Genomic DNA, 57671 nt, shown 5'->3' on the forward strand with positions numbered 1-57671 from the left:
AATTTATTGACCATCAACTCTTCACAAATTTGTGAAAGTGGTTTCATGAGATGCCTCCCATATAATTTTAGGAAGACTTTAAAAAAAATAAAATTAATTTTCAATAGAAATAATTATTTTTAGTATATTAAAAAGAATAATTATTTTAATTTTTTTTTTTGATATTGTATCAAATCCGAATGATGATAAAATTTTAAAAATTCCAGATAATTTTTATGAGGTCTAATATGACAATATCACGCCGCGATTTTTTAAATGGAACTTCACTTGCCATTATTGCAGGTATGACACCGCTCGACCTTCTCGGTGCGGACATGCTTCCCTTTGATAACTATCCACCAAGCTTAACCGGTCTCAGAGGAAGTCACGCGGGTTCTTATGAAAGCGCACATGCCTTAGCCCAAGAAAGAATGAAATTTCCTGTTGATGATTTACCTGTTGAAGAAAAATATGATTTAGTCATCGTAGGAGCAGGTATTAGTGGACTTTCTGCGGCATTTTTCTATCAAAAAAAGTTTAAAAACGCTAAAATTTTACTTTTAGACAATCATGATGATTTTGGGGGACATGCCAAAAGAAATGAATTTAAAAAAAATAAAACATTTTCTATGGGCTATGGGGGATCGGAATCCTTACAATCACCAAAACACTTATATAGTAACACAGCTTTAAAACTTCTTGAAGAATTAAAAATTGATATTGATAAACTAGAAAAACATTTTGACGTATCATTTTATCCTAAACTTCATTTGAGTCGTGGAGTATTTTTTGATAAAGAAAACTTTTTAAGTGATAAATTTGTTTCGGGAGATCCCACGCGAAGTGCTTGTGATGAAATTCCACCCGGACAATTGCATGGCAAAAAGATAAAAGAATTTATAAATGAATTTCCAATGTCATCAACAGATAAAAATGCTCTTATTAAATTATATACTGAAAAAAAAGATTATTTACCTAAATTAAAAACAGAAGAAAAAGTAGCCTATTTACAAAAAATAAGTTACCGAGATTTCTTACTTAAGCATGTTGGTATAAGCGAACAAGCCGTTAAATATTTTCAAGCCAAAAGCCATGATTTTGATACCATTGGTATCGATGCCATTTCAGCTTATGATGATTCCAGAGTTCTAAACTTACCTGGTTTAGATGGCATGAATTTACCCCCTATGGATGATGATGATCTCAATGCTTTAAATGATCCCTATATTTATCATTTTCCCGATGGCAACGCGACCATAGCACGTCTTTTAGTAAGTAATCTTATGCCTAAAGTAACAAATGGAATAAAAGATATGAATTCCATTATTTTAAATAAATTTGATTACACAAAATTAGACTTAAATGATTCTTTAGTAAGATTACGCTTAAGCAGCACTGTTGTTACTGTAGCAAACGCAAATAAAGGCAAAGAAGTCCCAGTAGATATTGGTTATTTAGACAAGCCTGAATTAGATAGTGAAGGAAAACTTGTAAAACTGGGTACTTTACATAGAATTCAAGCAAAACATGTGATCATGGCCAATTATAATATGATGATTCCTTATATTTTAACGGAGCTTCCTCAAGAGCAAAAAGAGGCTTTAGCCTTAAATGTAAAAGCACCCTTACTTTATACAAAAGTATTAATTTCAAATTGGAAATCATTTATCAAGCTTGGTGTTCATGAAATATATTCACCTTGCCTCCCTTATTGCCGTGTAAAACTAGATTACCCTGTAGATTTAGGTCGTTATTTTCACCCCAGATCACCTGAAAAACCTATACAATTGCATATGGTTTCAGTTCCAAGCCTACCTGAACAAATAGGAAAAGATGCCCGCACTCAATTTCGTATGGGACGTTATAAATTATTAACCACTTCCTTTTCTGAATTTGAAAAAGATATCCGCAACCAACTGCAAAGAATTTTAGCTCCGACAAAGCTTTTTAATCATGAGAAAGATATTTTAGGAATTACAATAAATCGATGGTCACATGGCTATTCCTACTATTTGAATAGTTTGTTTGATGATGAAGATAAAAGTAATAATATCATTAATACCGCGCGAAAACCTTTTGGCAATGTGGTCATAGCCAATTCCGATGCCGACTGGAATCCCTATGCGCAAACAGCGATTGATCAAGCTCACCGCGCTGTAGATGAATTGTTTTCGCAATTATGATTAATTTAAGGTATGAGTCGTTTCATGGGAAAATATTCCATGGATATTATCCCTTATTTAATCTTTTTTAAAAAATATAAAGGATCAATCCTTGAGTGAAGATAATAGCCCTAAAAGTCGTGCTTTTTCCCTAATTAAAACGTTATCAAGTACAGCTCTGCGTGCTGGGAATGAAGCTCTTAAAAGAAGACTTAATAAATCTGATGAACTCGATTCTTTCATGAGTGATGCCGCGTTACGGCTGGTCAAAGGACTTGATGAGCTCAAAGGTGCTGCCATGAAAGTGGGTCAACTTTTGAGCATGGTAGATGAAAGCATTCTCCCACCAGGATGGAAATCCGCTTTGAGCAAACTGCAATCACAAGCAACAGCCAAAGACTGGAGTTACATTGAACCTATAATACTAAAAGAATTTGGAAATTTAGACGGATTTTCGTTCATTGAAAAAGAGGCCGTCCATGCGGCAAGCATAGGTCAAGTGCATAAGGCTCAACTAAAAGATGGGACATTTGTAGCACTAAAAGTGCAATATCCAGGACTTGAAAAAAGCGTCAAATCCGATCTCAAAAACATGAAAAAATTAATTAATATTGCTAATTTTATGCCCAATATGGACAATTATGATCATGTTTTTGATGCCGTTGAAATGCTATTTATTCAAGAACTTGATTTTATCCGTGAAAAAAATTACTACGATTTTTATTATGAAAAATTCAAAAACAATAAGAATATCATTATACCAAAAACAATTCCGGAATTTTGCACAAAAAATGTTTTAACAACTCAATGGATTGATGCAGAATGTTTGCAGCTTTGGCTCAATAAAAACGCCAAAGATATTCATACCAATCCTTTATTGATTGAAAAAAGAGATAAACTAGGCGCTCTCTTATTAGAAGTTGTTTTTACAGAAATATTTCAATTAAATCATATTCAATCCGATCCCAATCCTGGAAATTTCCTTGTCACAGAAAATGCTGATTTGGTCTTACTCGATTTTGGAGCCACTCAAGAACTGAGTTCTGAACTCATTCAAAATTATTCTGATTTAACTTTATCTGCCATTCAAAAAAATAAATTTGAGATTGTAAAAGCCGCAAAAAAAATGGGCTTTTTAAGCCGCGGTGATCAACCCGAAGCAAAAGAGAGTTTTTTAAGAGCCATGGATATTGCCATTGAGCCCTTTCTTAACGAAAAATATTCCTGGAAAGATGCAAATCAATTAAAACGCACACATGCAGAATCAGTTGATTTCATGCGCTCCACAAAATTTCGCGCCCCAAGTCCTGAAGTTCTTTTTATAAATAGACGCCTTGCCGGAAATTTGCTTATAATGGAAAGCTTAGGGGCAACTGTATTTGCCCGAGAAATATTAAATAGAATTCTCAATATCAACGGGGCATAAGTATGTTAATTTTAAAGGGTCTTTTTTCATTTTGCGCAAGCCATCGACTTTATAATCCCACATTTAGTGATGATAAAAACAAACTTATTTTTGGAAAATGTGCGGGAAAAAACGGGCACGGGCATAATTTCAAAATGGAAGTTGAAATTACAGGAAATGTTGATCCCGAAACAGGAATGGTATTTAATTTAACCACTCTTAAAGAATTGGTAAATCAAAATATTATTGAAGACGTCGATCACAAGCATTTAAATTTTGACGTTCCTTGGCTCGAAGGAAAAATTCCCACAACTGAAGTTTTTGTGGAAGCTGTTTGGGAAAGACTCGAAAAATTAATTCAAAAAATTGATAATAAAAATGTAAAGTTACACTCGGTTACCATTTGGGAAACAGAGACACATGCTGTTCAAAAAACAAGAGATTAATTTTTAAACATTGTTATTTTGAATTTTTCTTGATTTAATCCATTTGATAATAAGCGGAAGTAACGAAACAATAATAACTCCAATAATTAAAATATGGATATAGTCATTTATTTGTTCACCAAATACTTTTCCCAGATAATATCCACTTAAAATCATACTAAATACCCATAAAAAAGCACCAACAATATTAAAGGTAACAAAGCGAAAATAACTCATTTCTGCAGCACCTGCTACAGTAGGAGCAAATGTACGAATAATCGGAATAAATCGCGCAATAATGATAGTTTTTCCACCGTGTTTTTCGTAAAAATCATGGGCAGCTTGAATATGCTTTTTACGAAAGAAAAAAGAATCTTCTTTTTTATATAATAAGGGTCCTAATTTTTTTCCAATATAAAAACCAACGGCATCACCAACGATAGCAGCTATTGTCAATGAAGTAAGAAGAATAGCAACACTCATATCGCCGCGCGCTGCAAATAATCCTGCCGCAATTAATAAGGAATCACCTGGTAAGAAAAATCCAAATAGCAGTCCTGTTTCGGCAAAAACTATAATTATAAGCCCAATATACCCCACAGTTTGAATTAATAAAACAGGATTTTTCAATATAGAAACAAGAAATAAAAGAAAAGAATTGATGGAATCCATTAAAAAGTAACTCCCAAAGAAGTAAAAAAAATATACCAAAATATTTTATACTCTATACCTTTTAATGGCAAATTTTTAAAAAATATTCTAATTATTTATAAAACGACTTTTAGGTAATTATATTCTGGTAAGAAGTCCCAAGAAACACCAATACTGAACTCAAACCAACCCGTATAATATCTTTTTAGACTGGCATCAAATACCATTTCTTTAGGAAAGACATAAAATGGTCTTACATTTCCTTTTAAACTCCAAATGGGATATCCTTGAGCAAAATCAATTAAAGACAAACCTCCTAAAATATTATAAGTGCCGAAACTTGAAATGTTATCTTCATACAAGGAATTCACATTAATTCCGATATGAGTTAAATCGGTATTAGTAGTACAATTACAACTATAACTCAGAGTTCCTGTTGTATATTCTAAACCCCCTCCCACAGATAGTGAGCTATCAACTGAACTATGTACAATAGTATTAAGTAAAGAGGCCATTAAATAGAATGAACTTCCAGTTAAACTATTTCCATTAAAATAGGAAAACTGAGCGGATGGAATCAATTTAAATTCAACAGTAGTGTCAATATCAAAGTAACCTGACGCTTCAATTTTATTTAAAATTGTTTGTGGAAAATCTGAATTTCTTCCATTAACAGATCCAATTGTGAGACCAGAACCTAATAAGCCAGAATAAGGAATCCATGTATCTGGTCTATTTATAATTGCCTTTTTATATGCAACTGGTTTTGGTAAACTTGCTTCATTTTCTTGTTTTTGAGGTATAGCATAAGGTAACCCCTGTTGTTCCGTTTGATATTTTGAAGAAATATTCAATTTATTTTGATTGCTTTTTTTATCAATTATATTTTGTTGAGTTATCTTAGTATTTGTTTTTTCATCGAGAGATTCTTTTGCTTGTGTTTCTTTTTCAAAAACAAGAGGCGGCATCATGGAACGCGGCGTATTTTCATTTTGTGCTTGTTGAGAAGGAATACCAAAACCTTCTTCGGCAGCACCTAATATAGGAGCGGTTTCCGGATTATAAGGCTCACGCCAACCGTCTTTATACAATTCTTTCGTCTTCCGCCACACAAGCATTTTAGCATCATTAGTTCCTAATATTTTTAAAGCTTGATCAAATGCCAATCTGTCCGAAGCCACAATTTGGCATAAAGAACTGCCCTGTCTTGATTCTAAAACACGCAGCTCATGAATGGACACACGTTGCGCCCTTAAAAACTCTCCTGTTTGGGGATGAAAACTTGTTAATATCACATAACCCGCCATGAGCGTTTCCCCACGAACAATGCCTCTTTCAATTCCAAAATCAATGGTTAACAAATTGTCCCTAATATAAGTCACTCTGCCATCGTGACCTACAGTATTGACAAGCCTTGCTAAAGCCTGAGATATGGCATTTTTAATTTTTTGCTCATTTGCTTGTGCTTCTAAAATAATATCTTCTCGAGCCCAAGTAGACGCATTTAATTCTGATCCTTTTATGACAAGACGGACCAAAGTTTGATCGGGAGCAAAATAAATATAAGGGCGCAACCAGGCATCGATATTATAATCTAACGCTAATCTTTTTTTTAATTTATCAATTTTTTGATTTTCAGTTGATGAAGGATCACTTCCCGCTAAAGGTAACATCTTAACAAATTCAGTGAGTGATAAATCCCAAAATCGCCCTGTATTTTTAACTTCATCAGCAACATTTTCCGCAATCAGTCTTTGAATATCACTTTGATTATAAGGAAAAGCGGGCAATCCATAAAGCAAACGATCCTGCTTCCTCATAAAAACACGGAACTTATCTATATTTGTTTCAGGAATATCAATTCCAATGCGACGCAAAGGGGGAAGTAAAAGCGTATCTCCTTGTGTACTGGGAGATATAGACGATGGATTTTCTAATGAAAATACTTCTAAATGAAGAATAATAAATAAAATATTTATAATGATTATTTTGACAATATCGTATTTTCTCACTCAATCACTCCCTCGCTCCTATAATTGTATGTTACTTTTAAAGAGATTTAGAAGTTCCAGCAATTTGACACAGGGTGGCAATTTTTAGACAAACAGAATGAACTCTTGAGTGCAATCTTTAGGCTAAGGATAGGAGAACTTTTGATTGTTAAAGCCCTGCAAACATTTATAAAATTTATATGGTATATCTTTTCTATTTTCACATTATTTTTATTTATTTTATTTTCTATTTTTTTCGTTACAAATACAATAATTTATTTTAATTCTCAATCGATCTCTCCTCCCATTTATCCCAAAGAATTTGCAATTGTATTAGGCGCCAGTGTCCATGGTGATGCGTTATCAGGGGCTCTTAAAGCACGCATGCAAAAAGCAATTGAACTTTATAATAAAAAACTCGTCAAAAATATTTTAATGAGTGGCGATGGCACGGACAGCAACTATAGCGAAACCTCAGCCATGAAAAAATTTGCCTTAAAAAATGGAATTCCTCAAGATGCTCTTTTAACAGATGAAAAAGGTTACAGCACCTATGCTACGATACTTAGAGCAAAAGAAGTTTTTAATTTAAAAAGTGCCTATATAATTTCACAGGATTTTCATTTAAAAAGAGCGGTATGGATTGCAAGAGAAGTGGGCATTCAAGCAGATGGCGTGAGTGCGGGAAACACAAAAGACAAATGGTATTACTATGTCCGAGAATTTTTTGCGCGCACGAAAGATTATTTTCAAGTTATTTTTAAAGTAACACCTTATGATGAAAAAAATTTCTTTTTTTAATTCTTAATGTGAATTTATTGGGAGAAGTTATATTTATTCAAGAAATTATTTTTTTAGAATAAAGATTGTCTTCAATATATTGAATTGAATCTGTATCGGTATTTTTTTTGAGGTCAATAGGTAAATAATAATAATAACCAGAGATATCGAGCATAAATATGCCACCAAGGCAAGATTTTCTTTTTTATTCATAACAATCACTTTCCAGAGATTTTAAAAAAATTTTTAAATTGGTGGCGTATAGCTTTCTAAGTTTTCAAATTGCTCACCACAAGTCCTTTTATTCGTAAAATCATATATTTAGCTCTAGAGAAGAAATAAAATTGTTATTCGTTAACATTTTTATTTACTATTAACAAATCATTTGATACTCTTAATCTGTGAAGGAAAGGTACATGGTGGTGCCAAAACATAGTGAGTCTGAAATTCTTGAAAAAGTAAAAATTTCTATTGAAACAGGTAGTTATATCATACTTCCACACGCTCGACTGAGAACGAAAGAAAGAAAAGTTCTCCCTAAAGACATTGAATGCGCTCTTTTAAATGGGAAAAGAACCAAAAAAAGAGACCGTCAAGATGCCCTATTAAAAACTTGGAGCTATGCCTTTGAAGGATCAACAATTGATAAGCGTGAACTTAGAGTTATTGTAACAATAGATGATCTACTTAAGATTGTAACTGTCGTTATTTTAAATGAAGAAGGGGAAGATTTATGAAAAACAATATTGTCCCATATGATGAATTGGGATTCAGAATATACCTGATTAATCCTGATATGTATGAGCTTCCAGATGGAACAAAAGTACCAGCTCCAAACATGAAAATACTACAAGACGAAGTCTTTAAAATTCTTTGCGATAAACCATTTAGATTAACTGGAAATGAACTTCATTTTATTAGAAAATATATGCATATGACTCAACAAAAATTTTCTGAGCTTTTAAATCTTTCAAATCATTCAATTGTTTCTCAATGGGAAAACAAAGATGATGCGGTGTGCGGAATGGATTATAATACTGAGGTTTTGCTGAGGCTTTCAATGGAAGTTTATATATCAAATACAATTTCAGCAGAAAAACTTGTTAAATTAAAAAATATGCCTAATCGTTCTGAACCTATTTATGTTAGGGCAGCTTAATTATAGCAATCCGCCTTTGAATATTAGATTTCTAGCTTCCTTATCTTGCGAAGTTTTATCCATGAAATGCTCCTCTACTCGCAATCTAATCATCCCATAGAGATTTTGCTGATAATAGCTAAGACAGAATCTATGGAAAAAAATTTTGACTTGCATGTGGGATATGACAAGTTACTCCAAAATACACAGTCTCTTTTCATCATAGCTTAAATATAGTTGTCACAAGTCCAAATATTTAATTGTGGATCGTCTACTAGGTGGGTGAGTAAACCAGGGGAATTGCACCCCTAGTTTCTCTCAGAACCGTACGTGAATCTCTCGATTCATACGGCTCTTATTGTTCAGTCATTAATTAAATTCCTTTAGCGTTTTTCCAATGCTCAAATAATATAGAATTTTGCTTTTACATTCTTCTAATTAAATCTCTTGCTCTGGAATAACTTCTATTTAATTTCTTGAATTTTCTTCTTGCCCATCTTACGAGAGCAAAATTAACTGCACGAGAAATAGCATGAATTGCTAAAGAACCATGAAATTTACAGTAATAGTTAAGCCATCCACGTAACACTGGATTAATTGAGTGTGTTTCTTTAAAGCTTTCATGAGCAATTCATGATTCATATTATCAAAGAAACCCTTAATATCCAGATCTATAACCCAATCAAATTTCCAGCATCTTTCACGAGTTTTACCAAATGCATCTAATGCTGATTTATTTGGTCTGTAGCCATAAGAGTCAGGATGAAAAATAGCTTCAATTTGCGGTTCAAGCTTCTTCTTCACAGTCGTTTGGGCAATTCTATCAGCAACTGTAGGGATTCCTAAAGTGCGTTTTCCTCCATCTTTCTTTGGTATTTCTACTTTTCGAACAGGCGGCGGAAAGTAACTTCCCGACGACATGCGATTCCAGAGCTTGTACAAATTGTCTTTGAGATTTGCTTCAAAGTCTTCTATAGATTGTTTATCAATACCATGTGCTCCATGATTTTCTTTTACATTTCTCCATGCCTCCCATACAGTTGATTTAAAATAAAAATGGATTTTTAAATTCATGGATGCGCAATTAATATAGAAACAGGAAAAAGGTATGGATTAGTGTTACCAAGTTTAAATAGCAAAAACATGCAATTATTTTTAGAATTTTTTTCAATATTTGTAAGAATAAATGAACAAGTATTATTAATTTTTGATGGCTCGAGAGCTCATAATAGTAATCAAATTATTATTCCTAAAAATATTACTTTGCATTTTCTACCGCCTTATAGTCCTCAACTTAATCCAATAGAGCGGGTTTGGCTTTTTTTAAAAAGAAATTACCTATCATTTAAATTATATGAAAAAATTGAAGAAATTATTCAAGCAGGAGCTAATTCTTGGAATCATTTAACTGATGAACTTATTAAATCCATTGATTTTTCTAAACTTGAAAAAGTCGATGAGGTAGAAACTTAATGGACGGCATATTATATTTTTTTTTTTAAATAATTATAATAAAAGCCATGTTTTTGACGAAATATTTTTTGACAATAACTTATTATTCATATTCAATTGTTATTGATACTTTTATAAAAAATATTTTAGGAGATCTAAAATGACCGTTAGTAAAACTTTGATTGCTAAAGTAACATATACTTTGGTAATATTATCTCTTCCATTAGCAGCTAATGCTTTTCAAATTATTGGACTGGGAGGAAAATGTCTCGATGTCAATGGTGGACAAACGCATAATGGAACTCCTGTTACTATGTGGGACTGTCATGGTGGTTCGAATCAACAGTGGCATATTGAAAATGGCAGAATAACTGGCATTGGAGGATTATGTCTTGATGTTAGCTATGGTCATGGCTCTCCTGTCCAAGTTTGGGACTGTAATAATACTCCTCCTCAGCAATGGACTTATAATATTGATGGTTCTCTAAGAGCTATGGGAAAATGCCTTGATGTATTTAATTTTAGCACATTAAATGGTACTCCTGTTCAAATGTCGAACTGTACCAACAACCAGAATCAAAAATGGCGGTTTTGGTAAGTTACAATTAGTACTAATTAAAAGTTTTATGTTCCTAGACATTTGAAAAATGCATTTTGAAGCCCTTTATTAAAATTAATAGCAAAGATTTTCCTCAAAAGTGACCCATTTAAATTAGATTTAAATGGGTGATATGAAATTCTGAATACTAAGGGGTTATTTGCAAAAATACCCAAGATTGTATACCAAGTGAGACTTATTATTCAAAATAGAAGGTATCTTTGTTTTTGATAAGTGAAAAAACCAAAAATTCGAATAGTTTGAGAATGCAGTTTAATTAAGTATGACAACTCTCAATTTCACTTTGCAAACCGATTTGGGACAATTCCAGAAGCTTATAAATGGCTAAAAATCATTGCAAAAAAATTTAACGAAACAGATGAGCTTATAAAATTTGCATTACTTTATTGAAATAAACAATCTATATCAAGACTCATAGCACATGCAATAGGCTGGTATTGTTTAAGTAAAAATAAGAATAACCAAGTGTTTAGAGTGGTGGGAGACAAATTATTAATTATTGAATTAAATATATTAAAACTCCTTTTCTTAGGTGAAAGGTATCTACTACAAAGTGGCGTCAAGATCAAAGATTACCAATAATAACTATATTAAAAAAATTGACAACTTTAATTTAATTTTATATATTGAAGTTATAAAAAGCATTTTATTTATTTAAAATATATCTGATTGATATTTTTAATAACCTAATCTCCCTATACCTTTTATAAAAAATTAGGATAATTAAAATGAAACTCAATTTTTTTTTAAAATTTTTTTTGTTTTTAATTTTAATCTTTAATAAAAATATTTTTGCTGATGAAGCATATGTTTTTTGTTCAGATAAAGATAGAAATTGGGAGTGGTTAAAAATCAATGACGAATATATTAAAGTAAGTGGATTTTGGCTTGAAGAGCATTTAAACGAAAATTTTTCAATATTCATTTTTAAATTAGAGAATTCAGAATCTGAAATTCAAAATCTTCAAAAAAAATGTATTAATAATTTTGGAGAGCAATTTATTTATCCACAACCTTCAATTACTTTTTCTCATAAATGGGGTGTATTTTATTTAGAATCAGAAAAGAAAATTATTGGAAATTTTTCACTTTCCCTTTATTATTTTCCTTTTACACGTTCACGATATTAAATAATGGAATCGATTGCCGAATAGAATAACATTAATCATAATAATTTATTTCATAAATTTTGAATTTGTATCTTCTTCATCGCACATAAGACCATAAGCACCAAAGCGACAATTTACCCCGCATTTTATTTTGTCAACATGGCGAAAACAAGTATACATTTGTCTTGAAGAACATGCCGATATTAAACCGCTTTGTTCACAATTGTAACCACAAATAACACCTTTAATAGATTCGATACACATTTCATCTTGATGCTTTTTACAATCAGCTCCAAATAAATTTTTCTTACAGTCATATCCACAAACTTTTTTACCATTAAAATCGATACACTCTACTTTTTTATTTTTTGCCGAGTCTCCACTTTCGTGTACTAAAACTTCAACACCACAAAAAACACCTTTGTCATTTTTAACACAAGTTTCTCTGGCAAAACTTATATTTGAAAAAATAAGGAAATAGCAAATAAAGACGATATATTTCATTTTTTGTAACCTTAATATTAAAAAAATTTAATTAAATAACAGCTTTATTTTCTACCACTTTTACTTCATTCAAGTTTGCATTAAAATTTTCTTTTGATTGCAAACACTTATTTTGAAGAGATAATGCCGCAACACTTTGTGGATCGAGAGTTAAAGCGATTGTAATTTGTTCCAACGCAGATTCATAATCTTGCAACTCAAAATACAAACGCGCGAGTTCAAGAAAATATTCAATGGAACGATATTGTGCAATTGCTTTTTTGAGTTCTTCTTCTGCTTCGGTAAAACGCCTCACAGAAAGATAAAATAAAGACATATCATAATGTTTTTGAGCAAGAAGCACGCCCTCTCGTTTACAAGCCTCAGCAAATCGCGATGCCGCTTCATCATAAAATCCTAAATCACTTAAAATAATAGAGGCATTAAATTGCGCTTCAATATAATTTGGATCGGCCATAACGGCTCTATCAAAAAAGCGTAAAGACTCGGGGAGATCTCCTCTCATAAGGTACAATATTCCCATTTCATTAAGCCAATCTGGTTTTTCGCCAAGTTGTTGGATTTGAACTAATCCAATATTTTCAGCTAAATAAAAATCTCCTGCAAATAGAGCCGCTCGAAAGTCATTCAAAGAGTTTTGCACAAAATTTCTCCTATCAAATGATGAACAAATCATACCTTAAAATGTTGAAGAATAAAAATGGATGTGTGAGAGTTGCGCGAACAGAATACTGTTCTTAATTCAATTTGCTATGACCCGCATCAAAATTAGTGGGTGTAATTTAATTTACTTGGGAGAAAAGAATGAAACTACAACATGGGGCAGCCACACTTGTCCTTGGAGTCCAATATGGTGACGAAGGAAAAGGGAAGCTTGTCGATGTTCTAGCAGAACAAGCAGACCTTGTATGCCGCGTGCAAGGGGGCAACAATGCGGGTCATACTATATGGGTGAACGGTGAAAAAATTGTAACCCAACTTCTTCCCTCTGGAATTTTAAGAGAAAACTGCGAAATAGGAATTGGTGCTGGAGTTGTTGTTGATCCCTTAGTGCTCAGAGATGAACTGAAAAAAGTAAAAGCCCAAGGCTATGACATCACACCTGAAAGACTGCATATTGACTATAGAGCCAGCGTCATTCTCCCCTATCATAAAAATCTCGATATGAAACGTGAATTGGAACGATCCAAAAGCACGACTAAAATTGGCACCACAGGCAGAGGCATTGGACCTACTTATGCAAGCCGCGCCTACAGAGAAGGTCCTCGCATTGCGGAAATTGCAAACCCCGATAATTTTAGAGCATGGTTAAAATCTCAACCGCATTTAATGGATGGTCTCGATCAAAAATTAATGGACGAATTTCTTGAAACATCAGAACAACTCCGTCCTTATATGAAAGATCTGGCCATGATTGCGAACAATAGAATGGCACAAGGCGGACGACTTCTTCTCGAAGGAGCACAAGGAGCTATGCTCGATGTGAGCTTTGGAACTTATCCTTTTGTGACTTCAAGTAATCTCGTTTCCGGTTCTTGTGCTGGAGGACTAGGCATACCACCTTGGAAAATCACAAATATTGTGGGTGTGATAAAGGCTTATTCCACACGCGTAGGCAATGGTCCTTATCCTGCCGAACTTTTTGGAGACTTTGCCGATGAATTGCGCAAACGTGGCAACGAATTTGGCACAAATACAGGTCGTCCGCGCTCCGTAGGTTGGCTCGATTTAGTGGCACTCCGTTACCTTTCTAAAATAAATGGCTTAACAGGACTTGCTATTATGAAAGCAGATGTTCTTGCTGGCATTGAGAATATTGGTATCATTACTTCCTATCGCGACAAACGCACACAAGCGGAAATGACAGGTTATCCGATGACTCAAGCGGCATGGGAAAATGTGGAGCCTGTAGTGGAATTTGTACAAGGCTGGGATGCTGTATCTTCGGGCACAACATTAAATAAAGAATATCAAGCCTTTGTTAAGAAAGTGGAAGAATTTATAGATGTTCCCAGTATTTATATTTCTACTGGCGCTGAAAGAAGTGAAGGGATTTGGATGTAAGTAGGCAATGAGGAACCCTTGATATTGCAATTGATATTCAGTAGAGTACAATATTAAATGTAATTTTACAATTATAGCAAAAATACTTTTGCTATAATTTTTATTTTTGGAGATTTCAATCATGACACTTCAAGGAAATGCTCTCATTATACAATCTGGTGGCCCTACCGCTGTTATCAATCAATCCCTGGCCGGAATCATGGCAGCAAGCCGCGATTATCCCGATAAAATTCATAATGTTTATGGAGCATACCACGGTCTTCATGGCGTTCTCTATGAAAATCTTCTTGACCTCTCTTGTGAGGAAAGCAGCGTGTGGAGAACCATTGCTGTTTCACCAGGTGCCGCTTTAGGTTCGGCACGGATCAAACCCAGACATAGCGATCTTGATCGTATTTTTGAAGTATTCACCGCACATAAAATTAAATTTGTTTTTTATAATGGGGGTAATGATTCCGCCGAAGCAGCACAACTTATTCGCGAAGAAGCCAATCGCCGCCACTATGAAGTCCGCATTCTGCATATTCCAAAAACAATTGATAACGACCTCATGGTTACAAATCACTGCCCCGGTTACGGTAGCGTAGCCAAAGTCGTTTCACACATTATTGCAGGAGATGACTTAGATAATCGTAGCTTTTTTAATAGCGTTAAAATTAATGTCGTTATGGGACGTCATGCAGGCTGGATTGCAGCTGCAACGGCAATTGCTAAAAAAGGTCATATTGACATTGAAGATGATGATGAAGTCGGACCTCACCTTATTTACTTACCTGAAGTCGAATTCAACGAGAAAAAGTTTTTAGGCGATGTACAAAAAACCTACAATCGCATTGGTCGTGCTACCATCGTGGTTGCCGAAGGAATTGCCGATCAATTAAGCGAAGACAAATTCGCGGGTGAAGTAGATGAATTTGGCAATGCTCTATTGTCAAGTTCTGGAAAATTAGGTGATTACTTATCTAACTTAATCAAAAAGAATCTCGTGTATAATTCAGCCTTTGGCAAACTCAGATGCCGTGCCGACACATTAGGTTATTTGCAAAGATCATTAGCAGGGATGTCCTCACCAACAGATCAGGCAGATGCTTTTTTAGTGGGTTCCATGGGCGTTCATTACATGATGAAGGGAGAGAGTGATAAAATGGTTACTTTAGTACGCATCCCCGGAGAGCATTATAAATGCGAAACATCATTATGTGATTTAAAATTAGTAGCACAAAAAACCAAACTCATGCCACGCAGCATGATTAATAAAGAAGAAAATGGCGTCACCGAAGAGTTTTATCAATATGCTTTACCATTAGCGGGTTCTGTACCTGAAATTCATGCTTTAAAACCACAGCATCTTAAGAAAAAACTCATGGATTATATCCGTCCTGAAAAATAGTGATAATAAAGAAAAATAACATTTAGACTTAGTCTAAAAAACTGGCTTCACTTCGATCTTTATGGTATGCTTTCTAGAAGCAGCTGATTTCAGCTTCTTCCAGAAAGGACATATAATGAAAACAAACATTGGAATGACCAAAGCAGAGAGCTCAAAAGTAGTTGAAATTCTTTCCCACTATCTTGCCGATTCCTATTATCTTTATATTAAAACCCATAACTTCCATTGGAACGTAACAGGAATGTATTTCCAAAATCTGCATAAATTGTTTGATGAACAATACAGCGCCTTATTTGAGAGCCTCGATCAAATTGCAGAGCGTATACGCTCTTTAGGTGAATTTGTTCCTGCTACATTTGCACAATTAAAAGAACTCACTTGCCTTAAAGAAACAAAAGACATTCCTAAAGACAGAGAAATGATCAAAATGTTACTTGAAGATCATGAAACGATCATTCGTAATTTGCGTACCTGGATTGAAGAAGTCGACGAAGCGGGCGATGCAGGTACCAGCGATTTCCTAACAGCGCGTATTGAAGAACATGAAAAAATAGCTTGGATGCTCAGAAGTCATTTTGATTAAATTAAAGTCATAATTGAAGAGAGATCTTCACGTATTTTTTGCGGTTGCTCATTAATGCGATAACCAAATGCGGCAATAGCAACGGCATCAAATGAAATCCAATCCACATATTTTGCAAGCATGGGTTTTAACTTTTCAGGATCAAATCCTTCAATAGGACAAGAATAAAATTCATATGAGTCTCCAAATAATAAAGAACATATTATGTAGCATAGAAATTCAATTTAAACAAATTTAATTTGCTGAACAAATAACAAAATAAATCAATTAAGCATAAAATATTATTAAATAAAAAAACAAAATATATGTATTTGACAAAATATAAAAATTATTTTAATAATTTTATGTAATATAAAATAAGTTAAAATTGTCAAATTCTAATTATAAAAGGAGAATGACATTGCTTGCATATCATAACCATATCTATCATAAAAAATCAGATGAATCTGCAAAATTAAGAATTTTATTTATTCATCATGCCGGTGGCTCTGCCATTCATTATTTTCAATTTTCTGATTTATTCCCAAAATATTGGGATATATCTTTTTTAGAAATTCCAGGCAGAGGTACGGAAAAATCTAATTATAAAGTTGAAAATAGAGAAAATTTATATTCCTTATTTGATGAAATATCTTCAAGCATTTCAGATATCCCTCTTGCTCTTTTTGGACATAGCTTTGGAGCACATATAGCCTATGAACTCGCTCAATATTTTCAATTAAAAAAGAATTCGCCCCTTATTTGGCTTGGAATATCTGGTAAAAAACCTCCCCATATCTACCTAAAAAACAAAAGCGATTATGAACCCGCCTACCTTCGCTCCTTTGATTCCCTCCTACAATGGCTGAAATCTATGGGAGGAACTCCGCAAGAATTTTTTAATTCACCAGAATTAATGGATTATTTTATTCCCATTTTAAGAAATGATTTAAAGTTATGTCATAATTTAGAAACATCTCTTCCTCATTTCCCTAAATTAGAAATCCCCATTGGATTATTTTCTGGAATATCGGATAATAGAGTTTCACTTGAAGCTATAAAAGAATGGGAATTATATTCTATTTTTCCGACTCAATTAGAAAAATTTGCAGGAGGGCATTTTTATTTTCAAAATGCAGAACAAATATTAACAGATAAAATAGTAAATCAAATTCATCATTATTTGTGAAAGCGAAGTTCTCTCTTCACTATAATAAATTAATTATTTAAAAGTTTATCTGCAAATTTATTATATCCAAGAATGTCATTTGAATAAATATCTTGCACACCTGTTTTAAGCCATTTTACAGCAAATGTATTGTCTCTGAACTCATCCTGCCCTCGAAAAGCAACCGCCTTGGCTCCGTTTTTTTCAGCGCTTTGAATTTGTTTGCCAAACTTACTTAAAGTAACAGGCGCTTCCACATTTAAATTTAATTTTCTTAATTCTTGCACTAATTTTAAGGCACTTAAACGATCTTCTTCTGAAAAGCGTAACACACAAACATCTGTTTCTTTAGAAAGCTCAGGAATTAAACCATGCACTTCCATAAAATTAGCGACACAAACATCTCCCATTCCGTAACCAACACCAGGAAGCTCTTCACCACCAAATGCACCCACTAAATTGTCGTAACGCCCCCCACCAAATAAAGCACGATTATTTTCAGGATGATTATCAAACACTTCGAATACCATTCCGGTGTAATAATCAAATCCACGCATAATATCGGGTGAAAAGTGAATACAGTTTGCTGAAGTCAGTTCAATTAAAATATCAAGACGTTGCTTTAATTCTTTGGCAGGTTGGGCATGGTCACCTAACAAATTAATAACGTCTTCAATAGATGAACTCATAAAAGAATTTAATTTACTAATTTGATTTTCATTTAAATTTAGTTTCTGACATTCATGAAAAAACACTTCATTAGAAATTTTATCTTTTTTATCAAGTAAACGCATAAGTACAGAAATATTATCACTCTGAATATTTAATACTTTAGATAAAAAAGCATTTACAATTCCACGATGATTTATTTTTACCTTAAAATGCTCATATGAAGCGCCTACAGAACGAAGTGTATCGATAGCAGATAAAATAATTTCAACATCTTCGTCTAAAGGATGCCCCCCCAATATATCTACATTTAATTGATCAAATTCACGCAAACGCCCCCTTTGTGGACGCTCATAGCGCATACAAGTAGGAATGCTATACCAACGAATGGGTTTTATTAGTTCTTTTTGTTTGGATGCGACCATCCTGGCCAAAGTGGGCGTCATTTCAGGACGAATGGCAAGAACTCTCTCCCCTTTATCTGTAAAGGAATAAAGTTGCTCTCGAACGATTTCTTCACTGGATTTTGCAGCGTATAATTCTAAATGTTCAACGAAAGGTCCGTTGTATTCTTCATACCCATAAGATTTGAATAACTTATGGATTTTTGAATAAATATAATTTTTCAAACGTTGATCTGTAGGATAGAAATCTCTTGTTCCTTTATATCCTTGAGTACTTAAAGATGTTTTTTTACTTTTTTGAGGAAGAGAGCCTGACATATTTATGATATTCCTACTTTAGAGAAAGGCGTTTAAAGTTATGGCCTAAGCGGGTGAGGATAATGTTTGACAATACTACTGTCAATTCGAAATAGAAGCAGAAAGCTTGATCTGAAGTCTTTAGTTGTGTCAGATTGCACCTTTGTAATCGATGGGATTATCAAGCTGAACGTTTGCTAATTTTGACTTGTCTTTTAATTTAACTAAATCGTTTTATACAGGCAAAAACCATGATAAATTATTGCGAAAAATGGGATTTAAATCCGCTCCTTCTTCCTCGCCATATTGGAATTATAATGGATGGCAATGGCAGATGGGCTGCAAAAAGACATCTTCCCCGCATCGCGGGACATCGTAAGGGTGTGGAAAGAGTTCAAGAAATTACCGAATTATCTGGAAATATAGGAATTACAGCACTGACATTATTTGCTTTTTCTGATGAAAATTGGCGCCGCCCAGAAGATGAGGTTGGCGGTATCATGGGTTTATTACGATGGTATATTCGAAAGGAACACAAACGCATTGTCGATAATAATGTTCAATTTCGCGTAATCGGTGACAGAAGAAAATTATCTATGGATATTATAGAATTAATTGAAGAACTTGAGCAGGATACTGAAAAAAATACAGGAATGCATTTATCCGTTGCCTTAAGCTATGGTGCGCATGGAGAAATCCTTAGAGCTGTAAAAAAAATAGTTGATAAAGTGCAAGAGGGAAACATTTTTAAAGACGATATCGATGCCTGCACATTTGAAAGTTGTTTAGATACTCAAGGACTTCCTCCCTTAGACATGTTTATTCGTACCAGTGGAGAGTATCGCGTCAGTAATTTCTTATTATGGCAACTGGCCTACGCCGAGTTATTTTTTGATGATGTCCTTTGGCCCGATTTTGACTCTGAAAAATTTATTTCCTTAGTAAGACAATTCTCTTTGAGAGAAAGACGTTTTGGAATGACTTCAGAACAAATTGCCCAAAAAATAGTTGCTCATAAACACTACTAAGAGAGGTAAAATATTCGAAATGGATATTATTCAAGCCATTTTTTCAAATACGATTATTGCCTTTATGATTCTCATAGGAGTTGTCGTATTTGTTCATGAATTAGGCCACTTCTTAGCAGGAAAAGCATTTGGAATTGAAGTAGAAGAATTTAGTATTGGATTTGGTCCCAAAGCCTTTTCAATTCGTAAAGGCAACACAGATTATCGGATTAATTGGCTCCCCTTAGGAGGCTATGTCCGATTTTATGGTTCTAATATTGAAGAAACAGTCCCTATTGAAAAAAGGGAAAAATCAATATTACATGCGAAATTACACAAACGAGCGATTGTTTCATTAGCGGGACCGCTAGCAAATCTTATATTAAGTTTTTTCGTAATGGTGGGCTTAGCAATATATGGCTTGCCCAACCAACCCGCCCTTGTTTCAGTATTACCAAACTCTATTGCTGAAAAATCGGGTATACAAACCGGCGACAAAATATTAGCAATAGATAACGAAAAAATAAAAGGATGGTCTGATTTATCAAAAAAAATCAGTCAATCTGCTAATAAAAATTTAACTTTATCAGTTGAAAGTAATGGAATAAATAAACAAATATATGTTACGCCTATCCAAGAAGAAGTGGAAACTCCCTTAGGAAATATTCAACAAACGGGTCGAATTGGAGTTTCTGGAGTTTTTAATTCTTCTCATTTTTATGTATCAAAAAATAGTTTTTTACACCAAATTGGATTGCAAACAGGTGATAAAATTATATCAATTAATGATCATAAAACAGATTATTTTTACCAAGTTTTAAATACACTTGAAAATATCACGAAAACAAATTCTGATTCTTCCTTAGCTCAAGAAATTTTAAAAGGGCATTTAAATCATATTAAATTAAATATTTTAACACAAAGAAATTCTGAAAAACAAAATTTAATAAAAGTTAATTTTTCTAATACCAATATTCAAAATTGGGCAAAAGAATTACTAAGTAATAAAAATAATCAAGAAAATCTTTGGAAAAAAAATCTTCTCTCCTCCGATCAAACCATAGCAAACTTTCAATCTCTTCCTACTGGAGACAAACTTATTCCCGCATTAGAAGCATGGAAAAGTTGTGGGCTCAATTCGGGAGACACCATTTATTCTCTTGACAAAATAGGTCGTATTTATTCTGTATTTCAAGTCTACTCTTGGCTTGACAGTGCTCCCAAAAATATATCGTCCGAAGCAAAAAAAATAGGATTCGCTTCCGTAAATATGGCAGTCATAAATTCAAATGGAATAATTAAACAATTAAACTGTAAAATTCCATTAAGAAATGGCTATGATCATTTAAACCGCGAACACGCCTTTCTTGATTTTCCCATAAATTTTGCCTCACAAAGTTTGTCTATGTCACCCGAAATTCTTAAGGCAAATTCTTTTTCAGATGCCTTAACGAAAGGCTTTAATGCTCTAATTAACCAAATTTCTCTAACCTATAATGCCATTAAAATGCTTTTTACCGGCTCTATTCCCTTGTCTAACTTAGGCGGCCCTATTGCTATTGCAGGAGTTGCTGGGGAAGCAGCAAAAGGCGGAATCATCATATTTTTAATGACTATGGCTTTTATAAGCACCAATGTAGGCATGATGAATTTACTTCCGTTACCTGCGTTAGATGGTGGTACTTTATTTTTACATGCCGTGGAAGCCGCTTATGGAAAGCCTCTACCAAAATCAGTACAACTTACTGTCCAAAAAATTGGGGTTATTATAATACTAAGTCTTTTTGTAGTAGTATTTTATAATGATATTTTAAGACTTATTCGTTTTTAATTTAAAGGGACTCTTGTGTTTTCTCATTTTCAATATCCTTTAGTTCTTCTGCTCACCCATAGACGTGGTGTAGGTATATTTATTTGCAAAAATATTCACTCTTTAAAATCATTCTTAGCAAATAAAGAAAAATCTTTTATTGACTTAAACCAAATGAAACCTGAATCTCATGAAAATCATATTTATGAATATTTAATTTTTAATGATTTATTTTTTACACGTGTCATTGGAAAAACAGCGGAAAATCTTTTCGAACTCTACAAATTCAGTTTAAATAAAACAAATTTATTATCAAATGATCCTAAAACTTTAATTGTTGGAATTGGCCCCGGATCATTTACAGGCTTAAGATTAGGATGCGCTTTTATTAACGGCATAAAAACAGCTTCCCCTGATTTGCAACTCTTACCTGTGTCAACATATTTAACTCCTCAACTTATTTCTCTTTGCGAAAAGAATCATTGTAAAGAGGAGTGTTTAAAGCAATTGGGCGAATATGAACTTGAAGATGAATCGACGGGACATGTTACATTTTTTGATCTTTTAGCTTGTTTATTTAAGGTAACAGAAGAAAAAAGAAACTATGTAAACTCTCTTATGCCAGAATATGGCAAAGAACCCGGCCCCGTCCTAAAATTAAGAGAAGGAAATTCTAATGAACAATGAATTCCATGATGAAATTATTCATAAGGAAACAAATCAAACCGCTCATTTTATTGATCGACGCCGAAAGGTAAAATCGAGTATTTATTTATTGCCAAATTTAATTACAGCTTCCTCACTTTTTTTTGGACTTTTAGCTATTAAGTATTCTATCGATGGCCGTATGAACAACGATCCCCAAGAATTTGTTTTTGCCGCCTATGCTATTCTTGCTGCCGGAATTTGTGATGGATTGGACGGAAGTGTGGCGCGACTTACCCATACACAAAGCTCATTTGGCGTACAACTTGATTCTCTTTGTGATCTTGTTTCTTTTGGTGTCGCACCTGCTATTGTCATTTATAATTATGCTCTCAATGATTTTTTCCGCCTTGGTTTTTGCGTGGCGTTTATTTATGCCGCATGTGGTGCACTGCGCCTGGCACGCTTTAATGTGCAAAGTGCCTTAGGTAAAACTAATGGAAGTTTTACGGGTATTCCCATTCCCATGGCGGCGGCTCCCCTTGCTGTTTTTATAATGGCTCAAAATGAACTGGCGACCTGGACACTAACCGATCATTCTGCATGGGAAGTTTGGTTAGCTCAGGCTATCACTTCTCCTGATGTCCGTAACGTTACTTTACTCATAATTACATTTTTATTAGCGTTAGGCATGGTTTCTACGTTTGAATATCTTAGCCACAAATCTATGAAGTTGCCTCGAAAAAGACCTTTTCGCTTTCTTGCCGCCGTTCTCATCATCTGCGCATTAATATTTATTTTACAGTTTGTTGTTTCCCTTGCTTTACTGTTAATAATATATTGTTCTCACGGACCTGTTTTATGGATTTTCACTCGAAAAGATAAAGCGGAAGAAGAGGAAGAACTGTTTGAAGCGGGACATAATTCAGAGTAATTTTAAAATGTTGAGGCTATTATTATGCTAGAATTGACCATAGGAATTGTAGGTGCCACAGGCGTCGTAGGCCAGACTGCTTTAGATCTCTTAGCAGATGAATTTACAGACTTTAAAGTAAAAAAATTAAAACTTTACGCTTCAAGAGCATCGGCAGGAAAAATGGTAACGTTCTGCAATTCAAAAATAACAATTGAAGAGCCTAATTTACCTTCCATGCTGGAATGCAATGCTATTTTATTTGCCACAGAAGCCTCCATTTCAACTGAATTTATTCCAAAATTAGCAGAACATGGCGTTTTATGTATCGATAAATCATCAGCATTTCGCGCACACCCCTCTGTTCCTTTAGTGGTACCTGAAGTCAATGGACATCTGCTCAATCCCAATGAGCTTAAAAAATTTCCTGTTGTGGCAAGTCCTAACTGCTGCACCATTCCACTCGTCATGGTTTTAAAACCACTACAAGATAAATTTGGTTTAGAGCGCGTTATTCTTTCTACTTATCAAAGTGTCTCTGGCGCAGGAAAACCTGCCATTGATGTTTTGACTGAGGAAACAAAAAACTTTTTTGTAAATCAGGATCTCACTTGCGGTAAGTCTGAAATTTTTCCTAAGTCTATTGCTTTCAATGTCATGCCTTATGTTGCAGGAATTCTTGACAATGGTGATACCGATGAAGAATCAAAAATTATTTCCGAAAGTCGAAAAATATTAAACTCTCCTAAATTACCTCTAGCAGCAACAAGCGTGCGCGTTCCCACATTTGTAGGACACGGCGAATCTGTTACCTTAGAATTATCATCCAAAGTAACAGCATCACAAATTAAAGAAACACTATCAGAATTTCCAGGCATTCAAATTATTGATGAAAAATCTGCAAAAGATGAAGATCTTGGCACATACGGATTATTTGTGACTCCAAGAGAAACTCACGGAAAAGATGACGTATTTGTTAGTAGAATAAGAAATACAGATGTTTTTCAAAATGGAATTTCTTTATGGATTGTCTCCGACAATTTACGTAAAGGAGCTGCTTTAAATGCGATTCAAGTTATTAACTCTTGTGCTGCCAACGGAACTCTTAAAGCTTTATCTTCAAAATAAACCTTGAAAGCAATTAAAATGAAAATGTTATTTTTTCTCTTTTTATCTTGTTTTATTAATTTATTTTATTCACAAATTTTTGCACAAAGTTTGACAACATGTAGCACAAGCAATGTGAGCAATGCATCCTGTGCTGCTTCGGGAGTGCTCATTTATGCTCCCGGAAGTAGCTCGACAAGCTTTACTCCTCCTAAAGATAAACTCCCAGTTGGTAAATTACAAATTACTTATTCTGTTACTTTAGATACTTCAACCACAACTGGTTTTTCTTATGATACGAAAAAATGGGGGGTTTTATTTGGAACCACAAATCCACCTACGCTTGCTTATTATCAAGAAAGTTCTTCATTATATCAAAACGTAAAAGTCAGTGTTGATGCCAGTAAAATATCAAATTCTGGAAGTTATTATGCAGGTACTGTTGTTGTCACAATTGATTTCACGAATGCAAATAGTGTTTTATCTCCAGATATAGCAGCTTTAATATCCTCAGATAGTCTTCAAATTCAGCCCATGTATTTTTATAATAACGTTAATGTTACAAACGCTAGCTTAGCCTTTAATTGGAAAGCAGATACCGGTGCGTTACTTAATGCTCCTACTTTAACAGTACTTGCAGAAGACAGCGCCTTTATCGTTTCCTTATCGCCTCCCTCAAATTTGAATGCCGCAACGCCAACTCCTGCTTCTACTCCGACATCACTCACCACGACAACAAATAGCGTCTCGGGTTATGTTTTAGTTTACTGGCTTGACACCGACTCAAAAGGAAATGCAACGGGCTGTAAGGCAAATCCGGGGGGATGGCAATTTCAAATGAATCCTAAGGCGTTTAGCAATCCTTCAAGCACCCCTTCAACTTGTACTTATACTCAATATCAATCAACTTTTAATACAGGTGGCACATCAAGTACCTTAGGTTGTCCGGCATCCGCTATTACAGGGATTTTACCATTTGATAGCACAATCAGCAGCAGTACCTTGACCGCCGATGCTACTGCTATTCCTTATACTCCCAGTTACACAAACCCGACTCAAATTCCAAGCGACAGCAATGGAACGCCGTCGGGATGTTACAATGTTGTTTATATTCCAAGCTCACAAACAACTTGGAGCAAGGGAAATATAAACAATGGCGACATTTACGGCTTCATGGCATGGGCATTAAACAATGCGACAATACCAAATTATAGCCTTGCGCATTCAAATATCAGTTATATAACAGGAGTGAATATCCCTCTTGCCAGTTTGTCTAAAAGCCCCAATTTACCAAAGTCAGTATCGGATTGTTTTGTAGTCACAGCGGCATCAGGAAATCCGGACAGTGCTGCGGTGTTTTATTGGCGCATTATTCGCGATCAGTATTTAACTCCTTTTGGAATCACACCCTATTATTATCAACATGCAAAATCATGGGCAAATTGGCTAGATGAACATCCTAAATTAAAACCCGCTTTAAATACATTTCTTGAATATTCTGGGAAATTTATTTATCGCATGTCTGGATATACAAAAAAATCTAAGGAATATTTAAAAGAATTATTTAATAATTTAGACAATCTCATAACACAAAAAGCGGGAGCTCAAGAATTATATAACGAAAATGCACAACCGGAATATGAAATTTTTATTACGGGTGGAGTTTTATTCCCCACTGCGGATAAATATTATTATGATCAATATTATAATTCACAAATGAATTTGCATTTTGAAGGCGGTGGTAATTACATCTTTTGGTTTAAAAATTTGGGACTGTCTACAGGTTTATTAGGTCGTTACCTTACCAATACAAGTTCAGGATCGGTCAATGTTTTAGGAACACAACAATCATTTAGCCGCACTTTTTATTCCACCACAGCAGAAGCCCTTGTAGGACTCAGATATCGTGATCCTTGTTGGTCATACATTCAGCCTGGTATTTTTGCAGGAGTCGGAGTGTCACGCTTTCGCGAAGAAGCCACAACAGGTTCCTCCTCTACAACCACTCAGAAACCTGCTGGAGTAACGAATTACAGTGCTATATATGAATTTGGCGGCAATCTCGATTTTAATCTTGTTCCCTTATTTTCCATGACAAATTCAGAATTAGGTTCATTTTTAAGCGATATTTCACTGCGTATATCTGCCTCATATAACATAAATCCAACTCCTGCGTTATCTAGTACGGGAATATTTGTTCAGACAGGTTTTACATTTCTTCTTCGTTAAACAAAAAAGTAAATTTATCCCACATTTCTGCGGTACCACATTCTATCTTTTTCCATAATGATACAGGGATAAATCAGCTTATGAAAATCTCTCCAATATTTGTCTATCGATAGGTCAGAAACTCTTGCAAAACGCATATTTTTAATAAGCTCCTGAATTTCCCAATAGACATCAACAGGAATAAACACTTCAATCTCTGGAATAGTTTTATCAACTTGGATAGGATCGGATCGCAGTTCCGGCAAATCCCCGATGGTTAAAAACCGTTGCATCATTTGCTATTTTCCTCATTTGACTCAATATCAGTTACCTTTCGGAAAATTTGAGATATTATTTAATCGGTTCAGAGTTTGAGTTTGGAGGAATATTGTGAATTTACGTGACTTTTGGGAACGTGGTGGATTTAAAGTTCTTGCTGTAGCACGATTAGGGTCTTGCAGCTATTCACTGGTTCTTTATGTCTTAAATTGTATTGTTGCAGGAATTGATGAAATTGTTTCAAGTACAGGTGAACTCTCAATTCTATTAGGAGTTCCTGAAAAACAGGTCAAAATAGCAATTGAAGAATTATCAGAAAATAATATTTTAAGCGTTACAAAGAAATATAGCAAAACTCTTATTTTAAAAATGAATCTTGATCCTGAAAAATGGAAAAACTTACGTAGCACTCCAGAGCGAAGCAAAAGAATGCTCGGTGATGCAAAAAATCTCCGTTCCCTTATCCCTCAGAAAAAAATAAACCCTAAAGTAAAACCCGTAAAAATATCGATATCTAGCAAAGAAGCCTTAATGTTTCCTAAAAAAATGAATACAAAGTCAAAAAAAGTTAAGGAAGACGATGATCATGAAAAATCAGAGATCAATCAAATCATTGATATATTTTCAAAATATCAAAAAAACAATATAGATATCAAAAAAGAATTGAATTTTGCTAAATTATTACTAGAGAATCACTCCTTAGATCAAATTTTATCTTTAATTCATTTTTTCTCAAAAGAAATCCCTTCACTTTCTATGCTCGCAGGTGCATGGTTTCACTATATGAATAAATATAGAGAAGAAACTGCAGAAGTTGATGATCTCAATGCATTTAGAAGAAAACATGAAAATTATGATGAGAAAATTAGAGCTTTAGCGACATTCGAATTAAAAAAAATTCAGCGTGAGAAAAAAAATATTACAGCCGACGAAGAACTCCTTTTACATATCTTAATGCGACATGAACAACCGCGAAAACAACTCTATTGGGCATTAAAAGCAAAAGATAAATATCCAGGACTCATAAATTTTTTATCGCAAGCAAAAGATTCTGTTGAATTAACCTGATCATTATAAACATTTTACAAATTGATATTTGACATGTTTATTTTTAAAAATTACTTTGCTACATTACTTCAGTCTCACGAACTCATTTTTCAGGAGAGATTTATGTCAATAAATAAATTCACAAAGAATATTTTACTAACAGCATTCATTTTATTCCCCTTTTCTGTTTATGCCCAATCTCATTCACTAAAAGAAGAAGCGACTCACGTTGTAGCTGCCGCTGAAATCGCACCACAATATGAAATTGACCAAGCGCATACGAAAGTAAGTTTCGAAGTGGCTCACCTTGTTGTCAGCTCAGTTACAGGTGAATTTAAAAAATTCAAAGGTTCTTTTAAGTTCAACCCTGAAGATTATTCTCAAACACAACTCGACGCCTCCACTGAAGCAACATCAGTTGATACTGGAGTTAAAAAAAGAGATGACCACCTCAGAAGTACCGACTTCTTTGATGCTAAAAAATTCCCCGCTATGACATTTAAATCAAGTTCTGCTAAAAAAACGGGGGACAAAACATTCGATTTAGTTGGTGATATTACCATTCGTGGCGTGACAAAACCTGTTACTTTTAAAGTCACTTATAAAGGCGAAATTAAAATGAAAGGACAAGTAACGCAAGCTTTTAAAGGAGTTGCTGAAATCAATAGAAAAGATTTTGGTGTCAATTTCCAAAATATTGTGGAAGCCACACCTGCCGTTGGTGATACTGTCACTATTACAATTACTGCAGAAGGAGTTCGTAAACTTAAATAAGTATAAATTATTTTAGATGATATTCCTCTGTTTTTATTAAGAGGATATTAATAAATATCTACTAAAATAAAGTGGAAAAGTTAGAAAATTATTTTTTTACTTTATTACTTTTACAAGGAATATTTATAGTGAAAAAAAAAGAAATTATTTTAGCTTCTGCTCTTAGTGGTATTTGTATTGCCACAAATGCACAAGCACACACACCAGCCGATAACGTAACTCTTGAAGCAGAAAAATGCTTTGGCATTCAGAAAAAAGGACAAAACACCTGTACGACGAGCTCAGCAGAGATTGCTGCAGCCAATGCTGCTTTTAAAGATAAATACAAAAAAAGCACGACATTTGATTGTGCTGGTCACGTGAAAGATTCCGATAAAAACGGTCATTTGGGTTGGGTCTATGTCGCTAAAGGAACATGCCTTAAAATTGAGGGTGGATTTTTAATTGATACCGACAAAGCAGGAAAAAAAGTTGTTAACAAAGGTTAATGAATGTGGATTCCTCTAAAGTAACAACTATAAATTCTCCGTTACCATTAAAATCAGGAATTTTTGGGGCGGGTCTGCGAGCCGCTCATTATTCATTTTGGCACAAAATTCCCGATTTGCCCTATCTTGAAATTATGGCTGATAATTATATGTTTTTAAAAGGGGGGCCTGCTTTATATCACATGCACTCTCTTGCAGAGCGTACCCAAGTGGTCATCCATGGAGTAGGACTTAATATTGCTACGGCTTATTCTCTTAACGAAGAATATTGCTACGCGCTCCGTGAATTTTGCAATACATTAAATCCCCTTGTCATTTCTGATCATCTCTGTTTTACCGCATCGCCTACACACAACAGTTTCGATCTTCTCCCCATACCTTATACTAAGGAAACAATGTCGTTAATTTGTGATCATGTAAATATTGTTCAAGATATTTTAAAGCGCCAATTTTCTCTTGAAAATATTTCTTCCTATGTTTCCTATAAGGAAAGCACTTATTCTGAAATTGAATTTTTAAATGAGGTTTGTCAAAAAACAGGTTGTGGCGTTTTACTCGATGTAAATAATATTTATGTTTCTGCTAAAAACCATAGTTATGACCCCTATGCTGAAATAAAAAAAGTAAATCCAATTTACGTTAATCAATATCATATAGCTGGACATTCTGTTTTAAATGATCATTTATTTGATACCCATGATCATCTTATCTGCCAAGAAGTTTGGAATTTAATGAAATGGGCGCTCAAGCATATTGGCAAACGCCCTGCTATTATCGAACGCGATGATGACAGCGCACCCATTGATGAAATCATTAATGAAATCAATATGGGAAATAATTTATAATGAATTTTGAAAAATTAAAAGAAAATCAAAATTTTTTTTTAGAAATAGTCCATTCACACCCCTGTATTGAGACTATGTCACTCCTCAAAAGACCAGAAGCAAGTATATTTCATGCGACAACCTCTCATCGCATTCAGTCCTATAGAACATCATATTATGCACGTATATCAAGCATTTTTTCGGGAACTGTTTTTCAACTTGCCAGTTGTTTATTTGGTCACAAATTAATTAAAAATCTTTTAATTGAATATTTTTACAAAAACCCCTCTGCTCTTGATATGATTGAATCTGTAAGAAAATTCCCTCACTTTCTTTTGCAACGCGATGAAATTAAGCAAAGCCCCTTTATTCACGATTTTATTCATTTGTGCCTGGGTATTCAAGATATTTTAAATGCCGAAAATCCCAATGAGCTTTTGCTTATTGGCAACTCCCACAAAATTCCCTCTGCCCATGAAATTTATCTGCAAAAAGATCATATTTATTTAAAATCAGAATGGCCTCTGTATCAAATGTATTGTGCTGCAAAAGAATTGAATGAGACATTAGAATTAAAAAATGAATTCAATAATATTGATCTCATTCAAATTGAAAGAGAAGAAAAGCTTATAAATATTAAAAATAAACCGGAAAATTTAATCTTTTTAAAAAGCAATGCCTGGTCTTTAGAGTGCATTAAAGTTCCAAACGCATTTGTCCCTATTGCCAATAATTTATCAAAGGGTCTTTCCCTTGAAAATTCAATTAACGATGCCGAAATAGACGAAGAGTCCTTTGATAATGAAAAATTTGCGCAATGGATGGCGCTCTTAACTCAATGCAGAGCACTTATTAAAATTTAATTTTTTAAATTTTTTAAAAACCATTGGATAATTTGATAATGATCAGCATACATTTGATCTTCACGCAAATAAACATCATTGATTAATACCCATTCTACTTTTTCAATATTTTTACCTTTTGCCACTGCGGGAAGAGAGTTTAAATTTAATTGATAACATTTTGAAAATGATTTTTGTTTACAGATTGGAAACCTATCTGCATAATCAAAAATATGTTGCAATTTAAAATTGAGCTCAAGTTTTTCAGCGGTAAAGTTAAACTTAGATTCATTTTCAATCGCTCTTAAAGCACAATCATTTCTATTATCATTATCTTTTATAATATATTCTGGGAGAGAATAAAAACCTTTTCTTAAAGGATCTTTTGCCTTGACAAGCAAAACATAACCCATGCAAAATACGACTGCATTCGCTACATTATGGGGTAAATTATTTTCTTGATTTTTTGATATTTTATGAACATAAGAATACATTGATTTTAACTTACGAAAATGTTCTGTTTTCCGATATTTTTTTAACCAAAGAGAAATTATTTTGGGTACAAAATTATATGCCTTATTATAATCACGACTTAAAAAATAAATATTTCTAATATCTGTAGCATTAATTCCATCATAATTTCCAGTTTCTAGAAACTCCCATTCGGGAAATACCCTTAAATAATAGGAAGAAGAATCTTTTTCATGGCCAATAAGTGCAACGGATTTTTCATCACCCATTATTTTCGAAACTTCGCCTTTTACATTATCAATCCACATTTTCTCGTCATAAAGACGATCGCGCACATAGACAAAAGAAATTCGTTTTAACTGATTCGGTGAGAAACAAGATCTGATTAGAGTCGTCCTTTCTTCCGCAGACCAAGGTCCACGAACACCTGCAGACAACATATAACCACCTAAAATAATTATTATTTTTTTAGACTTTGCCATTGCAAATTGCAAAGTCTTCAAATGTCCATTGTGAAATGGCTGAAAACGACCAATAACAACAGACACTTCAAAACGATATACAGGCATTTTTCCCATTCCCATTTCCCCATAAGCAAGGATTTCACTTCAGATGTTTCACACAAATACAGACTGCCTGGAGCTTGACACTTATATATAACAGCAATACAGTTATGCAACCATTCGTTCTGTTCACGAATGCTATATTTCTAATCATAAGAAGGAACTCTGTTATGAAAATTGCTTCAACCAAAAAATGGGCACTCATCGCAGCTTTTGCATGTTCTCCTATGCTCGCTCTTTCTGCTAGCGCATCTGATAGCACATCTCCCAAGAAAGATGCGACTTCTGCAACAGCACCTAAGAAGGGTTCTATGACTTTTAAAAATGATGAAGACAAAATTAGTTACATTATAGGCCATGATATTGCTTCAGGCATTAAAAACGGAGAATTTAAAATTAATAAATCCGTTCTTATAAAAGCTCTTGAAGATGGTTTAAGCGGCAAAGAATCTGAAATCAATCAACAAGATTCTCAAGCATTTCTTCAAAAATACGTGACAGAACAACAAAAAGTTCGCAGCGACAAAAATCTTAAAGAAGGCGAAGCTTTCTTAAGCAAAAATAAAGCGGAAAAAGGCATTGTCACTTTAGCAAGCGGCCTTCAATATAAAGTTATCACGGAAGGCAAAGGTGCAAAACCAAAAGCAACAGATACCGTGACCGTGAACTACGAAGGAACTCTTATTAACGGTAAGGTATTCGATAGCTCCTACCAACGCGGCCAACCTGTTTCTTTCCCCGTTAACGGCGTTATCAAAGGCTGGACAGAAGCATTGCAACTTATGCCCGAAGGCTCCACATGGATGCTTTATATCCCCGCAAATCTTGCTTATGGCACGCAATCTCCTTCACAAGCTATTGGACCAAACTCCACTTTAGTTTTTAAAGTTAATCTTGTTTCCATCGCAAAACCAGCACCTACTAAAACTGCAGAAGCAGAAAAAGAAAAGAAATAATTCTTATTTAAAAGTGAAAATTATTTTTACATGAGTCGGATTGAATTTCTCCCCGACTCATTTTTAATTTATTACAAAATTATATAATCATTAATATTTATTTTAGATTTTAGATAAAAAAAATAAAACTAAGATTAAATTTTTTGATATAAATACATCTAAATTATTATGACAATGATTCCTAACAATTTAAAAAGTTTAATCCTTGACTTACAAAATGATCTATGACTTAATTAACCCGTTGATTAAACTAGGAAAGGATAGACTTATGAAAATTAAAGTAATAGCAATACCTTTATTACCAGTTTCTTTATTATTTTCCTCACTGGCTTTTGCAGTACAAAGCGAAAATAATTCGAGCAACAAATATGAATGTCAAATTGAATTTCATAAAGGACAAACCGAAGCTTCTCACGAAGAACTTGATCAATGCTTAAATAAAGTACCAAAAGACGAAAACATTCACTTTGTGCAAATTATTTCTTCTGCTGATAAAAAAGGAAGTTATACTGCAAACAAAAAAGTAACAGATTTGCGCCTTAAAAAAACCGAAGCCTATTTATTAAAAGATTTAAAAAATGTAGAAACACAACTAATTTCAGTTGGAAAAAATGAACAGCTTGGTAGAAAAGTACATGTATTATTTATGACCGAAAAACCTCAAACATCCCTTGCCGCAGTTCTTCCCGTAAGCACAACTGAAAAGCCTAAAGAAGTAACAAGTCTTACTCATAATAATAATTCTGCTAAAAATGAAATCAGAATGAGCGACGAAGAATTTGTAAACTTATTAAAACTCTTAATAGTAAGTAAAGATAGTCAATCTAAAAATTCATTGTTATTTTTAGATAAGAAAATAAATTAAAGTTTTAAAAAATATTTTCATGAATCCAATGAAAATATTTTTTTATTGATATTAAAACAGCGCAAAAATTGTTAAATAGAAAATTTATTGAAGACTAAAATAAAAAATTAAGGGATTAATTCAACTTTATTGGCATCAATTTTAATTTTATCGCATTTATTACCGAAGGGTTTAAATTCTTTATCAACTTCACCGGAAATACGAATTTTTTGGCTTTCATCAAAATCTTTATCGGGCATAATTTTTTTACCCTTATCGTGTTTTTTTATTTCAACACAAAGAACTTCTTTTCGATTTTTAGAATCAGAAAATTCATATTTATCTTTACCCAGTTGAGATATAATATATCCCTCTAAAACAACGTAAGTGCCATCTGTTTTTTCACGCACTTCAGCAACAGAAGTAGGCGTAGGAGTTGAACCTTTACCAATATAATCAGCAAAAGCATGAAATACTGAAAAAGTTGCAAAAATAATTACAGAAATTTTTAAAAATTTTTTCACACATCACTCCAAATACAAGAATGAAAACTATTTACATAATGAAAAATTAATTTAGAATAAACAGCATTAAATTGTCAAGATAAAAATTAAATATTTGCTTTTATTATAATTAAAATATTAAAAATGAATGACAATTAAATCAACAATATATTTATTTTATAATTACACACATTTCATACATAAATTAAAAAAATATTGAGAAATTAAGCTAGCAATGTGACTAAAAAAACTACAATTGAGCAAATTAATAATTTCTTATGTACAATATTATAAATAGCCAGATATTAGTGCAATAAATTATGGCTTTTGCCCCTCGCCTTGACTCTCGCTCTTGCCTTGGCTCTCACTCTTGCCTTGGCTCTCACTCTTGCCTTGGCTCTCACTCTTGCCTTGGCTCTCACTCTTGCCTTGGCTCTCGCTCTTGCCTTGGCTCTCACTCTTGCCTTGGCTCTCACTCTTGCCTTGGCTCTCACTCTTGCCTTGGCTCTCACTCTTGCCTTGGCCAGCATTTGTACCACTACCACTTCTGCTACCGCTTCCTCCGCCGCTTCCTCCACCGCTTCCTCCGCCGCTTCCTCCACCGCTTCCTCCGCCGCTTCCTCCGTGACCGCCACTTCCTCCGCCACTTCCTCCGCCGCTTCCTCCGTGACCGCCACTTCCTCCGCCACTTCCTCCGCCGCTTCCTCCACCGCTTCCGCCGTGACCACCGCCGCTGCCACTTGACCCAGCAAATATTTGAGTACATACAAATGCGATTGATATTAAAACAGCTGCTACAAATAATTTTCTAAAATTTAAGCTCATTGATGTCTCCCTCTATTTTTGAATTTAACAGAGATTTTTATCGCCTTAAAAAAAATATTCTTTAGTTTTGCAGTGAACGCCATTTCAATGCACTTAGGTGTTCATTAAAATGGCGTTCACTGCAAAAAGAATCTTATTAGGATGAGAATCGATATGGACAAATAGCATTCTATTGAAAAATAAATAAAGAGAAAAATACATTCAAAAGCATATTAACAACACTTCATACACAAATCATAAAAATCTTTTGGAACGAGACTAGCACCACCAACTAAGCCGCCATCAACATCGGGACAAGAAATAAATTCATGAATATTATTTAATTTTACGCTCCCACCATAAATTATTTTTAATTTCTCGCTTGTTTCCTTATTAAAACAATTCGATAAAACTTCACGGATAAACGCATGAGCTTCCTGAGCTTCTACAGAAGTGGCTGCTTTTCCTGTTCCAATTGCCCAAACGGGTTCATAGGCAATAGAGAGCAGAGGACGTAAGGGATCGGCTCCTAATATTTCACTGGCATGCTTAATTCCTGAAGCTTGAATTGCTTTTTCAATTTGCTGTTTAAGAATTTCTTTGAGTTGGCCTTTTTCGCGTTGCTCAAGAGTTTCTCCTACGCAAAGTACGGCTTTCATCCCGGCACCAATGAGAGCTCCTACACGAGCTCCAGCTGTTTCGTTAGTCTCACCAAACATTTGCCTGCGTTCACTATGTGCCACTAAGCTCCCGGAGACTCCCATGCTTTTCAGCATGGGAGCAGAAACTTCACCCGTAAAAGCACCTTCTGGAGCCCAATGTGAATTTTGCGCATAAAGAGTCACTGAATTTTGAGTTTTTCGTACTAAATCAGCAAGAAAAACGCTAGGTGCCGCAATTCCTACTTCAATATTATGAGCTTGACTTGCGATTAAATTTGAAAAATCTGAGAAATCAGAACTAGCGGAAGTGGCATTTTTAAACATTTTCCAATTGCCAATAACTAATTTTTTTCTTGCTGATGACATGTTACGATCCTCCGTGAAAAAACTCAAATATATTTCCAATTAATTCTGGTACTTCTTCAATAAGTTCAAATAAATCAAAAACAGATTTTGTACATTCAAACTTAAAATTATCAGAATTTGTTACTTTAGCCTCAGCACACGAATTCCAGGCAATTCCTTTCCTTCTAATAATTCCATGCTGGCACCACCACCTGTAGAAACGTGAGTGACTTTATCCTGTAAGTTAAATTTTGCGATAGCTGCTGCAGAATCTCCGCCACCAACAATTGTTGTTCCTGAGCAATGTGCCATAGCTTCTGCTACAGCGCGTGTTCCTTTTGCAAAGGCTTCAAATTCAAAGACGCCCATAGGGCCATTCCAAACAACCACTTTGCTATTTTCAATAACTTTTGCAAAAACTTTTGCAGAATGTTCGCCAATATCTAGCCCCATTAATCCATCAGGTATTTCTGAGGATTGAACAACAACGGGGATGACATTTTCAGAAAACTCAGCACCACAAAGATGATCTTCAGGCAAATAAATTTTTACATTTCTTCTTTCTGCTGCTTTAAATATTTCTTCAACCAAAGGAAGTTTATCAATCTCGACGCGAGAATTTCCTACATTTTTCCCTTTATATTTTAAAAATGTATATGCCATAGCACCACCAATAATCATATTATTAGCAATGGTTGTAAATTTACGTAAAATTTCAATTTTGTCTGAAACTTTAGAACCACCAAAAATAGCGGTAACAGGTGCTTTAGGCGCACGGAATGCTTCTTCCAAAAATTGCATTTCCTTGGCAATGAGAAATCCGGCGGCTCTTTTTTCAATGGGAAAGCATTCTGCAGCTGCAAAAATAGAAGCATCGGCTCTATGGCATGTGCCAAAGGCATCATTCACATAAAACTCAGCATGTTGAGAAAGTTTTTTGGCAAAACTCTCATCGCCTGCCTGCTCTTCTTTATGAAAGCGCAAATTTTCTAGCAAAATGATTTGACCAGGTTTTAAATCATAAACTATTTTTCCAAAGCCATCTTCAATAAAATCATGAGAAAGTATAACTTCAATATCTAATAATTCAGCCAAGGCTGCTCCCACGGGAGTCATGGAAAATTCTTCTTCATAGCCCGCTCCTTTAGGACGTCCTAAATGAGAACAGGCAACGATTTTTGCATTTTTTTCAAGCAACCATTTTAACGTAGGAAGTGCTGCTTTAATACGTGTTTTATCAGATATTTTTCCTTTTTTAATCGGAACATTTAAGTCAAGCCTTAAAAAGACAACAGGCTGAGAATTTGGAGCAAAAGAGAGATCTTCTAAAGTACGAATGCGATTTGCCATGGGTGTTCCTTTCACCAGTAACGGAATCTCAAAAACATGGGGAAGTAAAGATCTGTTGAAGTATTTTGTCAAATAGTTGTGAAAATACCTATGCTATGAGAAAACATTTAAATACAAAGGAGATGTTTTTCTCTGAATTTAACCTCAAAAGGAGGATATCTATTGAAAACCGAATATATTGAAAAAAAACAAGATATTTATTCCATAATATTGTGTGGTGGATCAGGCACACGTCTTTGGCCACTTTCCAGGAAATCATTTCCAAAACAGTTTTTATCCTTAGGCGCAAATAATAAATCTTTGCTGCAACTTTCTATCGAGAGAATCAAAAATATTTCACACCCTAAAAACAGATGGATTGTCACCGCAAAAGGCCAAGAAGAACTCTGTTCAAAACAAGTGGGGCAAAATGTCTCTCGCGTACTTGTTGAGCCTGAAGCACGCAATACTGCTCCTGCTATCGCTCTTGCAGCATGGCAACTGATGAAAGAAAATCCGGAATCCATTATGGTTATTCTTTCCTCCGATCACTCCATCCAAAATGTCCGATCGTTTGAACAAACAATTTACGATGCCATTAAACTTGCCGAACAAAATTTTTTCGTCACCATTGGCATTCAACCAACCTATCCTGCTACAGGTTTTGGTTATATTGAACAAGGTCTTCCTCTTGATAGCGAAGGCAGTATTTTATCACCACAAAAATTAGCAGAAGTTCCTGCAACAGCTTATAGCGTTCGCAGTTTCCGAGAAAAACCGACACAAACCGCAGCGGAACAGTTTTTAAGAACTCAAAAATATCTATGGAATGCGGGTATTTTTGTGTGGAAAACAAAGACATTTTGGAATGCTTTTTCTCATATTCAGCCTGAAATAACTTCCTTAATTGAAAAAACAAATTCCGAGAATATTGGCGAAATTTATGCCCAAATTGAAAATTCACCTATAGATATTGCTTTCATCGAACAAACAAGCCATGTTGCTTGCGTTCCGGCTAACTTTGATTGGAATGATGTGGGTTCTTGGTCGGCTGTGCGTGAGTGTTTTGAACAGGATAACAATGGAAATACGGTATCAGGCGATATTTTTGTTCATGAAACAAAAAATAGTGTCATCCATACTACGGGTCCCTTTGTCTCAGTCATAGGTATGGAAAATGTTGCCGTTATTGCTACAAATGATGCTGTTTTAGTCATGCCTCTGTCTCGCAGCCAAGAAGTTAAAAAAACCATTCAACATCTGGAATTGAAAAATCCAAAGTTACTTTAGTTATTTCATTATTTATGTCTGGGGATCATATGAGCAAAATATTACTCGAAGCGGCACTAGGTAAAAAAACAAATAAAATTCCTTTATGGCTCATGCGTCAAGCAGGACGTTACCTTCCCGAATATCGAGACATTCGACAAAAACATAGCACTCTAGAAATGTTTAAAACACCCTCTATCGCAGCAGAAATAACGTTACAACCCTTAAAAAGATTTCAGCTTGATGGGGCAATTATTTATGCAGATATTCTTCTCATTCCTGATGCTATGGGTCTAAATTTATCCTTTGTTGAAAAAGAAGGCCCCCGTTTTGGAAAAACAATCCGCTCTTCTTCCGATTTAAGTCAAATTCTTAAAGATTTTGAAAATCCATTAAATGTGGTTGAAAAATTAAGTTACGTTGGTGAGACTATTGAAAGAGTTAAAGGAAGCTTATCTCCTGAAACAACTCTTTTAGGATTTGCCGGCGCTCCTTTTACAGTCGCAAGTTATATGATTGAAGGTGGCAGTGGAACAAAAGGTGATTTTTTTGAAACCAAAAAGCTCATGTTTCGAGAACCCGAAACTTTTCATCGCCTGATGATGACTTTAACTTCTGCGACCATTGAATATCTTAAGATGCAAATTCACGCCGGAGCCGAAGTTATTCAGCTCTTTGAAAGTTGGTCTAGCGCTTTAAGCCCACAACAATACCGTGAATATTGCTATCCTTATTCAAAAGTTATTGTTGATGAAATTAAAAAATATGCCCCTGTTATCAAATTCTTTGGTCAAGGAGCCACCTTAACAGCTGAAACATTAAGCATTAATCCAAATGTATATAGCGTTGATTGGCGACAAGATCTTTCCTTTGCTTCAAAACTGTTTGAAGATTCTAAAATCGCGCTACAAGGCAATCTCGATCCTTTATTACTTTATGCTCCACAAAAATTGTTAGAGCAAAAACTTGAAGAATGCTTAAAAGTAGGTTCAGCCCATCCACATGGATATATATTTAATTTAGGACATGGCTGCACTCAAAATACTCCAATTGAAAATGTCGATTTCCTTGTTAAATATGTAAATAATTATAAAATTTCTTAAAAAATTTCTCGTGATTATATATTTATTTCACGAGAATCAAATTCTATTTATTTTAAAATTAAAAAATTAAAATTCAACATATTTTTAAATCTCATGATAAGATAATATATTGGAATAATCCGCAAATTGAATTTTTGCGTATTTAATAAGAAAGGTTTTTTCAATGTCAAATACACAATCTATTAAAAAAAGAAATGAAATACCAACAGAAGAAACATGGGATTTAAGCGATTTATTCCTTAATTTTCAAGACTGGGAAAAAAAATTTGCTGCCTTGCCCGAAGAAAAAAATGTTGAAGAAATCATTCATAAAAACTTCAAAAATAAACTCTCGCAATCTCCACAAATTTTATTAGAGTGCTTTCAATATCGCGAAAAACTAAGTCGGACACTTGAAAATCTTTTTGTCTATGCCTCTTTGCGCAGCACCGAAGATACCGCAAACAATATTGCGACAGAAGCTGTTGGTAAAATTGAAAATAAAATGGCTTCATTGACTTCAAAATTCGCTTTTATGAATCCAGAAATTCTTGCTATACCCAATTTAGAAGATTGGATTCAAAAAAATCCCCTAAAAACTTATAAATTTAATTTAAGCGAATTAATTCGCAGTAAAAAACATATTTTAACTGAAAAAGAAGAAGCTCTATTAGCACGAATTTCTGTTCCCTTAAAAACCTTTGATGAAATACATGGAAAGTGGAATAATGCCGATTTAAAATTTTTACCTGCAATCGATTCACAAGGCCATTCACACCTTGTTTCAAATTCAAGATTATCTTTGAATTTACAATCAAAAGATAGAACTTTGCGGAAAAACACAGCAGATTCCTATTACACAGAAATTGCAAAATGGCGCAATACCATCACATCAAATTATTATGGCAATATGATTTCTGGTTCAAGTATTGCTAAAATTAGAAATTTTTCAGGATATTTAGAAGGCGAACTTTTTGATGACAATATTCCCATTGAATTATATGATGGTTTAATATCTGAAGTGAAAAAAAATATTCATTTATTACATCGCAGTATGAAACTGAGAAAAAAACTTTTAAAAATAGATTCTGTGTTTCCTTATGACAGATCTGTTTCTTTATATGAAAGCAAAAAAGAAACAACTTTTACCTGGGAAGAAGGAAGAGATCTTGTATTGAAAGCAATTTCACCTTTAGGAGAAGAATATGTTGAGATAGCTTCTAAAGGTTTAAAAGAACAGCGCTGGATAGATAGAGCCGAAAATGAAGGAAAAAGATCCGGTGCTTTTTCATGGGGAACTTTTGACTCACGTCCTTATATGCTGCAAACATGGAATGGTACCTTAGGAGATGTTTATACATTGGCTCATGAACTAGGTCACTCCATGCACACTTACTATAGTAACAAGAATCAGCCCTATCATAACGCACATTACACTATTTTTGTTGCCGAAGTGGCAAGCACATTAAATGAGGCTTTCTTGAGCAAATATATAATGACTCATATGAAAGGAACCGATTTAGCAAAATCAGTATTATCAGAAAACGTCGAAAACTTTGAAGGAACAGTTTTGCGACAAACATTATTTGCTGCCTTTGAACGTGAAGCGGCAAAAATTGTTGATCAAGATGAGACCTTTACTCCTGAAAAACTTGAAAATATATATTATGATTTAAATAAAATATGGTACGGCGAAGCATCCTCTTATCCTGAGTTTGTAAAATATGAATGGATGCGTATTCCGCACTTTTATTCTGCTTTTTATGTGTATAAATATGCTACCAGTTATTGTGCATCTTTAGCTTTAGCAGAAGCCTTTTCTTCTAATGAAAAGAAAGCACAGGAACAAGTATTTAAATTACTTAAAGCCGGCGGTTCTAAATCTCCGTTGGATATTTTAAAAGACGCAGGAATTGATTTCCTAACCCCGCATCCTGTTGCCAATGCTTTTGAAAATTACAAGAAAAATATTCAAATGGCAGAAGAGGAACTTTCGTAATTTATGAATTTCCATTTCCCTTCCACGGGAACAACAAAAGCTATCATATTTAGTTTTTCAAGAAAGTTAGGTCTCGGATCTATTTTGGCTTTTGTTGCCGGACTTGTGAATTCCGTAGGTTTTTTAGGTTTTGGTCAATTTGTTTCCCATGTTTCAGGACATGCCACTTTTGCTGCTGTTGCTTATTCCAAGCATTATTATTTATTAGCCCTCACCTCATTTAGCGCTTTATTTTTCTTTATTTTAGGAGCAAGTTTAACAGCTCTTTTAATGAAGGGAAAAACCATTGAAGATGTGAATGTTTCTGTATCGTTACCTTTATTTTTAGAAGCCATTCTTCTTACCTACGTTACATTTGGTACAATATATTACTCTGACTTACAGCTCACATATGACTCTTATGGACATGCTAATTATTATTTTGTTTTAAGTTTTGCCATGGGGCTACAAAATGCGGTGTTACGTAAAAAACAAGGAGCCCATGTCCGTACCACTCACATGACAGGAACGGCCACAGATATCGGTGTTGCTTTAGGCAGCGCTCTAGTGTGGGGAATCCGCTCCCTTTATGAACATATTCGCCTATGGAAAAACAAAGAAGATATGCTCCATGCAGGTATTGTGCTTGTCGACTCCATAAAGGTAGTTTATACAAAATCCAGAGTAGAACGCCTTTTCCTGCACGTGATTACATTGGTTTCTTTTGGTGTTGGAGCAGTTTTAGGGACATTTGGTTTTTTGAATTATCATTTCATAATTCTAATTCTACCAATCGTTATCTTATTTATTATCTCAACATTTGAAGTGGTAAATCGACGTCGGAAAATACAAATTGAGATGAATAAAAATGAAAGAAAATAAATATAGTCAAAGAGTAAATCAAAGCGTGGCTTTTTTAAAGCAATGGCACCAAAGTGTTCCTGAAATTGCCATTGTCTTGGGCTCGGGACTTTCCGAAGCTATTCCTGGTATTTCTGAAATGAAATCGGTAAATTATTCTGACATTCCCGGCTTTAAAGGCTCTACTGTACCTGGTCATAACGGCTCTCTGAGAGTCGGCTCTATTTCTGCATCCCTACCCAACGGGACAAATAAAACTCGAGAATTCGCATTCTTACAAGGAAGAAACCACGCCTATGAAGGAAATGATGCGGGGGAGGTCGTGCACAATATCCGCAGCCTGATCACTTGGGGTGTTAAAGGAATTATATTGACAAATGCGGCAGGCTGTCTCAATACAGAGTGGGAATTGGGTAAAATGATGATCTTAACCGATCATATTAATGCTACAGGAATGAGCCCCCTGAATGCGGAATATGGCGAAAGTTTTGGAGCACGATTTGTCGATCTTTCCGATGCCTATAATTTAGAATGGCGCAAGCATTTTCAAGAAACAGCACAAGCATTAAATCAAACAATTTATAGCGGTGTTTACTATGGTGTACTAGGTTCTCACTATGAAACTCCTTCTGAAATTAGAATGATGAAAACTGTAGGTGCCGATGCCGTTGGCATGAGTACCGTTCTTGAAACCATTGCGGCACGACAAATGAAAGCAAAAGTTGTTGGAATCAGTTGCTTCACGAATTATGGTGCGGGACTTAAAAAAGAAATTCTCGATCATTCTGACGTTATGAATATGAGTTCCCGTTTTTCACACGACATGGCAAACGTTATCCTAAAAACCGCTGTTACCCTTGAAGTTTAGTTACTGCACGACTGGAGTATTTTAATAATGCAAATTAATGTGAATAATAATTTAATGAATGTTGGTGTTTTATTTAGTGAATTAGACATAAAAGAACGTACCAAAATCATTGCTCAGCAAATAAACAAAGATTATGGTACTAACGAAACACTCGTTGTGCTTATTGTTTTACATGGTGCCTTAATTTTTGGAGCAGATTTAGTCAGAAATCTCGAAATGCCAACTGAAATTGAAACCATTCGTATTAAAAGTTATGAGGGTACAGCCAGTACGGGAAAAATTAATCTTGTAACTCCATTACCAACTTCTTTGGCTGGAAAACACGTTCTCATTGTAGAAGACATTGTCGACACAGGCCGCTCCATCCATTTTCTTTTGAATGAATTGGCAAAATCAGAAGCAATTTCCTTAAAAGTTTGCTCTCTACTCGATAAACCAGAAGCACACGAATTTCCGGTCAAAGCAGACTATGTTGGTTTTACCATTTCGAAAAATTTTGTCATAGGCTATGGCCTCGATCTCAATGGTAAATACAGAAACCTCCCCTATATCGCGAACCTCACAAAAGCTTAATTTATTCAAACGTCAAATTCATGACTCCTATCCCCTCTTTTTTTTTCACATAGGGAATAAAAAAAGAGGGGCTGAAGTTTTAATATATGAGAGCCTCCAAATAAAAAATTCTTCATTCGATGAAGGTTTGCAGGTGACTCAAAAATTTTTGAATTTCATCCGTTGGCTTTTTAGCCCGGATAAAGGGAGTATATTTATGAAACTGATTCCAGCTTTATTATCATCAGCTCTTCTATTTTCCGTAACTGCTCCATCATTTGCACAATCCATGCAACCTTCATCTGGCACACCTACTGCACAAGCGGCTCCAGCGCCTGAGCAAGGTGCCCCTAAGAAGGAAAAGAAAATGAAGAAAGAAAAGAAAAGTAAAAAGAAGGCAATGAAAAAAGAAGGTGAAGCAAAATAATTTTGTTACCTTGCACTTTAAAAATAGAAAAAAAGTCTACATAATAAATGTAGGCTTTTTTTTTATCATAATTTGAAGGTGCAAAATGAATAATCGTGCATTCATAATTAGAATTGGTGCCAATCTTAAAGAAAATAAAGGACTTTCACCAATTTTTAAGGATAATACCTATGAATACATTCCTTCTCCTTTAGAAAACACTTTAAATATAAATAAACATCATAATCATCGCCACTACTCAAAAATGAATTGTCAAAATGAACATCTGGTAGGAATGCACATGAGTTCCTTTGTAGATGAAGGAACAGGACACTTAGATCCTGAGTTTTACACTTTTACCTATGGTGAAACGCGCGCACCATATATTACTCAATTAAAAAAATTAAAAGACGGAGACATGATTTTATTCAGTATTTTACTTCAAAAATATGACATAAAAAAAGATAATTTTGTTCTTAATGGTGAGCCTCATATTTATATATTAGGTTTTTTTACTATCCATGATGTCAAAAATAATATCCATGAATTTCAAGGTCCATTCACAGAAAGTTCCATTAAAGGTTTTGAAAAAAATTGTAATGAGCATATTATTTATCGAAATAATCATATCAGCACTCCTGGAAATAAAAAACTTCTTCTTATTCAAGGTGATAAAAATCATTCCATTATTTTTAAAACACCATTCAGAATATCGAAAGAAGAAAAAATTCAATCAAAAATAGCTAAAAGATGGGGGATAGATGCCTCACCTAAATCAATGCAATTAAATTGGTGCCAAAATATTGAAAATATAAAAAATGACTTATATGATCATGGCAATTTAAATAGATGGTTAGAGTGGAATATACCTTAATATAATTTAAAAATTCTTTTTAATTCTAGAGGATTTTATGAATAAAAAAATATTAACTTTGCTCTATATTTATATAATTATTTTTCAAAATAAATCTTTCCCAAATGAAAATAAAAATATTTATTGTTCAAAAATCGACGGAACAGACCTAGTTTCAAGCTGGATTTATGATCCAATAAGTAGAACTAATCAAACAACAAATGGCGAGTTTATTACAACAAAAAATAATGGAATGATATTTAAATCAAACAGAAATATTGCACAATTAAAATTATCATGCTCAAAAATTTTTAATAATGCTGATCCAAAACAAATTCAAGTTACAATTAAAGAAAATACTAATGGACAACAATTTTACTTATTTAATGTTAGTCAAAATGAGAATTTAACAGATGATAAGAATATACAAAATTTTGCTTATAAAGAAATTATTGATTACCCATTTATACTTGGCCTTGCCTACGCAAGTCACTACGTCTATCGAATTGAACAGGATAAAGAAACAAAAGACAATGAAAAAAACAATTATTCTTTAGATACAATTAAGGAAAAAACGGGATTTGAATATGTCCCAGGTTCTGAGCGAATTTCAAAAAAGCACAATGTCTTTGTTCATTCCGTTGCTTTTGTAAATCATATTAGAAAAGTAATTGTTATCGCTTTTAAAGGAACGAGTAATTATACGGATAAGGAGATTGACATTAAGCTTGGAATAGCTAATTATTATCCTACCGTCGTCTTCACAGATGCTATTTCCGAATCTTTAAAAAATTATAAAAAAACCATAAAATATATTTATAATGATAAATCTAAAACAGGATATAATTTAAATTTAATTAAAACTTATGATATTGTTTTAACAGGTCATTCCTTAGGAGCTATTTACGCTTCTCTTGTAGCTTTAAATAATGGACTTCCTGCTCGAGTTTTTTCCTCACCTGCGACTTATTTTACGACAAAGTCTTCATCTTATAAAAATTTTTATTCACATTTTCCATTTTATGATATTATAAATTTTGTAAGAAATGGAGATCCTATTGCAAATTATACAGGTAGACACGTTGAAAATAGAATTTTTTTTCCGCAATCTAAGCAAAATGGTATATTGTCAAGCCATTCTCTAATAAGATTTATAAATGAAATTTTTGAATTTGAAGTTGCACCTGAATATTTTGATATTTTACCAACCTATACAAAATCAAATAAACCAAGTGAATCTTATCATGGATTACAAAAACTTCTTTTATTACAAGGAAATACTGATCCTAAATTGATTGATAATCAATTAATGAAGGACTTAAATCAATATCCATATGCCATGCCCCATTTCCAATAAAGATTTGCTTATATATTAATAAGAAAAAATTTGCTCATTTGGCCTAAATAAATGCAATTAAATTGCTGTCAAAATATTGAAAATATAAAAAACGACTTTTATAATCATTGTCATATAAATAGAGATTTAAAGTGCAATATTACAGCGCATTCTCTCAAGATGAGCAGCACTATATATATTGTAATAAAATAAATGGATTAGAAATGAATTCGAGTTGGGTTGGCGATAATTATGGTAATTATCAGAAGACAACTGGAAAATGGATAAAATCAGAAAATAAGCCAATGATTTTTCAATCAAAAAAATTAATAGATAATTTAAAAATATCTTGTGCAAAAATATTTAGTGGCACAGATCCAAAACAAATATACGTAACAATAAAAGATTCTAAAATTTCTTTCCAATATCCAATTGTTAATCTTTCTGACAGAAATCCTCTAACCGTTGAAAATCTTAAAACTCTAAACCATCAAGATATTATTAGTTATCGCTATTTGCTTGGACTTGCCTATGCATCTGATTTTGCTTATTTCATAGAACCTGGTAGAAAAAATACGACTCAAAGCGATATATATTCTTACTCTGAAAGAATTAAAGATAAAACAGGATTTGAATATCTTCCTTATTCAATCAGAAGATCTGAAAAATCTAATGTACTTTCGATAGCGTTTATCAATCACAAATGAAAACTAATATTAATTTCATATAAAGGAACTAGTAATCAAAAAGATATAGAAATTAATACTGCTTTAGGACTTGACTTACTGGTAAAATAAATAAAAATTATGAAATTGTTCTAACAGGCCATTCGTTAGGAGAAAGTTACGCTTATATAGTGTCATTAAATAAAGGACTTCCTGCAAGATTTTTTTCATCTCCAGCTACATTTTTTAATTCAAAAACAATTGGTTTTTCATTTAACTTTTTTAAAAAATTTCCATTTAACGATGTCACAAATTTTGTTAGACATTCAGATCCTATTGCTGAATACACTGGCAGAAATGTAGAAAATAGAATTTATTTTAAAGCATCAAATGGCTTTTTCAAAAGTCACTCTATATCAGAATTTATAAATGAAATTATAGATGGCAAAATTGCTCCTGATTATTTTGATCTATATCCAACTTATTCTAAATCAAAATTACCTCTTGAGTCCCATTTTGGCTTAAAAGCTCTCATATTTTATAAAGGCCCAACACCTCCAAAAATGCTAACAATGAGTCGAGAAAAAGATAAAGAAAAATTGAATGACAGTATAACTTATAATGAAGAGGATGATTTAATTATAATAGATAAAAAATAAATTAACCATTGCCAACCTCCTAAAAAAAATTTAAACATAAAAAATTAATTAGGAGGTTATCTCATGATTTTAGGTTCGCACCTGGAAAAATCAATTTTTATTTCAAATAATGAACAAGATTCATCAATTGGTTTAAAAAATTTTCCCGCAAATAATAATATCATAAAAAAATATGATCCCGATCGTCCAGCTGAACAAAGACACATTTTTTTAAAATTAGATATTTCATTTCAAAAAGAAATCGTTTCTGGAAGCTGTTATATCCTATTTGAATCAAAAAAAGCAGAACTCAAAAATATTTATTTAAACACTTATGAAATGCAAATTCATGATGTCAGTTTTACAAAAATCAACTATACTGATTATTATCCTGAAAATGATAAAACATGTCCACAAGTAAAAACTATTGAAAGTGCAAAACTAGAAAAATGTCACTTTATTTCAAATAGCGAATCACTTGAAATTGAATTGCCCAAAAAAGTTCCTTTAAATAATTGGTTTCTTGTTAAAATCAATTATAAAATAAACCAACCCAAGGCGGGTTTTTATTTTATTCATGCTAAAACAAAAAGCCATTCCGATTATGATTGTGTTTGGACTCAAGGCCAAGATTGTGATGCACCCTATTGGTTTCCTTGTCAGGACGATCCGCGCTTAAAAATCACAACCTCTCTCATCATTTCATTTCCTAAAGAGTGGAATGGCCTTTCTAATGGAGTAAAAATTTCAGAAAAAATCAATGAAAAACAAAAAATTCAACATTGGGAGATGAATCACCCCCACTCACCTTATCTTGTTGCTTTTACCGCTGGTGACATGTCTTTTTTCAAAGACAAATGGCGCAAAAAAGAAGTCAGCCTCCTTCTTCCACATAAATATGAAAATAGGCATCATGAAATATTAGAAGAAACTAAAAATATGTTAGAATTTTATTCTAATTATTGGGATTATGAATTTCCTTGGGAAAAATATGGTCAGGCTTTTGTGGCAGATTTTTTATATGGAGGTATGGAAAATACAAGCATTACAATTAATACCGATGAAGTTTTAGGACCTAAAAATTTCTCAAATGGAAATGAGAAAAGAACATATCTTGTCATGCATGAAATGGCGCACCAATGGTTTGGCGATTTGGTGACATGCAAATATTGGAGTGAAGGTTGGCTCAATGAAGGTTTTGCTACACAAAGCGAAATGCTTTGGGATGAACATGTCTATGGCAAATCAAGCGGTATTTTTTATGCACGAGATAATTATTTGAATCAATATTTAAGTGATTCAAAAACCTATATCCGTCCTATTGTTTGCAATCAATATGAGTTCCCTTCTGAAATATTTGATTCACATTTATATGAAAAGGGTGCCTTATTTTTAAATTATTTAAGAGACATATTAGGCGAAGAAAACTTTAAAAAATCTGTACACAATTATTTAAAAGAAAATGCTTTTAAACCTGTAGAAACAAACAATCTCATAAATGCAATTCAGTATACAACGGGAATCAACCCTACTATTTATTTTGATAATTTTATTTTCAGAGCGGGTCACCCCGATCTCGATGTGAATATTGATATCTCTTCAATCAATGAAAATTATGTAAATATTTCAATAGTTCAAAAACAAAATATAAACAAAGAATTTCCTCTGTTTCAATTTGAAACCTTTTTATTCATTCAATATAAAAATGGAGATCAGGATGAAATTAGATTATTTATTGATGAAAAGTCAAAAAAAATAACCATTCCCTTAAAAAATAAAATTGCCTATTGTATTTTTGATCCGAGATCAACTTTAATTGCCAATGTTACATTAAAGTTTCCAGAAAATTTTTTATTAGAAATATTTAAATCAAAAAACAAGGAACACTCCTATTTTAAATATTTAGCCACGAAGTGTGTTTGTAGTTATTACAATACAAAAAACAATTTTGATCTTGTAATTGAGTGGCTTAAAAATGAAGAAAGCTTTAGAGTAAGAAGCTCAAGCTATGCCTTATTATCAGAAAAATCTTCACAATATTCTTATGAAATATTAAATGAAATTGATGAAAAAAATCCTCTTGCTCGAGGAGTCTATATTTCTGCTATAGCAGATTCGTATCATAATAATCCTTTTTTAATTTTTGAATTTCTTTCTAAAATTGCAATTCAAGAAAAAGAATTATTAAATACCAGAGATGCTGCCATTAGAGGAATTTTAAGCCTTTGTAAAAAACAATCCTCATTTAGAACTGATGAAATGAAAAAGAAAATAATGGACTTTTCATTTTCTATTATTAAAAAACATTCTTTTAATGGAATACTTGAGAATGCCGCTTTTGCCTTAATTGGTGAGTTTTGTGAGCCGCAACATATAAAAACCATAATTCCCTATTGCGATAATATTTTACAACATTGGCGTATAAATATAGGAGCTCTTTCTTCCCTTGCAAAACTTTCTGCAAGAAATCCCATGGTACGTGCTGAAATTCGTCCTGCTTTAAATAAATTTACAGAAACATTATTTCCTATTCGTATCTCAGCGGCTCTTCCTGAACTTTGGGCACTCTCCGGTGATGCTTCTTATGAATCTTCTTTTCAAAAATTTATTAAAAGAAAAGGTTATGGCATATTATCCATGCTCATTCCAAGAGCACGAAGAAGCCGCTTACGATTTCAAAAAAATTTAGAAATGGGACATTTTCACGATAAAATTATTGAAGTAACTGAGCTTAAAGATAAACTTGCTCATTTAGAAAAAGAAATATCCGAGCTAAAAGCTATTTTAAAGAATAAAACTACCAATTAGGGACGCCTGCAAATAAATATTGAACGCCTACGCCATAGGAGATAGTATAATTCCAATTGGGCAAGTATTTTTCAGGGTTCAAGACATCAGGAGTTCCATTTCCTTCAATGTTATGACTATTGAAGGAAACAACACCAAAAATATCATACTTTTTTTCAAATGTTGTTCCTAATAAAAATGAATATTGTAACTGCAAATAATTTAATTTTTTTCCCGTTTCATCGAATAAATCATGCCATTTAATTTCGCTCTCTAGCCACAAGGGTTCATAAGTAATTTGAGTCCCAAAACCTATTGAATAACCAATTTCATGTAAATAATAAAAAGGCGTAGCTGCAAGATACAATGGCATTAAATAATACTGATTTCTATTTGGCTGATTAAAACTTAAAAAATCAAATTCAAATAATCCATAAAAATATTTTTTTCCCGCTTTTATAGAAATATTAAAAGGCACTTCAGAATCAGACCACAATGAAACTTTTGACTGACCTGTTTTTAATAAAAAGCTTAATAAGCCAAATGAATAACCCGTTTGATCATCTGCAATATTTATTAAACCAAATTGTGACCCTGTTACATGATTTGCAATATTTATTAATCCAATTTGGGCTCCTATGAAATCGTCTGACTTATTATACAAACCCAATTGAAAACCCAAAAAATCCGTGGAACGATTCCAAAGTCCGAGTTGAAAACCATTGAAATCATGAGTATCATTAAATAAACCCAATTGAAATCCGTTAAAATGGCCGCCAACCCGATTTACCAGTGCAATTTGAGCGCCTGACATATCATGGGTAATATTAATGATAAAAGGGCTTATAGAAACGCCTGTTAAATAATTTGTTTCCCCATATATAAGGGAAAGCAAAAAGTAATTTTCTTGTAATAAATTATCATTATGAGAGAAAAAATTGATGTCAGTATAGGGTGATAGTATAGATAATCTTACGGGGACTGTGTCAATTTTAGTGAAGGACTCAGGTTGTACTTCATAAGAATAACAACAAAAATGAAAAATAATAACAAAAATAATAAATAGTTTTTTTAGCATTTTGCCTTTAATAAAACTGAAAAGTTTTGCTTCGATCTTTTATTCATTTTATTCTTTTGCCATTCAATTAAAATAGTATTACCTTTTTCAGTAATATTATTATTAGAGTGAATATTATGAAGATTTGTCATAGGATTTCTTATGGCTTCAGCACAGGCAATGGCTAAGGCATCGGTGGCATCAAACGGTAAAATATCTAATTGAAATCCCAACATGGTACTCATTATTTTAGCAATAGATAATTTATCTGCTCTTCCATTTCCAGAAATGATTTTTTTAGCTGATGTGGCACTGATTTCTGAAATCTGTAGTCCACTTTGATGAGCTTCTGATAGAATTACGCCACGCGCATGACCCAAAAAAAGTGCCGTTCGCGGATTTTCCGCTAAAAAGGACAGCTCCATACACATGTGTGTAGGTTTATAAACATCGACCACGCGCCGAAATTCAATAGCAAGTGTGGCCAAACGACTGGCAAGTTCTTTATTTGCATCGAGTTTCCATGCACCCGCTGCGATAGCCTTCATTTTACCTTCCCGAGGCAAATCGATAACGCCATAGCCCGCAATTCGTGTACCTGGATCGATACCAAGGATACGCACTTAAAACTCCCTATTCAAAATATATTTTATGAAATTAATGCCATTTTCCTGATTTGTTTTGTACAGGCATGTTTTTATTATCGTCGCTATGCAGGGGTTCTGTAAGCATTTTATCTTTGTCATCATAGGCAGAAACAAATAAATAAATCACGGCACATACAAAGGCAGCAATAAAACTTCCTATAAAAAAAACTTTCAATCTCATTTGCTTAGTTTCAGCATGATTTGCAGACAAGGCCATTCTCCTAAAAAGAAGTCGTAGATAAATATCTTTTCCGTTCTACGGCAACAACAATGCCAATGCAACTTAAAGCAGTTACCATATGCGTTCCACCATAACTTATAAAGGAAAGGGGAACACCCACGACAGGAAATACACCCAACACCATACTGATATTAATTACAAAATGACAAAGAAAAAAAGCACCTACACCTACAGCCGCCAACGCGGAAAAGGAATCGCGGGCACGGTCAGCAATTTGAAAAATTTGAATAATAAGAATGACAAATAGAAATATTAAGATAAGACAACCAATAAAACCATGTTCTTCAGCCCACACAGAAAAGGCAAAATCAGTATGCCGTTCCGGCAAGAAATTCAAGCGCGCTTGAGTTCCTTGACCAAACCCCTGCCCCCAGAGTCCTCCACTTCCTACGGCGATCATACTTTGAATAGAGTGGTAACCAGAGCCTCGCGGATCGAGCATGGGATTGATAAATGTAAGAACTCTTTGTTTTTGATAATCATATAAAATAAAGTTCCAAGCTAAAATAGATAGACTTAATGTAATGAGAAATACAGTAAGTAAACTTTTTCCTCTTACTTTAATTGTCGCTATTTGTAAGGCAGATATAAGTAAAACAAGACTCGCTGTTCCTAAATCGGGTTGCGCTAAAATTAATAAAAAAGGTAAGCCCACATAAAATATTTGTCGCCAAAGACTGAGTAAAGAGAATTCAGGAAATCCTTTCATAATATTAAAACTACGAGCAACAATAAGTATAATTACAAATTTCACAAATTCACTGGGCTGAATTCTTAAAGGACCTAACACCAACCAACGTTCGGCACCTTTGGCACTTCTCCCAAAAATATCAACACCAAATAATAATATACAAACGACAATATAACCTAAAATACTTAAACGTTCTAAGTTTTTTAAATCAAGAAAAACACCCCAAAAAATAGCGGCAGCAGTACCAAGTAAAACAAATATAATTTGATCATAAAATCGAGTAGGATTATAGGTTGCATTTGTGGCACTATATAAATTATAAAGGCCAATTCCAATAATAGAGTAACAAGTTAGTATAAGTCCCCAGGGCATTCCTTTAAATCGTTCACGCAAAAAGAAAAAAAGAATCATATTTGTTACCTCAATTCATCGGGGATATTCATATTATTATTTTCTTCTCTATTAATATTTGCATTTTGTTCACCAAAATCGATTTGATTTTCTTGCTGTGATTGAAGTTTTTCTGTGGTTAAAGCTGTTTTTGTCGGTTTTGAAAATTTTTGTGGAAATTTTTTACGCCAATAGGCTTCAATAATCTGTTGTGCAATAGGTGCGGCATTGGCTCCCCCACCACCGCCATCATATTCACTAAAAACAACAACAGCAATTTCGGGCGTATCACTAGGACTGTAGGATGCAAACCAAGCATGGTCTAAAGCTTTAAATGCAATATCATCTTGTTTCACACCCTTTGTGAATTTAAGTGCCGATGTTTGTGCCGTACCTGTTTTACCTGAAACAGTAAAACCTTCTACTCGTGCTTTTTTCGCTGTCCCGTCGCTGGCTTCAACAACATCTTGCAAGCCTTTTTTAACTACCGCTAAATTAGCTGGATTTATTTTAATTTGACGAATGATCGTTTGTTTTTCTTCGAAAATGATTTTATTTTGACTATCAACAATTTTTTTTAAAATATGAGGTTTATATAAAATACCACCATTACTTACAGCGGCAAAAGCATTTAAAATTTGAATAGGAGTGCACAAATTAAATCCCTGCCCAATGGATGCATTAATCGTATCACCACTCAACCAGGGCAAACCTTTTGTCCTTAGTTTCCATTCTGTTGAAGGGGAAATTCCAGATAATTCCATATTTAAATCGAGTCCTGTGCGTTCGCCTAAACCAAAGAGTCTACCCCATTTTGCAATACGATCAATTCCAACCATATTCCCCACGTTATAAAAATAAACGTCACAACTTAATTGCAAAGCTGTTGACATACTCACAGGCCCATGTCCCGTATGCTTCCAACATTTCCATCTGCCATTACCTAATACAAAGTAACCGGGACAATTAAATTTTCTATCAGGAGTGATTAAACCTTCTTCTAAAGCGGCAATAGCAACAATAATTTTGAAAGTAGATCCTGGTGGATAAGCACCTCCTGTTACTTTATCTAGTAAGGGTTTAAATGGGTTAGACCGCAAATTTTGCCAATCTTCCATTGTTAAACCATCTTGATACATGGAAAGCTTATAATTTGGATTTGATAAATAAACTAAAATTTCTCCATTATTTGGATTAAGAGCACAAACAGCACCATTCTTATTTCGAAATGCTTCAGTCGCCACATTTTGTAATTCGGAATCAATAGTTAAATAAACATCATTTCCGCGCTGTGCAGGACGACTTAAATTTAAAGCAATATCAAGGGAGGAATCGGGTTGCAAACGCCCTAAGGCATCGACAAGTAACGCTTCACGCCCTTCACCACCTCGTAAATTTCTTTCATATTTTCTTTCAATTCCTGCTTTTCCAATAATGGAACCAACTCGATATTGATAACTTGAAACTTGAGAATTTAATATATCAAGCTCCTTTGATGTTACTTCACCAAGATAGCCAAATAAATGTGCCGATTCATTCCCTAAATAGTCACGACGAGGAGCAGAATCAACATCAACACCAGGTAAAAAGAATTTATTTGATTCGAGAGTAGCTACCTCATGTAGGGACAAGTTCCTTTTTATTCTTACAGGCACAAATTTAGGGTTAGCTTGAGATTCTAATAGTTTTCTTTCAATTTGTGCAATCGGTATATGAAATAAATCGGAGACAATAGAAAGTGTTTTGGGTCTATTTTGTAAGTATTGTGGGATGACAATTAAATCAAAAAATAGTCTGTTGGAAAGAAGAATTTTACTATATCTATCATAAATTAAACCGCGCGGCGCCGGGCGTGTGATTTCACGTACCCGATTGCGCGCCGATGCAACCGAAAAATCCGATCCTTTTATAATTTGCAAATACCAAAGTCTCGCCGTAATGGCCGCAGTGATTCCAAGGAAACACGAAATAATAATGTTTCTTCGATTTGGATCTGAGACTGATTCTTGCTTTGATCTATTATCAAGCATCACTCAACTCCACACAATAATTTAAATCCTAGATATCAATTAGTTTCTTTTTATCATGAGAGGGTATAAATTCAAAAAAAGAATCTATAAACATTAATATCCTAAAAATAGGAAGGGAAATTAATATTGTGATTAAAAAACCTTTCCATGAAATAAAAAATAACGAAAAAAATGAATTTAAATCTCTATGAGAAATTGTAAAATAAAATAAAAAATATTTCATAGTAAACAAAATTAAAAAGATAAAAAATTGCCCAAAAATACTATTAAAAATAAATATTTTAGAAAGAATATTTGATAACACTAGTATTAATAAAAAATACATTACAAAAAAACCCGATGGAACAGCTGAACTCACTTGCAACAACATTGCAATAAATATAATTTTTATTAATGCTAATGGTAAAAAATGCTGAATACTTGTATAAACAATAGCAATACTAAGAATATCAATATGAAGCCACAATGATGGAGCTTTAGCAAACAAACTCGATTGCAAGTATACAAAAAAAATCAATATAAATAATGACATTATAAAATGTGAAGTTTTACTTCTAATAAATTTTAAATTAGCCACCCGACTTCTCCGCGTTCGCTTCAAGAAGCTTTTTCATCCAATCAACTCCACCCACTTTTCTAATGACATCCACTTCTCTATTTGGGTTTAAAAGAACCAATGCTTCCGATATATCTGAAAAATCAACGGCAGGCTTCACCTCAATTGTTTGACTAACACCATCGGCACTCACGCGTATATTTGTTACTTTACCCACAAGAATACCACTAGGAAAAGAGCCTGTTAGACCGCTAGTTACAATTTCATCTCCCACTAAAATACTACTTCCTCGTTCTAAATACTTAAATTGCATAGAATCAGCCATGCCACCTTGTAAAACACCACGACGTCTATTGCGCGCTACAATAACATCCAAGTTGCTATTAGGATCGACGAGTAAAAGAACATCGGAATGATTATCAGAAACGCGCATAATAACTCCAATAACTCCTTCTTCTGCAACAACTCCCATACCTGGTTGCAAACCATTTTTGGAACCTTGATTAATGCGAACATTTTTATAAACGAAAGAAGGATCTGAACTTGTTACTTCACAAGTTACAAATTTTACCGATGTTCTTTCGGTTAAATTTAATAATTTTCTCAATCTATTATTTTCTAAAATAATGTCATCAAGAGTTCGAATTTTTACTTTAAGCTCTGCATTTTCTCGATGTAATTCGTCCGCCTCTTTTCTTGCATTTTTTAAATCAACAAAAGAGTGATACATTGAATAAATGGAATGAGTAGATGATAAAAATATGACTTCAACTGGTTTACTTAATGTATATACTATTTTTTCAAGAATACTTAATTCTTTTTTTGTTGGATGCGACGTAGAAAAAAAGTACATTGTGTAAACAAGCGCCATCAAAGCAACAAGCCAAAAACCATAACGTCTAAATTGAAGCATTTTAAACCCATTTGATTTTGTCTATTCTCAAAGCATATTGGACTCTAACGGTTTTCACGTAAATTGTATGTTCTTTTTTTAACAAAATAAAGATCATCGCTTTTAAGATTTGAAATTGTTCTCAAAAAGTGCGAGATAATGTTGACGGTTTTTAGCAGAGGAGTTTTGCTGTGCGCTTAAACACTAAGATATTTTCATCGGTAAGTACCAAGTCATTCATTTTTGGCTCTGTCATTGTGACGGCATGTGCCGCTTTTGTGTTCACAGGTTTTGGGAGCTTAAACCCTGGAAACCTCTTTGGTCTCGACCCCAACACGGCGGCTCAAGTCGGCTCAGAAAAAATTGAAATGCAACAGTTTGCCGCCGTGATATCATCGCAACTCTCTGCCGACGCGCCTCCCGAACAGCGTAAAGCCATTGTTCAGCAGGTTATCCAGCAAATGATTAAAGAAAAAGTTCTGACCGAACAAGCAAAAAAAATGGGCTGGTCCGTAAACGATATCGAAATGAGCACTCTTATTCGAAGTATCCCCCAATTTCAAAATCCACAAACCAAGCAATTTGATTTTCAAACATTTAAAAAATTTATCGCAAGTCAACAAATGTCTGAAATTGCTTTTTATGACATGGTAAAACAACAACTTGAAGTTCAAAAATTACG

General features: G+C 33.7%; 59 protein-coding genes and 1 pseudogene (2 of these 60 only partly in view). 39 read left to right on the forward strand and 21 right to left on the reverse strand.

All coding sequences use genetic code 11. The features are described from left to right. Window positions 1-47, reverse strand: the beginning of a protein-coding gene (locus AXG55_RS09300; RefSeq protein ID WP_148697850.1) for a GNAT family N-acetyltransferase. Its footprint begins 760 nt before the window's first position; 47 of the gene's 807 nt are visible here — the first part of the coding sequence; its start codon is at window positions 45-47; its stop codon lies off the left edge, out of view. Between the two features lie 180 nt (window positions 48-227). Between AXG55_RS09300 and AXG55_RS09305 the strand changes: the two genes are divergently transcribed. The 3 genes from AXG55_RS09305 (at window position 228) to AXG55_RS09315 (ending at window position 3992) form a co-directional block, all read left to right on the forward strand. Next, complete coding sequence (locus AXG55_RS09305; protein ID WP_148697851.1) at window positions 228-2162, forward strand: NAD(P)/FAD-dependent oxidoreductase; 1935 nt, start codon at window positions 228-230, stop codon at window positions 2160-2162. A 91-nt stretch (window positions 2163-2253) separates the two neighbouring features. Next, window positions 2254-3567 carry an ABC1 kinase family protein gene (locus AXG55_RS09310; protein WP_148697852.1) on the forward strand — a complete coding sequence of 438 codons (1314 nt, stop codon included), beginning with the start codon at window positions 2254-2256 and terminating at the stop codon, window positions 3565-3567. Between the two features lie 2 nt (window positions 3568-3569). After that, window positions 3570-3992, forward strand: coding sequence for a 6-carboxytetrahydropterin synthase (locus AXG55_RS09315; protein WP_148697853.1), 423 nt, complete (start codon window positions 3570-3572; stop codon window positions 3990-3992). Window positions 3993-3995: 3 nt separating this feature from the next. On the opposite strand, the gene AXG55_RS09320 is transcribed toward AXG55_RS09315, so the two are convergent. Together AXG55_RS09320 and AXG55_RS09325 are read right to left on the reverse strand one after the other, a co-directional pair. Continuing rightward, window positions 3996-4643, reverse strand: a complete 648-nt coding sequence (locus AXG55_RS09320) for a DedA family protein (protein WP_148697854.1) — start codon at window positions 4641-4643, stop codon at window positions 3996-3998. 95 nt (window positions 4644-4738) lie between these two features. Further along, window positions 4739-6634 (reverse strand): hypothetical protein, encoded by a 1896-nt coding sequence (locus AXG55_RS09325; protein ID WP_148697855.1) that lies wholly within the window; start codon window positions 6632-6634, stop codon window positions 4739-4741. A 141-nt stretch (window positions 6635-6775) separates the two neighbouring features. On the opposite strand from AXG55_RS09325, the gene AXG55_RS09330 reads away from it, so the two are divergent. The 3 genes from AXG55_RS09330 to AXG55_RS09340 all read left to right on the forward strand — a co-directional run bounded on the left by AXG55_RS09330 (window position 6776) and on the right by AXG55_RS09340 (window position 8552). Continuing rightward, window positions 6776-7414 carry a SanA/YdcF family protein gene (locus AXG55_RS09330; protein ID WP_233231111.1) on the forward strand — a complete coding sequence of 213 codons (639 nt, stop codon included), beginning with the start codon at window positions 6776-6778 and terminating at the stop codon, window positions 7412-7414. 395 nt (window positions 7415-7809) lie between these two features. Continuing rightward, entirely contained in the window at window positions 7810-8130 is a 321-nt protein-coding gene (locus tag AXG55_RS09335; RefSeq protein ID WP_148697857.1) for a DUF4258 domain-containing protein, read from the forward strand. Beyond that, the gene (locus AXG55_RS09340) at window positions 8127-8552 is read left to right on the forward strand and encodes a helix-turn-helix domain-containing protein (protein WP_148697858.1); all 426 of its coding nucleotides are present in this window, start codon (window positions 8127-8129) and stop codon (window positions 8550-8552) included. The genes AXG55_RS09335 and AXG55_RS09340 overlap by 4 nt, the downstream gene beginning before the upstream one ends. 403 nt (window positions 8553-8955) lie before the next feature. Here the strand turns inward: AXG55_RS09340 and AXG55_RS15160 are convergent, their stop codons facing one another. Next, window positions 8956-9120 (reverse strand): group II intron maturase-specific domain-containing protein, encoded by a 165-nt coding sequence (locus AXG55_RS15160; RefSeq protein WP_233231112.1) that lies wholly within the window; start codon window positions 9118-9120, stop codon window positions 8956-8958. Window positions 9121-9128: 8 nt separating this feature from the next. Beyond that, window positions 9129-9605: pseudogene (locus AXG55_RS09350) on the reverse strand (reverse transcriptase domain-containing protein); the annotation flags it as partial. A gap of 15 nt (window positions 9606-9620) precedes the next feature. Here AXG55_RS09350 and AXG55_RS09355 point away from each other — a divergent pair. The 3 genes from AXG55_RS09355 to AXG55_RS09365 all read left to right on the forward strand — a co-directional run bounded on the left by AXG55_RS09355 (window position 9621) and on the right by AXG55_RS09365 (window position 11732). Then, a complete protein-coding gene (locus AXG55_RS09355) occupies window positions 9621-10004 on the forward strand; it encodes a transposase (protein ID WP_272866924.1) in 384 nt (127 codons plus the stop codon). Window positions 10005-10143: 139 nt separating this feature from the next. Then, complete coding sequence (locus AXG55_RS09360; protein WP_148697861.1) at window positions 10144-10581, forward strand: RICIN domain-containing protein; 438 nt, start codon at window positions 10144-10146, stop codon at window positions 10579-10581. Between the two features lie 749 nt (window positions 10582-11330). Continuing rightward, complete coding sequence (locus AXG55_RS09365) at window positions 11331-11732, forward strand: hypothetical protein (RefSeq protein ID WP_148697862.1); 402 nt, start codon at window positions 11331-11333, stop codon at window positions 11730-11732. Window positions 11733-11777: 45 nt separating this feature from the next. Here AXG55_RS09365 and AXG55_RS09370 read toward each other — a convergent pair whose 3' ends face one another. Beyond that, complete coding sequence (locus tag AXG55_RS09370) at window positions 11778-12215, reverse strand: hypothetical protein (protein ID WP_148697863.1); 438 nt, start codon at window positions 12213-12215, stop codon at window positions 11778-11780. A gap of 31 nt (window positions 12216-12246) precedes the next feature. Then, complete coding sequence (locus tag AXG55_RS09375) at window positions 12247-12858, reverse strand: tetratricopeptide repeat protein (protein ID WP_233231114.1); 612 nt, start codon at window positions 12856-12858, stop codon at window positions 12247-12249. Window positions 12859-13019: 161 nt separating this feature from the next. Between AXG55_RS09375 and AXG55_RS09380 the strand changes: the two genes are divergently transcribed. The 3 genes from AXG55_RS09380 (at window position 13020) to AXG55_RS09390 (ending at window position 16252) form a co-directional block, all read left to right on the forward strand. Next, window positions 13020-14279 carry an adenylosuccinate synthase gene (locus AXG55_RS09380; RefSeq protein ID WP_148697865.1) on the forward strand — a complete coding sequence of 420 codons (1260 nt, stop codon included), beginning with the start codon at window positions 13020-13022 and terminating at the stop codon, window positions 14277-14279. 121 nt (window positions 14280-14400) lie between these two features. Beyond that, window positions 14401-15669, forward strand: coding sequence for a diphosphate--fructose-6-phosphate 1-phosphotransferase (locus AXG55_RS09385; protein WP_148697866.1), 1269 nt, complete (start codon window positions 14401-14403; stop codon window positions 15667-15669). Between the two features lie 115 nt (window positions 15670-15784). Beyond that, entirely contained in the window at window positions 15785-16252 is a 468-nt protein-coding gene (locus tag AXG55_RS09390; protein ID WP_233231115.1) for a Dps family protein, read from the forward strand. On the opposite strand, the gene AXG55_RS15050 is transcribed toward AXG55_RS09390, so the two are convergent. Then, window positions 16249-16374 (reverse strand): hypothetical protein, encoded by a 126-nt coding sequence (locus AXG55_RS15050; RefSeq protein WP_272866901.1) that lies wholly within the window; start codon window positions 16372-16374, stop codon window positions 16249-16251. The genes AXG55_RS09390 and AXG55_RS15050 overlap by 4 nt on opposite strands. A gap of 278 nt (window positions 16375-16652) precedes the next feature. On the opposite strand from AXG55_RS15050, the gene AXG55_RS09395 reads away from it, so the two are divergent. After that, entirely contained in the window at window positions 16653-17420 is a 768-nt protein-coding gene (locus AXG55_RS09395; protein ID WP_233231116.1) for a thioesterase II family protein, read from the forward strand. A 29-nt stretch (window positions 17421-17449) separates the two neighbouring features. On the opposite strand, the gene hisS is transcribed toward AXG55_RS09395, so the two are convergent. After that, on the reverse strand, window positions 17450-18790 hold the full coding sequence (gene hisS, locus AXG55_RS09400; RefSeq protein ID WP_148697868.1) for a histidine--tRNA ligase: 1341 nt from the start codon (window positions 18788-18790) through the stop codon (window positions 17450-17452). A 230-nt stretch (window positions 18791-19020) separates the two neighbouring features. On the opposite strand from hisS, the gene uppS reads away from it, so the two are divergent. From uppS to AXG55_RS09430, 6 genes are read left to right on the forward strand one after another with little or no spacing between them, the layout of a single operon-like run. Further along, window positions 19021-19797, forward strand: a complete 777-nt coding sequence (uppS, locus tag AXG55_RS09405) for a polyprenyl diphosphate synthase (RefSeq protein WP_148697869.1) — start codon at window positions 19021-19023, stop codon at window positions 19795-19797. A gap of 19 nt (window positions 19798-19816) precedes the next feature. Then, window positions 19817-21607, forward strand: a complete 1791-nt coding sequence (gene rseP / locus AXG55_RS09410) for an RIP metalloprotease RseP (RefSeq protein ID WP_148697870.1) — start codon at window positions 19817-19819, stop codon at window positions 21605-21607. Window positions 21608-21622: 15 nt separating this feature from the next. Continuing rightward, complete coding sequence (locus AXG55_RS09415) at window positions 21623-22273, forward strand: hypothetical protein (RefSeq protein ID WP_148697871.1); 651 nt, start codon at window positions 21623-21625, stop codon at window positions 22271-22273. After that, window positions 22263-23165 (forward strand): CDP-diacylglycerol--serine O-phosphatidyltransferase, encoded by a 903-nt coding sequence (pssA, locus tag AXG55_RS09420; protein WP_148697872.1) that lies wholly within the window; start codon window positions 22263-22265, stop codon window positions 23163-23165. The genes AXG55_RS09415 and pssA overlap by 11 nt, the downstream gene beginning before the upstream one ends. A gap of 24 nt (window positions 23166-23189) precedes the next feature. Next, the gene (locus tag AXG55_RS09425; RefSeq protein ID WP_148697873.1) at window positions 23190-24272 is read left to right on the forward strand and encodes an aspartate-semialdehyde dehydrogenase; all 1083 of its coding nucleotides are present in this window, start codon (window positions 23190-23192) and stop codon (window positions 24270-24272) included. Window positions 24273-24290: 18 nt separating this feature from the next. After that, window positions 24291-26480 (forward strand): hypothetical protein, encoded by a 2190-nt coding sequence (locus AXG55_RS09430; protein WP_148697874.1) that lies wholly within the window; start codon window positions 24291-24293, stop codon window positions 26478-26480. A gap of 14 nt (window positions 26481-26494) precedes the next feature. On the opposite strand, the gene AXG55_RS09435 is transcribed toward AXG55_RS09430, so the two are convergent. After that, the gene (locus AXG55_RS09435; RefSeq protein ID WP_148697875.1) at window positions 26495-26755 is read right to left on the reverse strand and encodes a hypothetical protein; all 261 of its coding nucleotides are present in this window, start codon (window positions 26753-26755) and stop codon (window positions 26495-26497) included. A 94-nt stretch (window positions 26756-26849) separates the two neighbouring features. On the opposite strand from AXG55_RS09435, the gene AXG55_RS09440 reads away from it, so the two are divergent. The 5 genes from AXG55_RS09440 to AXG55_RS09460 all read left to right on the forward strand — a co-directional run bounded on the left by AXG55_RS09440 (window position 26850) and on the right by AXG55_RS09460 (window position 30734). After that, the gene (locus tag AXG55_RS09440; protein WP_148697876.1) at window positions 26850-27806 is read left to right on the forward strand and encodes a hypothetical protein; all 957 of its coding nucleotides are present in this window, start codon (window positions 26850-26852) and stop codon (window positions 27804-27806) included. Between the two features lie 102 nt (window positions 27807-27908). Further along, window positions 27909-28559: a YceI family protein gene (locus AXG55_RS09445; protein ID WP_233231117.1), complete on the forward strand. Its 651-nt coding sequence runs from the start codon at window positions 27909-27911 to the stop codon at window positions 28557-28559. Between the two features lie 128 nt (window positions 28560-28687). Further along, on the forward strand, window positions 28688-29047 hold the full coding sequence (gene bufA1 / locus AXG55_RS09450; protein WP_148697878.1) for a BufA1 family periplasmic bufferin-type metallophore: 360 nt from the start codon (window positions 28688-28690) through the stop codon (window positions 29045-29047). A gap of 5 nt (window positions 29048-29052) precedes the next feature. Further along, window positions 29053-29892 (forward strand): MbnB/TglH/ChrH family RiPP precursor modification enzyme, encoded by an 840-nt coding sequence (locus AXG55_RS09455; RefSeq protein ID WP_233231118.1) that lies wholly within the window; start codon window positions 29053-29055, stop codon window positions 29890-29892. Continuing rightward, entirely contained in the window at window positions 29892-30734 is an 843-nt protein-coding gene (locus AXG55_RS09460) for a hypothetical protein (protein WP_148697880.1), read from the forward strand. Before AXG55_RS09455 ends, AXG55_RS09460 begins: the two co-directional genes overlap by 1 nt. On the opposite strand, the gene AXG55_RS09465 is transcribed toward AXG55_RS09460, so the two are convergent. Beyond that, window positions 30731-31762, reverse strand: coding sequence for an NUDIX domain-containing protein (locus AXG55_RS09465; protein ID WP_233231119.1), 1032 nt, complete (start codon window positions 31760-31762; stop codon window positions 30731-30733). The two genes, AXG55_RS09460 and AXG55_RS09465, sit on opposite strands and share 4 nt — an antisense overlap. 155 nt (window positions 31763-31917) lie before the next feature. On the opposite strand from AXG55_RS09465, the gene AXG55_RS09470 reads away from it, so the two are divergent. Together AXG55_RS09470 and AXG55_RS09475 are read left to right on the forward strand one after the other, a co-directional pair. Beyond that, window positions 31918-32703, forward strand: coding sequence for a BamJ family beta-barrel-assembly machinery protein (locus AXG55_RS09470; RefSeq protein ID WP_233231120.1), 786 nt, complete (start codon window positions 31918-31920; stop codon window positions 32701-32703). A 268-nt stretch (window positions 32704-32971) separates the two neighbouring features. After that, window positions 32972-33568 carry a hypothetical protein gene (locus AXG55_RS09475; RefSeq protein WP_148697882.1) on the forward strand — a complete coding sequence of 199 codons (597 nt, stop codon included), beginning with the start codon at window positions 32972-32974 and terminating at the stop codon, window positions 33566-33568. A 107-nt stretch (window positions 33569-33675) separates the two neighbouring features. Here AXG55_RS09475 and AXG55_RS09480 read toward each other — a convergent pair whose 3' ends face one another. The 4 genes from AXG55_RS09480 to AXG55_RS09495 form a co-directional block, all read right to left on the reverse strand. Beyond that, a complete protein-coding gene (locus tag AXG55_RS09480; RefSeq protein ID WP_148697883.1) occupies window positions 33676-34071 on the reverse strand; it encodes a NirD/YgiW/YdeI family stress tolerance protein in 396 nt (131 codons plus the stop codon). A 297-nt stretch (window positions 34072-34368) separates the two neighbouring features. Continuing rightward, on the reverse strand, window positions 34369-34875 hold the full coding sequence (locus AXG55_RS14865; RefSeq protein WP_233231121.1) for a hypothetical protein: 507 nt from the start codon (window positions 34873-34875) through the stop codon (window positions 34369-34371). A gap of 212 nt (window positions 34876-35087) precedes the next feature. Next, the gene (tpiA, locus tag AXG55_RS09490) at window positions 35088-35882 is read right to left on the reverse strand and encodes a triose-phosphate isomerase (RefSeq protein ID WP_148697884.1); all 795 of its coding nucleotides are present in this window, start codon (window positions 35880-35882) and stop codon (window positions 35088-35090) included. Between the two features lie 120 nt (window positions 35883-36002). After that, complete coding sequence (locus AXG55_RS09495; RefSeq protein WP_148697885.1) at window positions 36003-37211, reverse strand: phosphoglycerate kinase; 1209 nt, start codon at window positions 37209-37211, stop codon at window positions 36003-36005. 162 nt (window positions 37212-37373) lie between these two features. Between AXG55_RS09495 and AXG55_RS09500 the strand changes: the two genes are divergently transcribed. From AXG55_RS09500 to AXG55_RS09555, 12 genes are all read left to right on the forward strand, one after another. Next, window positions 37374-38480 (forward strand): mannose-1-phosphate guanylyltransferase, encoded by a 1107-nt coding sequence (locus AXG55_RS09500; protein WP_233231122.1) that lies wholly within the window; start codon window positions 37374-37376, stop codon window positions 38478-38480. Window positions 38481-38509: 29 nt separating this feature from the next. Continuing rightward, complete coding sequence (hemE, locus tag AXG55_RS09505; protein WP_233231123.1) at window positions 38510-39562, forward strand: uroporphyrinogen decarboxylase; 1053 nt, start codon at window positions 38510-38512, stop codon at window positions 39560-39562. Window positions 39563-39725: 163 nt separating this feature from the next. Continuing rightward, window positions 39726-41540: an oligoendopeptidase F gene (pepF, locus tag AXG55_RS09510; RefSeq protein WP_148697888.1), complete on the forward strand. Its 1815-nt coding sequence runs from the start codon at window positions 39726-39728 to the stop codon at window positions 41538-41540. A gap of 3 nt (window positions 41541-41543) precedes the next feature. After that, a complete protein-coding gene (locus AXG55_RS09515; RefSeq protein ID WP_148697889.1) occupies window positions 41544-42401 on the forward strand; it encodes a YoaK family protein in 858 nt (285 codons plus the stop codon). Further along, on the forward strand, window positions 42388-43248 hold the full coding sequence (locus tag AXG55_RS09520) for a purine-nucleoside phosphorylase (protein ID WP_148697890.1): 861 nt from the start codon (window positions 42388-42390) through the stop codon (window positions 43246-43248). The genes AXG55_RS09515 and AXG55_RS09520 overlap by 14 nt, the downstream gene beginning before the upstream one ends. Before the next feature lie 27 nt (window positions 43249-43275). Next, on the forward strand, window positions 43276-43821 hold the full coding sequence (gene hpt / locus AXG55_RS09525; protein ID WP_233231124.1) for a hypoxanthine phosphoribosyltransferase: 546 nt from the start codon (window positions 43276-43278) through the stop codon (window positions 43819-43821). Between the two features lie 196 nt (window positions 43822-44017). After that, window positions 44018-44227: a hypothetical protein gene (locus AXG55_RS09530; protein ID WP_148697891.1), complete on the forward strand. Its 210-nt coding sequence runs from the start codon at window positions 44018-44020 to the stop codon at window positions 44225-44227. An 85-nt stretch (window positions 44228-44312) separates the two neighbouring features. Continuing rightward, complete coding sequence (locus tag AXG55_RS09535) at window positions 44313-45080, forward strand: Nmad3 family putative nucleotide modification protein (RefSeq protein WP_148697892.1); 768 nt, start codon at window positions 44313-44315, stop codon at window positions 45078-45080. 37 nt (window positions 45081-45117) lie between these two features. Next, window positions 45118-46416: a lipase family protein gene (locus tag AXG55_RS09540; RefSeq protein WP_148697893.1), complete on the forward strand. Its 1299-nt coding sequence runs from the start codon at window positions 45118-45120 to the stop codon at window positions 46414-46416. Between the two features lie 203 nt (window positions 46417-46619). After that, window positions 46620-47102 carry a hypothetical protein gene (locus AXG55_RS09545; RefSeq protein WP_233231125.1) on the forward strand — a complete coding sequence of 161 codons (483 nt, stop codon included), beginning with the start codon at window positions 46620-46622 and terminating at the stop codon, window positions 47100-47102. A 149-nt stretch (window positions 47103-47251) separates the two neighbouring features. Next, window positions 47252-47719 carry a hypothetical protein gene (locus AXG55_RS09550; protein ID WP_148697895.1) on the forward strand — a complete coding sequence of 156 codons (468 nt, stop codon included), beginning with the start codon at window positions 47252-47254 and terminating at the stop codon, window positions 47717-47719. 63 nt (window positions 47720-47782) lie between these two features. Continuing rightward, window positions 47783-50506: a M1 family aminopeptidase gene (locus tag AXG55_RS09555; RefSeq protein ID WP_148697896.1), complete on the forward strand. Its 2724-nt coding sequence runs from the start codon at window positions 47783-47785 to the stop codon at window positions 50504-50506. Here the strand turns inward: AXG55_RS09555 and AXG55_RS09560 are convergent. From AXG55_RS09560 to mreC, 6 genes are all read right to left on the reverse strand, one after another. Continuing rightward, window positions 50496-51563, reverse strand: coding sequence for an LA_2272 family surface repeat-containing protein (locus tag AXG55_RS09560; protein WP_148697897.1), 1068 nt, complete (start codon window positions 51561-51563; stop codon window positions 50496-50498). The genes AXG55_RS09555 and AXG55_RS09560 overlap by 11 nt on opposite strands. Then, on the reverse strand, window positions 51557-52165 hold the full coding sequence (locus AXG55_RS09565; protein WP_148697898.1) for a crossover junction endodeoxyribonuclease RuvC: 609 nt from the start codon (window positions 52163-52165) through the stop codon (window positions 51557-51559). The genes AXG55_RS09560 and AXG55_RS09565 overlap by 7 nt, the downstream gene beginning before the upstream one ends. 34 nt (window positions 52166-52199) lie before the next feature. Continuing rightward, the gene (locus AXG55_RS09570) at window positions 52200-52400 is read right to left on the reverse strand and encodes a hypothetical protein (RefSeq protein WP_148697899.1); all 201 of its coding nucleotides are present in this window, start codon (window positions 52398-52400) and stop codon (window positions 52200-52202) included. 10 nt (window positions 52401-52410) lie between these two features. Further along, window positions 52411-53532 carry a rod shape-determining protein RodA gene (gene rodA, locus AXG55_RS09575; RefSeq protein ID WP_148697900.1) on the reverse strand — a complete coding sequence of 374 codons (1122 nt, stop codon included), beginning with the start codon at window positions 53530-53532 and terminating at the stop codon, window positions 52411-52413. A 5-nt stretch (window positions 53533-53537) separates the two neighbouring features. After that, complete coding sequence (mrdA, locus tag AXG55_RS09580; RefSeq protein WP_148697901.1) at window positions 53538-55541, reverse strand: penicillin-binding protein 2; 2004 nt, start codon at window positions 55539-55541, stop codon at window positions 53538-53540. A 569-nt stretch (window positions 55542-56110) separates the two neighbouring features. Further along, a complete protein-coding gene (mreC, locus tag AXG55_RS09585) occupies window positions 56111-57010 on the reverse strand; it encodes a rod shape-determining protein MreC (protein WP_148697902.1) in 900 nt (299 codons plus the stop codon). A 170-nt stretch (window positions 57011-57180) separates the two neighbouring features. On the opposite strand from mreC, the gene AXG55_RS09590 reads away from it, so the two are divergent. Further along, a protein-coding gene (locus AXG55_RS09590; protein WP_148697903.1) for a peptidylprolyl isomerase crosses the window boundary here: on the forward strand, window positions 57181-57671 show its 5' portion. The gene runs 1051 nt beyond the window's last position; the window shows 491 of its 1542 coding nt (coding positions 1-491); the start codon lies at window positions 57181-57183; its stop codon lies off the right edge, out of view.

Origin of the sequence: Silvanigrella aquatica, from assembly GCF_001907975.1 — a bacterium.
In the GTDB taxonomy this organism is placed as follows: Bacteria; Bdellovibrionota_B; Oligoflexia; order Silvanigrellales; family Silvanigrellaceae; genus Silvanigrella; species Silvanigrella aquatica.

Bases quoted from the DNA above. Each gene is read 5' to 3' on its own strand.
- tpiA (WP_148697884.1), bottom strand. From the start codon at position 35,882: ATGTCATCAGCAAGAAAAAAATTAGTTATTGGCAATTGGAAAATGTTT.
- AXG55_RS09425 (WP_148697873.1), top strand. From the start codon at position 23,190: ATGCTAGAATTGACCATAGGAATTGTAGGTGCCACAGGCGTCGTAGGC.
- mrdA (WP_148697901.1), bottom strand. From the start codon at position 55,541: ATGCTTGATAATAGATCAAAGCAAGAATCAGTCTCAGATCCAAATCGA.
- hisS (WP_148697868.1), bottom strand. From the start codon at position 18,790: ATGTCAGGCTCTCTTCCTCAAAAAAGTAAAAAAACATCTTTAAGTACT.
- AXG55_RS09370 (WP_148697863.1), bottom strand. From the start codon at position 12,215: ATGAAATATATCGTCTTTATTTGCTATTTCCTTATTTTTTCAAATATA.
- AXG55_RS09520 (WP_148697890.1), top strand. From the start codon at position 42,388: ATGAAAGAAAATAAATATAGTCAAAGAGTAAATCAAAGCGTGGCTTTT.
- AXG55_RS09475 (WP_148697882.1), top strand. From the start codon at position 32,972: ATGAAAATTAAAGTAATAGCAATACCTTTATTACCAGTTTCTTTATTA.
- hemE (WP_233231123.1), top strand. From the start codon at position 38,510: ATGAGCAAAATATTACTCGAAGCGGCACTAGGTAAAAAAACAAATAAA.
- AXG55_RS09445 (WP_233231117.1), top strand. From the start codon at position 27,909: ATGTCAATAAATAAATTCACAAAGAATATTTTACTAACAGCATTCATT.
- rodA (WP_148697900.1), bottom strand. From the start codon at position 53,532: ATGATTCTTTTTTTCTTTTTGCGTGAACGATTTAAAGGAATGCCCTGG.
- uppS (WP_148697869.1), top strand. From the start codon at position 19,021: ATGATAAATTATTGCGAAAAATGGGATTTAAATCCGCTCCTTCTTCCT.
- AXG55_RS09470 (WP_233231120.1), top strand. From the start codon at position 31,918: ATGAAAATTGCTTCAACCAAAAAATGGGCACTCATCGCAGCTTTTGCA.
- AXG55_RS09515 (WP_148697889.1), top strand. From the start codon at position 41,544: ATGAATTTCCATTTCCCTTCCACGGGAACAACAAAAGCTATCATATTT.
- AXG55_RS09545 (WP_233231125.1), top strand. From the start codon at position 46,620: ATGAATTCGAGTTGGGTTGGCGATAATTATGGTAATTATCAGAAGACA.
- AXG55_RS09555 (WP_148697896.1), top strand. From the start codon at position 47,783: ATGATTTTAGGTTCGCACCTGGAAAAATCAATTTTTATTTCAAATAAT.
- AXG55_RS09340 (WP_148697858.1), top strand. From the start codon at position 8,127: ATGAAAAACAATATTGTCCCATATGATGAATTGGGATTCAGAATATAC.
- AXG55_RS09365 (WP_148697862.1), top strand. From the start codon at position 11,331: ATGAAACTCAATTTTTTTTTAAAATTTTTTTTGTTTTTAATTTTAATC.
- AXG55_RS15050 (WP_272866901.1), bottom strand. From the start codon at position 16,374: ATGCTTGCAAAATATGTGGATTGGATTTCATTTGATGCCGTTGCTATT.
- hpt (WP_233231124.1), top strand. From the start codon at position 43,276: ATGCAAATTAATGTGAATAATAATTTAATGAATGTTGGTGTTTTATTT.
- AXG55_RS09385 (WP_148697866.1), top strand. From the start codon at position 14,401: ATGACACTTCAAGGAAATGCTCTCATTATACAATCTGGTGGCCCTACC.
- AXG55_RS09435 (WP_148697875.1), bottom strand. From the start codon at position 26,755: ATGATGCAACGGTTTTTAACCATCGGGGATTTGCCGGAACTGCGATCC.
- AXG55_RS09360 (WP_148697861.1), top strand. From the start codon at position 10,144: ATGACCGTTAGTAAAACTTTGATTGCTAAAGTAACATATACTTTGGTA.
- rseP (WP_148697870.1), top strand. From the start codon at position 19,817: ATGGATATTATTCAAGCCATTTTTTCAAATACGATTATTGCCTTTATG.
- AXG55_RS09305 (WP_148697851.1), top strand. From the start codon at position 228: ATGACAATATCACGCCGCGATTTTTTAAATGGAACTTCACTTGCCATT.
- AXG55_RS09390 (WP_233231115.1), top strand. From the start codon at position 15,785: ATGAAAACAAACATTGGAATGACCAAAGCAGAGAGCTCAAAAGTAGTT.
- mreC (WP_148697902.1), bottom strand. From the start codon at position 57,010: ATGCTTCAATTTAGACGTTATGGTTTTTGGCTTGTTGCTTTGATGGCG.
- pssA (WP_148697872.1), top strand. From the start codon at position 22,263: ATGAACAATGAATTCCATGATGAAATTATTCATAAGGAAACAAATCAA.
- AXG55_RS09430 (WP_148697874.1), top strand. From the start codon at position 24,291: ATGAAAATGTTATTTTTTCTCTTTTTATCTTGTTTTATTAATTTATTT.
- AXG55_RS09460 (WP_148697880.1), top strand. From the start codon at position 29,892: ATGAATTTTGAAAAATTAAAAGAAAATCAAAATTTTTTTTTAGAAATA.
- AXG55_RS09335 (WP_148697857.1), top strand. From the start codon at position 7,810: ATGGTGGTGCCAAAACATAGTGAGTCTGAAATTCTTGAAAAAGTAAAA.
- AXG55_RS09465 (WP_233231119.1), bottom strand. From the start codon at position 31,762: ATGGGAAAAATGCCTGTATATCGTTTTGAAGTGTCTGTTGTTATTGGT.
- AXG55_RS09320 (WP_148697854.1), bottom strand. From the start codon at position 4,643: ATGGATTCCATCAATTCTTTTCTTTTATTTCTTGTTTCTATATTGAAA.
- AXG55_RS09530 (WP_148697891.1), top strand. From the start codon at position 44,018: ATGAAACTGATTCCAGCTTTATTATCATCAGCTCTTCTATTTTCCGTA.
- AXG55_RS09315 (WP_148697853.1), top strand. From the start codon at position 3,570: ATGTTAATTTTAAAGGGTCTTTTTTCATTTTGCGCAAGCCATCGACTT.
- AXG55_RS14865 (WP_233231121.1), bottom strand. From the start codon at position 34,875: ATGAGCTTAAATTTTAGAAAATTATTTGTAGCAGCTGTTTTAATATCA.
- AXG55_RS09380 (WP_148697865.1), top strand. From the start codon at position 13,020: ATGAAACTACAACATGGGGCAGCCACACTTGTCCTTGGAGTCCAATAT.
- AXG55_RS09535 (WP_148697892.1), top strand. From the start codon at position 44,313: ATGAATAATCGTGCATTCATAATTAGAATTGGTGCCAATCTTAAAGAA.
- AXG55_RS09495 (WP_148697885.1), bottom strand. From the start codon at position 37,211: ATGGCAAATCGCATTCGTACTTTAGAAGATCTCTCTTTTGCTCCAAAT.
- AXG55_RS09560 (WP_148697897.1), bottom strand. From the start codon at position 51,563: ATGCTAAAAAAACTATTTATTATTTTTGTTATTATTTTTCATTTTTGT.
- AXG55_RS09540 (WP_148697893.1), top strand. From the start codon at position 45,118: ATGAATAAAAAAATATTAACTTTGCTCTATATTTATATAATTATTTTT.
- pepF (WP_148697888.1), top strand. From the start codon at position 39,726: ATGTCAAATACACAATCTATTAAAAAAAGAAATGAAATACCAACAGAA.